At 71.3% G+C, this 57,037-nt stretch carries 50 protein-coding genes and 1 pseudogene (2 of these 51 cut by a window edge); 16 read left to right on the forward strand and 35 right to left on the reverse strand.

Annotated features, from left to right (window positions below):
- The 3 genes in view from ACF08M_RS17265 to ACF08M_RS17275 are tightly spaced (at most 57 nt apart) and all read right to left on the reverse strand, a layout consistent with a single transcriptional unit that may run on beyond the window.
- On the reverse strand, window positions 1-258 hold the 5' portion of the coding sequence (locus ACF08M_RS17265; RefSeq protein ID WP_392186080.1) for a hypothetical protein. Its footprint begins 15 nt before the window's first position; 258 of the gene's 273 nt are visible here — the first part of the coding sequence; it begins with the start codon at window positions 256-258; its stop codon lies beyond the left edge, outside the window.
- Window positions 251-850 (reverse strand): recombination mediator RecR, encoded by a 600-nt coding sequence (gene recR, locus ACF08M_RS17270; protein WP_392186081.1) that lies wholly within the window; start codon window positions 848-850, stop codon window positions 251-253. The genes ACF08M_RS17265 and recR overlap by 8 nt, the downstream gene beginning before the upstream one ends.
- A gap of 57 nt (window positions 851-907) precedes the next feature.
- Window positions 908-1,243 carry a YbaB/EbfC family nucleoid-associated protein gene (locus ACF08M_RS17275; protein ID WP_392186152.1) on the reverse strand — a complete coding sequence of 112 codons (336 nt, stop codon included), beginning with the start codon at window positions 1,241-1,243 and terminating at the stop codon, window positions 908-910.
- A gap of 371 nt (window positions 1,244-1,614) precedes the next feature.
- On the opposite strand from ACF08M_RS17275, the gene ACF08M_RS17280 reads away from it, so the two are divergent.
- Window positions 1,615-2,391 (forward strand): SLATT domain-containing protein, encoded by a 777-nt coding sequence (locus ACF08M_RS17280; protein ID WP_392186153.1) that lies wholly within the window; start codon window positions 1,615-1,617, stop codon window positions 2,389-2,391.
- Between the two features lie 71 nt (window positions 2,392-2,462).
- Here the strand turns inward: ACF08M_RS17280 and ACF08M_RS17285 are convergent, their stop codons facing one another.
- The 3 genes from ACF08M_RS17285 to ACF08M_RS17295 all read right to left on the reverse strand — a co-directional run bounded on the left by ACF08M_RS17285 (window position 2,463) and on the right by ACF08M_RS17295 (window position 5,514).
- Window positions 2,463-3,113, reverse strand: a complete 651-nt coding sequence (locus tag ACF08M_RS17285; RefSeq protein WP_392186082.1) for a hypothetical protein — start codon at window positions 3,111-3,113, stop codon at window positions 2,463-2,465.
- Between the two features lie 155 nt (window positions 3,114-3,268).
- A complete protein-coding gene (locus ACF08M_RS17290; RefSeq protein WP_392186083.1) occupies window positions 3,269-4,018 on the reverse strand; it encodes a GntR family transcriptional regulator in 750 nt (249 codons plus the stop codon).
- 122 nt (window positions 4,019-4,140) lie between these two features.
- Window positions 4,141-5,514, reverse strand: a complete 1,374-nt coding sequence (locus ACF08M_RS17295) for an aspartate aminotransferase family protein (protein WP_392186084.1) — start codon at window positions 5,512-5,514, stop codon at window positions 4,141-4,143.
- A 175-nt stretch (window positions 5,515-5,689) separates the two neighbouring features.
- Here ACF08M_RS17295 and ACF08M_RS17300 point away from each other — a divergent pair, with 175 nt between their 5' ends.
- The 3 genes from ACF08M_RS17300 to ACF08M_RS17310 all read left to right on the forward strand — a co-directional run bounded on the left by ACF08M_RS17300 (window position 5,690) and on the right by ACF08M_RS17310 (window position 8,749).
- The gene (locus ACF08M_RS17300) at window positions 5,690-6,283 is read left to right on the forward strand and encodes a type 1 glutamine amidotransferase family protein (protein WP_392186085.1); all 594 of its coding nucleotides are present in this window, start codon (window positions 5,690-5,692) and stop codon (window positions 6,281-6,283) included.
- Window positions 6,280-6,741, forward strand: coding sequence for a MarR family winged helix-turn-helix transcriptional regulator (locus ACF08M_RS17305; protein WP_392186086.1), 462 nt, complete (start codon window positions 6,280-6,282; stop codon window positions 6,739-6,741). The genes ACF08M_RS17300 and ACF08M_RS17305 overlap by 4 nt, the downstream gene beginning before the upstream one ends.
- A 130-nt stretch (window positions 6,742-6,871) precedes the next feature.
- Window positions 6,872-8,749, forward strand: coding sequence for a protein kinase (locus tag ACF08M_RS17310; RefSeq protein WP_392186087.1), 1,878 nt, complete (start codon window positions 6,872-6,874; stop codon window positions 8,747-8,749).
- A 195-nt stretch (window positions 8,750-8,944) separates the two neighbouring features.
- Here the strand turns inward: ACF08M_RS17310 and dnaN are convergent, their stop codons facing one another.
- A complete protein-coding gene (dnaN, locus tag ACF08M_RS17315) occupies window positions 8,945-10,072 on the reverse strand; it encodes a DNA polymerase III subunit beta (RefSeq protein WP_392186088.1) in 1,128 nt (375 codons plus the stop codon).
- 339 nt (window positions 10,073-10,411) lie between these two features.
- Between dnaN and ACF08M_RS17320 the strand changes: the two genes are divergently transcribed.
- On the forward strand, window positions 10,412-11,926 hold the full coding sequence (locus ACF08M_RS17320; RefSeq protein WP_392186089.1) for a helix-turn-helix domain-containing protein: 1,515 nt from the start codon (window positions 10,412-10,414) through the stop codon (window positions 11,924-11,926).
- A 78-nt stretch (window positions 11,927-12,004) separates the two neighbouring features.
- On the opposite strand, the gene ACF08M_RS17325 is transcribed toward ACF08M_RS17320, so the two are convergent.
- Both ACF08M_RS17325 and ACF08M_RS17330 read right to left on the reverse strand, forming a co-directional pair.
- The gene (locus tag ACF08M_RS17325) at window positions 12,005-12,889 is read right to left on the reverse strand and encodes a glycoside hydrolase family 19 protein (protein ID WP_392186090.1); all 885 of its coding nucleotides are present in this window, start codon (window positions 12,887-12,889) and stop codon (window positions 12,005-12,007) included.
- 692 nt (window positions 12,890-13,581) lie between these two features.
- Window positions 13,582-14,865 (reverse strand): adenylosuccinate synthase, encoded by a 1,284-nt coding sequence (locus tag ACF08M_RS17330; RefSeq protein ID WP_362193217.1) that lies wholly within the window; start codon window positions 14,863-14,865, stop codon window positions 13,582-13,584.
- A 186-nt stretch (window positions 14,866-15,051) separates the two neighbouring features.
- On the opposite strand from ACF08M_RS17330, the gene ACF08M_RS17335 reads away from it, so the two are divergent.
- On the forward strand, window positions 15,052-15,909 hold the full coding sequence (locus ACF08M_RS17335; RefSeq protein ID WP_392186091.1) for a diacylglycerol kinase: 858 nt from the start codon (window positions 15,052-15,054) through the stop codon (window positions 15,907-15,909).
- 305 nt (window positions 15,910-16,214) lie between these two features.
- On the opposite strand, the gene ACF08M_RS17340 is transcribed toward ACF08M_RS17335, so the two are convergent.
- Window positions 16,215-16,751 carry a GbsR/MarR family transcriptional regulator gene (locus ACF08M_RS17340; RefSeq protein ID WP_392186092.1) on the reverse strand — a complete coding sequence of 179 codons (537 nt, stop codon included), beginning with the start codon at window positions 16,749-16,751 and terminating at the stop codon, window positions 16,215-16,217.
- A gap of 101 nt (window positions 16,752-16,852) precedes the next feature.
- Between ACF08M_RS17340 and ACF08M_RS17345 the strand changes: the two genes are divergently transcribed.
- Together ACF08M_RS17345 and ACF08M_RS17350 are read left to right on the forward strand one after the other, a co-directional pair.
- Window positions 16,853-17,776, forward strand: coding sequence for an ATP-binding cassette domain-containing protein (locus ACF08M_RS17345; protein WP_392186093.1), 924 nt, complete (start codon window positions 16,853-16,855; stop codon window positions 17,774-17,776).
- Window positions 17,773-19,413 carry an ABC transporter permease gene (locus ACF08M_RS17350; protein ID WP_392186094.1) on the forward strand — a complete coding sequence of 547 codons (1,641 nt, stop codon included), beginning with the start codon at window positions 17,773-17,775 and terminating at the stop codon, window positions 19,411-19,413. The genes ACF08M_RS17345 and ACF08M_RS17350 overlap by 4 nt, the downstream gene beginning before the upstream one ends.
- A 496-nt stretch (window positions 19,414-19,909) precedes the next feature.
- Here the strand turns inward: ACF08M_RS17350 and ACF08M_RS17355 are convergent, their stop codons facing one another.
- The 15 genes from ACF08M_RS17355 to ACF08M_RS17425 all read right to left on the reverse strand — a co-directional run bounded on the left by ACF08M_RS17355 (window position 19,910) and on the right by ACF08M_RS17425 (window position 36,878).
- A complete protein-coding gene (locus ACF08M_RS17355) occupies window positions 19,910-21,157 on the reverse strand; it encodes a cytochrome P450 (protein ID WP_392186095.1) in 1,248 nt (415 codons plus the stop codon).
- Between the two features lie 139 nt (window positions 21,158-21,296).
- A complete protein-coding gene (locus tag ACF08M_RS17360; RefSeq protein ID WP_392186096.1) occupies window positions 21,297-21,998 on the reverse strand; it encodes a response regulator in 702 nt (233 codons plus the stop codon).
- Window positions 21,995-23,329 (reverse strand): sensor histidine kinase, encoded by a 1,335-nt coding sequence (locus ACF08M_RS17365; protein WP_392186097.1) that lies wholly within the window; start codon window positions 23,327-23,329, stop codon window positions 21,995-21,997. Before ACF08M_RS17365 ends, ACF08M_RS17360 begins: the two co-directional genes overlap by 4 nt.
- A gap of 139 nt (window positions 23,330-23,468) precedes the next feature.
- On the reverse strand, window positions 23,469-24,344 hold the full coding sequence (locus ACF08M_RS17370) for an alpha/beta hydrolase family protein (protein WP_392186098.1): 876 nt from the start codon (window positions 24,342-24,344) through the stop codon (window positions 23,469-23,471).
- A 179-nt stretch (window positions 24,345-24,523) separates the two neighbouring features.
- Complete coding sequence (gene kynU / locus ACF08M_RS17375; RefSeq protein WP_392186099.1) at window positions 24,524-25,732, reverse strand: kynureninase; 1,209 nt, start codon at window positions 25,730-25,732, stop codon at window positions 24,524-24,526.
- Window positions 25,725-26,573, reverse strand: a complete 849-nt coding sequence (locus ACF08M_RS17380; protein ID WP_392186100.1) for a tryptophan 2,3-dioxygenase family protein — start codon at window positions 26,571-26,573, stop codon at window positions 25,725-25,727. Before ACF08M_RS17380 ends, kynU begins: the two co-directional genes overlap by 8 nt.
- A 224-nt stretch (window positions 26,574-26,797) precedes the next feature.
- On the reverse strand, window positions 26,798-27,211 hold the full coding sequence (locus ACF08M_RS17385) for a DUF3151 domain-containing protein (RefSeq protein WP_392186101.1): 414 nt from the start codon (window positions 27,209-27,211) through the stop codon (window positions 26,798-26,800).
- Window positions 27,212-27,487: 276 nt separating this feature from the next.
- Window positions 27,488-29,038: an MFS transporter gene (locus ACF08M_RS17390; protein WP_392186102.1), complete on the reverse strand. Its 1,551-nt coding sequence runs from the start codon at window positions 29,036-29,038 to the stop codon at window positions 27,488-27,490.
- Between the two features lie 428 nt (window positions 29,039-29,466).
- Window positions 29,467-30,642, reverse strand: coding sequence for a MalY/PatB family protein (locus ACF08M_RS17395; protein ID WP_392186103.1), 1,176 nt, complete (start codon window positions 30,640-30,642; stop codon window positions 29,467-29,469).
- 86 nt (window positions 30,643-30,728) lie between these two features.
- Window positions 30,729-31,760 carry a class II fructose-bisphosphate aldolase gene (fbaA, locus tag ACF08M_RS17400; protein WP_392186104.1) on the reverse strand — a complete coding sequence of 344 codons (1,032 nt, stop codon included), beginning with the start codon at window positions 31,758-31,760 and terminating at the stop codon, window positions 30,729-30,731.
- 225 nt (window positions 31,761-31,985) lie between these two features.
- Entirely contained in the window at window positions 31,986-32,525 is a 540-nt protein-coding gene (gene pyrE / locus ACF08M_RS17405; RefSeq protein ID WP_362193165.1) for an orotate phosphoribosyltransferase, read from the reverse strand.
- A 223-nt stretch (window positions 32,526-32,748) separates the two neighbouring features.
- Entirely contained in the window at window positions 32,749-33,549 is an 801-nt protein-coding gene (locus ACF08M_RS17410; protein WP_392186105.1) for an aldose 1-epimerase, read from the reverse strand.
- Between the two features lie 22 nt (window positions 33,550-33,571).
- Entirely contained in the window at window positions 33,572-34,594 is a 1,023-nt protein-coding gene (locus ACF08M_RS17415; RefSeq protein WP_392186106.1) for an SRPBCC domain-containing protein, read from the reverse strand.
- A 78-nt stretch (window positions 34,595-34,672) separates the two neighbouring features.
- The gene (locus ACF08M_RS17420; RefSeq protein ID WP_392186107.1) at window positions 34,673-36,271 is read right to left on the reverse strand and encodes a polyamine aminopropyltransferase; all 1,599 of its coding nucleotides are present in this window, start codon (window positions 36,269-36,271) and stop codon (window positions 34,673-34,675) included.
- Window positions 36,272-36,356: 85 nt separating this feature from the next.
- The gene (locus tag ACF08M_RS17425; protein WP_392186108.1) at window positions 36,357-36,878 is read right to left on the reverse strand and encodes a DUF2617 family protein; all 522 of its coding nucleotides are present in this window, start codon (window positions 36,876-36,878) and stop codon (window positions 36,357-36,359) included.
- A gap of 879 nt (window positions 36,879-37,757) precedes the next feature.
- Between ACF08M_RS17425 and ACF08M_RS17430 the strand changes: the two genes are divergently transcribed.
- The 4 genes from ACF08M_RS17430 to ACF08M_RS17445 all read left to right on the forward strand — a co-directional run bounded on the left by ACF08M_RS17430 (window position 37,758) and on the right by ACF08M_RS17445 (window position 41,570).
- Window positions 37,758-38,939 (forward strand): pyridoxal phosphate-dependent aminotransferase, encoded by a 1,182-nt coding sequence (locus ACF08M_RS17430; protein WP_392186109.1) that lies wholly within the window; start codon window positions 37,758-37,760, stop codon window positions 38,937-38,939.
- 194 nt (window positions 38,940-39,133) lie between these two features.
- Complete coding sequence (locus ACF08M_RS17435; RefSeq protein ID WP_392186110.1) at window positions 39,134-39,697, forward strand: hypothetical protein; 564 nt, start codon at window positions 39,134-39,136, stop codon at window positions 39,695-39,697.
- Between the two features lie 375 nt (window positions 39,698-40,072).
- A complete protein-coding gene (locus tag ACF08M_RS17440) occupies window positions 40,073-40,843 on the forward strand; it encodes a LamG domain-containing protein (protein ID WP_392186111.1) in 771 nt (256 codons plus the stop codon).
- Between the two features lie 142 nt (window positions 40,844-40,985).
- Window positions 40,986-41,570, forward strand: a complete 585-nt coding sequence (locus ACF08M_RS17445) for a sigma-70 family RNA polymerase sigma factor (RefSeq protein WP_392186112.1) — start codon at window positions 40,986-40,988, stop codon at window positions 41,568-41,570.
- A 3-nt stretch (window positions 41,571-41,573) separates the two neighbouring features.
- Here the strand turns inward: ACF08M_RS17445 and ACF08M_RS17450 are convergent, their stop codons facing one another.
- The gene (locus ACF08M_RS17450; RefSeq protein ID WP_392186113.1) at window positions 41,574-42,518 is read right to left on the reverse strand and encodes a hypothetical protein; all 945 of its coding nucleotides are present in this window, start codon (window positions 42,516-42,518) and stop codon (window positions 41,574-41,576) included.
- Window positions 42,519-44,484: 1,966 nt separating this feature from the next.
- On the opposite strand from ACF08M_RS17450, the pseudogene ACF08M_RS17455 reads away from it, so the two are divergent.
- Window positions 44,485-45,144, forward strand: a pseudogene (locus ACF08M_RS17455) (FtsK/SpoIIIE domain-containing protein); the annotation flags it as partial.
- Window positions 45,136-47,145, forward strand: coding sequence for an FtsK/SpoIIIE domain-containing protein (locus tag ACF08M_RS17460; protein ID WP_392186154.1), 2,010 nt, complete (start codon window positions 45,136-45,138; stop codon window positions 47,143-47,145). The pseudogene ACF08M_RS17455 and the gene ACF08M_RS17460, both read left to right, overlap by 9 nt.
- 109 nt (window positions 47,146-47,254) lie before the next feature.
- On the opposite strand, the gene ACF08M_RS17465 is transcribed toward ACF08M_RS17460, so the two are convergent.
- The 7 genes from ACF08M_RS17465 to clpB form a co-directional block, all read right to left on the reverse strand.
- A complete protein-coding gene (locus ACF08M_RS17465; protein WP_392186114.1) occupies window positions 47,255-48,505 on the reverse strand; it encodes a hypothetical protein in 1,251 nt (416 codons plus the stop codon).
- 10 nt (window positions 48,506-48,515) lie between these two features.
- Complete coding sequence (locus ACF08M_RS17470) at window positions 48,516-49,214, reverse strand: hypothetical protein (RefSeq protein WP_392186115.1); 699 nt, start codon at window positions 49,212-49,214, stop codon at window positions 48,516-48,518.
- A gap of 31 nt (window positions 49,215-49,245) precedes the next feature.
- Window positions 49,246-49,542, reverse strand: a complete 297-nt coding sequence (locus ACF08M_RS17475; protein ID WP_392186116.1) for a hypothetical protein — start codon at window positions 49,540-49,542, stop codon at window positions 49,246-49,248.
- Between the two features lie 65 nt (window positions 49,543-49,607).
- Window positions 49,608-49,907 carry a WXG100 family type VII secretion target gene (locus tag ACF08M_RS17480; protein WP_327274356.1) on the reverse strand — a complete coding sequence of 100 codons (300 nt, stop codon included), beginning with the start codon at window positions 49,905-49,907 and terminating at the stop codon, window positions 49,608-49,610.
- Window positions 49,908-50,222: 315 nt separating this feature from the next.
- On the reverse strand, window positions 50,223-50,783 hold the full coding sequence (locus ACF08M_RS17485; RefSeq protein WP_392186117.1) for a YbjN domain-containing protein: 561 nt from the start codon (window positions 50,781-50,783) through the stop codon (window positions 50,223-50,225).
- Between the two features lie 71 nt (window positions 50,784-50,854).
- Window positions 50,855-52,120 (reverse strand): MFS transporter, encoded by a 1,266-nt coding sequence (locus tag ACF08M_RS17490; RefSeq protein ID WP_392186118.1) that lies wholly within the window; start codon window positions 52,118-52,120, stop codon window positions 50,855-50,857.
- A gap of 377 nt (window positions 52,121-52,497) precedes the next feature.
- On the reverse strand, window positions 52,498-55,107 hold the full coding sequence (gene clpB, locus ACF08M_RS17495) for an ATP-dependent chaperone ClpB (protein WP_392186119.1): 2,610 nt from the start codon (window positions 55,105-55,107) through the stop codon (window positions 52,498-52,500).
- Between the two features lie 223 nt (window positions 55,108-55,330).
- Between clpB and ACF08M_RS17500 the strand changes: the two genes are divergently transcribed.
- A complete protein-coding gene (locus tag ACF08M_RS17500) occupies window positions 55,331-55,735 on the forward strand; it encodes a pyridoxamine 5'-phosphate oxidase family protein (RefSeq protein ID WP_392186120.1) in 405 nt (134 codons plus the stop codon).
- 137 nt (window positions 55,736-55,872) lie between these two features.
- On the opposite strand, the gene ACF08M_RS17505 is transcribed toward ACF08M_RS17500, so the two are convergent.
- Both ACF08M_RS17505 and ACF08M_RS17510 read right to left on the reverse strand, forming a co-directional pair.
- Window positions 55,873-56,193, reverse strand: a complete 321-nt coding sequence (locus ACF08M_RS17505; RefSeq protein WP_392186121.1) for a (2Fe-2S)-binding protein — start codon at window positions 56,191-56,193, stop codon at window positions 55,873-55,875.
- Complete coding sequence (locus ACF08M_RS17510) at window positions 56,190-56,483, reverse strand: hypothetical protein (RefSeq protein ID WP_392186122.1); 294 nt, start codon at window positions 56,481-56,483, stop codon at window positions 56,190-56,192. Before ACF08M_RS17510 ends, ACF08M_RS17505 begins: the two co-directional genes overlap by 4 nt.
- A gap of 101 nt (window positions 56,484-56,584) precedes the next feature.
- Here ACF08M_RS17510 and ACF08M_RS17515 point away from each other — a divergent pair, with 101 nt between their 5' ends.
- On the forward strand, window positions 56,585-57,037 hold the 5' portion of the coding sequence (locus ACF08M_RS17515; protein ID WP_392186123.1) for a helix-turn-helix transcriptional regulator. The gene runs 561 nt beyond the window's last position; the window shows 453 of its 1,014 coding nt (coding positions 1-453); the start codon lies at window positions 56,585-56,587; its stop codon lies off the right edge, out of view.

Raw genomic sequence — 57,037 nt, forward strand, 5'->3', positions numbered from 1 at the left:
ACCTCCCGTGGGCACGGTCGCGAACGGTGAGTAGAACATAGCGTCGCTGAACGTAAAGCTGTCGTGAGTCGATGCAAGAACATCGGCCGACATGACCGTGAAGACATCGGTCGACGTGGCCGCGAAGACGTCGGCCGGCGTGGTCGCGATGACATCGGTCGACGTGGCCGCGAAGAGGTCGGCTGGCGTGGCCGCGAGGACATCGGTCGACGCGGCCGCGAAGACGTCGGCCGGCGTAGCCGTGAAGAGATCAGACATCGAGCAGCCGCCTCCCCTCGAAGGCGCGGCCCAGGGTGACCTCGTCCGCGTACTCCAGGTCGCCGCCCACCGGCAGACCGCTGGCCAGCCTGGTGACCCGCAGGCCCATCGGCTTGATCATCCGCGCCAGGTACGTCGCGGTGGCCTCGCCCTCCAGGTTGGGGTCGGTCGCCAGGATCAGCTCCGTGACCGAACCGTCGGCGAGACGGGCGAGCAGCTCGCGGATCCGCAGGTCGTCGGGGCCGACGCCCTCGATCGGACTGATCGCGCCACCGAGTACGTGGTACCGGCCCCGGAACTCACGGGTCCGCTCGATCGCGACGACGTCCTTCGGCTCCTCGACCACACAGATGACCGTCTGGTCGCGGCGCGCGTCCCGGCAGATGTTGCACTGCTCCTGCTGGGCGACATTGCCGCAGACCGAACAGAACCGGACCTTGTCCTTGACCTCCAGGAGGGCATGGGCGAGACGGCGCACATCGGCCGGCTCGGCCTGCAGGATGTGGAAAGCGATCCGTTGCGCGCTTTTGGGACCGACGCCGGGCAGCCTGCCCAGCTCGTCGATGAGGTCCTGAACCACGCCTTCGTACAACGGAAACGCCTTCCTGGTCCTGAGCTATACATACAACTTACGAGTTCGGGCCGCAGGTCAGAAGGGGAGGCCGGGCATGCCGCCCAGGCCCTGGGCCAGCGGGCCCAGCTTCTGCTGCTGAAGCTGCTGCGCGTTCTCGTTCGCCGCCTGGACCGCGGCGACGACGAGGTCCGCGAGCGTCTCGGTGTCCTCCGGGTCGACGGCCTTCGGGTCGATCACCAGAGCACGGAGCTCGCCGGAGCCGGTCACGGTCGCCTTCACCAGACCGCCACCCGCCCGGCCCTCGACCTCGGTCCTGGCCAACTCCTCCTGGGCCGTGGCGAGATCCTGCTGCATCTTCTGAGCCTGCTGCAGCAACTGCTGCATATTGGGCTGACCACCACCGGGAATCACGGTCACTCCTGGCAATTCGACGACAAAATGTTTCGGTACGCCGAGCCTACGTGGTCACCACGCAGCGCGCCCCACCCACTGGCGGGCAACTCTTTCGAGTGAGGTTCAGGCAACGTCGGGGTGACTCCTATACCTGATCACAGGCTCCGTACACCCGGGAATACCGCGATTTCGACTCCACGGCCCACCATTCGGCGGTAGGAAGGGCATGCGCATCAGACACACAGGCCCATCGCCCGTCACGCAAGGTTACGTACGCGGGACAGTCGGCCACGCCGGAGAGCAGTGATCAGCCCACCGTCGAACACACCGCCACACATCAGGCGTCGCTACGCAGAATGCAGAGGAGTACCCCGGTGAGTCAGCCGGAGATGCAGCCCGAAGGGCCGCCCCGCAACGAGCCCGGTTCGGCCGGCTCGGCCGGTTCCTCCGGTTCGGGCTCCGGCGCACACATCCGGGGCGGGCGGGGCCGGGATCTGACCGGCACGCCGTTCCCGCTCGGCGACTGGGGCGAGCCCGCCGAACGCCTCGATGAGCTGTACCGCTGGGTCGAGGCCGATGCGCTGCGCACCGCCGACTGGTACCTGAGCGACCGGGTGTGGAAGCGGCGCGGGGCCAGGGGGCTGCGGATCGGTACGGCGGCCGGGGCGGTCGCGGGCGCCGCGCTGCCGTTGCTCGATCTCACCGGGGCGCTGAACGGGTCGGCGGGGTGGGGCTTCCTGTCGCTGCTGCTGGGCGCCGCGTGCATGGCGTGCGACCGGTACTTCGGCCTGACCTCGGGCTGGATAAGGAATCTCGCCACCGCTCAGGCCGTACAGCGGCGCCTCCAGGTGCTGCAGTTCGACTGGGCGTCGGAGTGCGTGCGGGAGGTGCTCGGCCCGACCGAGGGTACGGCCAGCGAGGCCGCCGAGCGGTGCCTGGGGGTGCTGCGGCGGTTCTCGGAGGACATCACGGAACTCGTACGGACCGAGACCGCGGACTGGATGGTGGAGTTCCGGGCCGGGCCCGCGCCGATGGGGATGCAGGCGATGTCGTCGGGCAGCGGCGGCGGGCGTACGGACCACGGGGTGCAGCCGGGGCGGTTCCCGATGCAGACGATGACCCGGCCGAACATGCCGCGGCAGCGGCCTCCGGAGTCCCCGCGGTGATTTCGCCGCGGTGACCCCGGTGACGCGTGGCCGCCTCCGGCCGGCCCGTTCCCGGCCGGCCCGGCCCCTCCTCAGCTGAAGATGATCATGGAGCCCTGGGCGAGGCTGCGCGTGGCCGCCGCGTGCAGGCCCAGCCAGACATGCCGCTCGCGGGCGAACGGACTGCCGTCGTACGAAATCGGGCCCGCCGGTTCCTCCAGGGACGTCGGTCCGATGGGCGGCAGCGGGGCGGCCGGCGGGTTCGCCGGATCGATGCCGATGGACGGGGCGACGAACTGCAGCTCCCGCAGCAGCCCGTGCGCGGAACCGAGCGGGCCGCCGCCCTCCAGCAGGTCGTCGTCGGAGAGCGGGGCGGCGAAGTCCAGTGGAACGTACGCCCCTGCGTGGTCGTAGTGCCAGACCAGGTGGGACTGCCGGGCCGTCACCTCGAACATCTCCAGCAACTGCTCGTAGTCCCCGCCCAGTTCGTCGACGGGTGTGACGGCGAGTCCGCTGAGCTGGAGCAGGTAGGCGCGGCGCAGGAAGTGCAGGGCGTCGTAGTCGAAGCCCGCGACCGGGGCGACGTCGCCGGTCAGGCCCGGCATGTACGCGTACACGGGGACGGGCGGCAGTCCGGCCTCGCCCAGTGCTTTGTCGTAGGCGGCAATCTCTTCGGCGAACGGGTTGTCGGGGCTGTGGCACAGCACATCGACGAGGGGGACCAGCCACAGGTCACAGGCCACGAAGTCTCGCTCTCCACGGGTGCGCTTCCGAGTCATCGGTTCAACGGGTTCAACGGAATGTTCTCAACAGTCGGGCCAGCGTAATGCGGTGGGCTCATCACGCACAGCGGCCGACGGCCACGGATGCGGGTCGGCCGCGGCCCGCGGTCGCCCGGTCAGCCCGGCTCCGGAGCATCGGCGGACGGAACCTGCGGGCCGTGGCCCGGATGTGGCGGATTTCCGGCCGCGAGCCGGCCCGCCCAGTTCAGCGCGTGGGTGTTGTAGTCGTCCAGCACCGCGCGCACCGCGTCGTGGTCGTCGAGCGTGAACGCCGCGACGAGTTCCGGGTGGCCGTGCCAGAGCCAATCCCTGGCGCTCATGTCGTGCCGCAGATACGGCACCGCGAACACCCATGTCTGGACACGCAGCCGATGCAGGAAATCGTTGATGTACGTGTTGCTCCAGAGCGCGTCGAGTTCGCGCCAGAAACGCAGGTCGTAGCCGATGAGGATGTCGAGGTCGCCGCCCTGGGCGGCCCGCGCGGCCTCCTGGGCCCTGCGACGCACGGCGACCAGACAGTCCCGGTGCCGCGCCGCCTGCGCTTCCGTCGGCGCGGGCCCGCCGAACAGGCCGCGGATGACTCCGTCGGTGACCAGGGCACGGGCCTCGACCATCGACCGGTAGTCGGCGACGGTGAACTCATGCACCCGGAAACCGCGGTGCTGATCTGATTCGAGCAGGCCATGCGCGGAAAGATCGAAGAGCGCCTCGCGCACCGGGGTGGCGGAGACGCCGTACTGTTCGGCGATCTGCTTGACGGTGAACTCCCGTCCCGGCTGCAAACGTCCGGCCAGCACTTCGTCACGCAGCGCGTCCGCGATCTGCTGCCGCAGCGTACTGCGGGTTACAGCTCCGCTCGCGCACATGGCGCCCCTCCCCTTTTCGGCTTTGGATCACCTTAAGCCAGGGTTCCCCTGCCCGGATCCGGGCAGGGGAGGGGATGGGATGGAGGAGGGGCGCCGACGGGCGGGCCGCGCGGGCCCCGCCGCTACACGGTGTACTCGTCCGCGACCGACAGCGCCGCGTCCAGAGCCGCGAGGCCCTCCTTGGCCTCGGCCTCGGTGACGTTGCAGGCCGGAACGGCGTGGGTGCGGTTCATGTTGATGAAGGGCCACAGCCCGTTCTTCTTCGCCGCCGCGCCGAAGGCCGCCATCGCCGCGTTGGCCTCGCCCGCCGCGTTGTACGGAACCAGCGGCTCGCGGGTCTCCCTGTCGCGGACCAGGTCCAGTGCCCAGAACGCGCCGAGGCCGCGGACCTCGCCGACCGACGGGTGGCGCTCGGCGAGTTCACGGAGACCGGGGCCGAGAACCGTCTCACCGATGCGGGCGGCGTTCTCGATGACCTTCTCGTCCTCCATCACATGGATGGTGGCGACCGCGGCCGCGCAGGCCAGCGGGTGGCCGGAATAGGTCAGTCCGCCCGGGTAGGCGCGGGTCTCGAAGGTGGCGGCGATCTCGGCGGAGATAGCGACACCGCCGAGCGGTACGTAACCGGAGTTGACGCCCTTGGCGAAGGTCATCAGGTCCGGGACCACGTCGAAGTGGTCGGCGGCGAACCACGTGCCGGTCCGTCCGAATCCGGCCATCACCTCGTCGAGGATGAAGACGATCCCGTACCGGTCGCAGATCTCACGCACGCCCGCGAGATAGCCGGGCGGCGGCGTCATGATGCCCGCCGTGCCGGGGATCGTCTCCAGGATGATCGCGGCGATGGTACCGGCGCCCTCGAAGGCGAGGGTGTCCTCCAGGTGCTGGAGCGCGCGGGCGCACTCCTCGGCCTCCGTCTCCGCGTGGAACGGCGAGCGGTAGAGGAACGGAGCCCAGAAGCGGACGACGCCCGCCGAGCCGTTGTCGGACGGCCAGCGACGCGGGTCGCCGGTCAGGTTGATCGCGGTGGAGGTGGCGCCGTGGTACGAGCGGTAGGCGGAGAGCACCTTCGTACGGCCGGTGTGCAGCCGGGCCATCCGGACGGCGTTCTCGACGGCCTCCGCGCCGCCGTTGGTGAAGAAGATCTTGTCCAGGTCGCCGGGGGTGCGCTCGGCGATGAGGCGTGCGGCCTCGGAGCGCGCCTCGATGGCGAACGCGGGCGCGAAGGTGGCGAGCTTGCCCGCCTGCTCCTGGATCGCAGCCACGACGGTGGGGTGCTGGTAGCCGATGTTGGTGTAGACGAGGCCACTGGTGAAGTCCAGGTACCGGTTGCCGTCGTAGTCCCAGAAGTACGCCCCCTCGGCGCCGGCGACGGCGAGCGGGTCGATCAGGCCCTGGGCGGACCAGGAGTGGAACACGTGCGCGCGGTCGGCGGCCTTCACGGCCGCACCGGCAGCGGGGTCGATGTGCGGGGCATGAGGGGCATGAGGGGTCATGCGGTGAGCGTAGGCCGCACCGCGGACGACTCGACATGGCCACCTTGTATGGCCCGGGGCGCTCTGGTGGGCAGGGTGTCGGGTCGGTGCGACCCGTTTATCTTTGACAGCATGTTGTCATGATGACAGCATGCTGTCGTAACGATTCCGGCAGTTCCCCTCTCCAGGAGGCGCCATGCCCCGCGGGACCGCACATCTGGCCGTGTACGACACCTATGCCGACTGGGAGGCCGGGCACACCACCGCCCATCTCTCCCGGGCCGGATTCACGGTGCGGACGGTCGGACCCACCACCGACCCCGTGACCACCATGGGCGGGCTGCGCGTCCAGCCCGATCTCGCACTCGCGGAGCTGCGCCCCGAGAACAGTGCGCTCCTGATCCTCACCGGCGCCGGCCTGTGGGACTCCGGCGACGAACTCGCCCCCTTCGCCCGGACGGCCCGCGGCTTCCTGGACGCGGGGGTGCCGGTCGCCGCGATCTGCGGCGCCACAGCGGGGCTGGCCCGCGAGGGTCTGCTCGACGACCGCGCGCACACGAGTGCGGTCTCCTTCTATCTGGCGGCCACCGGGTACAAGGGCGGCGAGCGGTACGTCGACGCGGACGCGGTGACCGACGGCGACCTCATCACGGCCGGGCCGACCGAACCGGTCGCGTTCGCCCGTGAGGTCTTCGCACGGCTCGGGGTGTACGAGGGCGAGAAGCTCGACGCCTGGTACCGGCTCTTCCACGACTCGGACGCGAGCGCGTACGAGGTGTTGCAGGGATGAGCCGCGAGCAGCAGGACGCGCTCAGCCGGACCGCACTCGGCGCCTTCCGCCTGAACGGCCAATTCCTCGCGGTGGCCGATGAGTTGGCCCGCCCGGCCGGGCTGACCGCAGCGTGGTGGCAGGTCCTCGGGGCGGTGCTGGCCGAGCCGTTGTCCGTGTCCGGGATCGCCCGCGTCATGGGGATCACGCGGCAGAGCGTTCAGCGGATCGCGGATCTGCTGGTGGGGAAGGGGCTCGCGGAGTACCTGCCGAATCCGGCCCACCGGCGCGCCAAACTGCTGCGTCCCACGGAGGAGGGCCGGGCGACGATCTCCCGGATCGGCCCCGGCCACGCGGAGTTCGCCGCGCGACTGGCACAGGAGCTGGGAGAGGCGGAGTTCGCGGAGGCGGTGCGGGTGCTGGAGCGGTTGTCGGTGGCGATCGAGGCGGTGGGCGTACCCGGCCCGTCCGGCGATTGAGAGCGGAACCGGAGCGGGCAGCACCGGCGTCTCGCGGCCGGGGGTGGAAATCCGGCCCCACCGGGGCGCATCCCGCGCGGTTATCCTCGACGCGTTCCGGCGTATCGCCGTACGGGGGAGGACGCACACCATGGAGAAGCTCGGGCCCGCCGACCCACAACGCATCGGCTCCTACCGCCTGTTGGGCCGGCTCGGCGCAGGCGGTATGGGCCAGGTCTACCTGGCCCGCTCCGGCCGCGGCCGCACCGTCGCGATCAAGCTGGTACGTGGCGAACTCGCCGAGCAGCAGGAGTTCCGCGACCGCTTCCGCCAGGAAGTGCGGGCCGCCCGCCAGGTCGGCTCCGCCTGGACCGCCCCCGTGCTGGACGCCGACACCGAGGCCGCCGTGCCCTGGGTCGCGACCGGATACATCGCCGGGCCCTCCCTCCAGGCCACCGTCTCCGGCCGTGCGGGCGCCCGCACGGGGCCGGCTTCCGGTGCGTACGGTCCCCTGCCCGAGCGTTCGGTCCACATTCTGGGCGCCGGCCTCGCCCATGCTCTCCGGGCCATCCACGCCGCCGGGCTCATCCATCGCGACCTCAAGCCCTCCAACATCCTGCTGACGATCGACGGACCACGCGTCATCGACTTCGGTATAGCCCGGGCACTCGACACCGCCGTCGACAGCGGCCTCACCCGCACCGGGGCCCTGGTCGGTTCGCCCGGCTTCATGTCGCCCGAGCAGGTACGGGGCGAGCGCGTGACGCCGGCGTGCGATGTGTTCTGCCTGGGCTCGGTACTGGCGTACGCGTCGACCGGCCGGCTTCCGTTCGGGGTCTCCGACAGCCGCGTGCACGCGCAGATGTTCCGGATCGCGCAGGGGGACCCGGACCTGACCGGCGTCCCCGTGGACCTCGTCGAACTGGTCAGGGACTGCCTGCGCAAGGACCCTGCCGCCCGTCCGACGCCGGACGCGATCCTGGAACGCCTGGCCGACCACGATACGACGGAACCCTGGCTGCCGGGCGCGCTCATCGCCCAACTCGGGCGCCACGCCGTCGAACTGCTGGACTCCGAGGATCCGGAGGACCCGACCAGGCCGGACACCGTCCTGGACCAGGCAACCCTGGCACCCTCCGTGCCCTCGGCGCCCGCACCGGCCGCGCCGCCTGCCGGGCACCCCACCCCCGAACCGCCGCCCGGCGCCGGCCACACGCTGCACCCGACGGCCGGTGCGCCCATATCCACCCCGTCCTTCGGGCCGCCGCCCTCCCCCGCGTACGGCTCTCCGCAACAGCCGCCCACCCAGCAGAACTACTCCGGTCACGGATATCCGCAACATCAGCAACAACACCAGCACCAGCACCAGCACCAGCCGCCGACGTCGCCGCAACAGCCGGGGTTCGATGCCACGCCCCCGTACGGCCCCCTCTGCCCCACCGCCCCGCAGCCCGGCCCCGAACCCGCCCGCCGCGGGAAGGGCGCGACCATCGCCCTCGTCGCAGTCGCCGTGCTCGTCGCCATCGGCGCGGGCGGGTCCGTCTACACGCTCATGAACGACAGGGGCTTGACGCCCGAGCCGTCCCCTTCCTCCTCCTCGGACTCCCCCACCACCGACGATCCGTCATCCCCGGATCCCGCCCCCTCCGACAAGAAGAAGAACAGCGACGGCTCCGTCCCGGCCGACTACCTCGGCACCTGGTCCGGCTCCATCGACAACGCCGTGGGCCGCACCACCCGGGAACTCGCCGTCAAGCAGGGCACGGTCGGCGAGACCGTCCTCACCCTCACCGCGGACGGACCACTGGACGGCGGCGGCTCCTACCACTGCGTCTTCCGGGCGGACCTGACCGCCGAACCATCCCCCAACGGACCCGTCGAAGTCGGCCCCTCCACCGTCGTCGTCGGCGAACCCATGTCGTCCTGCACCGCGGGCAAACCCACCACGCTCACCCTCCTCCCGGACGGCTCCCTGCGCCGCGAGAACACGGACACCGGCGAACAGCTCACCTACACCAAGAACGACTGACGGACTGACGGACTGACCGACTGACGGACTGACCGACTGGCCGTGGGAGCGCCGCGCCCGGCGACCGGCAACTGCCGGAGACCGCACGCACCTGCCACCGCCGTCTCCGTGCACAGGGGCAGCCTCGACCGCGACGTACTCGACGCGATCCTCGGGACCCGCTTCCGCTGCCCGGCGTGATCCGAACGAGAAACCCTAGACCAGGGGCCTGGCCGACATCAGCAGATGCTGGTGGGCGGGGCGCGTGGCCTCGTCCGCCGCGTCCTCCCGGGATCCCCATCCGGTGACCATCGCACGCTGCCCGGGGCCCAGGAGCTCGAACCTGACCACGGGGGCGTCGAAGGAGGCCAGGGCGTCCATCAGGTACGAGGGGTTGAAGGCGACCGTCAGCCCGTCGGTGCCCTCCAGCTCGGCGGGCAAACGCTGGGAGGCGACATCGTCCTCGTACCCCGCCTGCAGCAGCACCGACTCGCCGGAGAACGTCAGTTGGAGCGGGCTGCCGCCCTCCGCGACCACGGCGACACGCTTGACCGCCTCGACCAGGGACAGCCGGTCGGTGACCGCGTGTACGGCGTCCGGCAGGGCGAACAGCTTGTCGTGGCGCGGCAGTCGGCCGTCCAGCAGGCGCACCGTGGTGCGCATCCCGGCCAGTTCGAAACCGATCGAGCCGGCGTCCAGCGCGAGTCGGGCCATTCCGGCCCGGCCGAAGGAGCGGGCGATCTCGGTCAGCCTGCGGGCGGAGACCACCACATCGGCCGAGACGCCGTCCCTCCCGGGCTTCCACGTGAGCGCGCGCACCGCGAACCGGTAGCGGTCCGTCGCGGCGAGGGTCATCGTGTCGCCGTCGAGCGCCAGCCTGATACCGGTCAGGGTCGGCAGCGTGTCGTCCCGGCCCGCCGCCACCGCGACATGGGCGACGGCCGCGGCGAACTCCTCCGTGTCCACGGCGCCGAGCACCTCCGGCAGTGACGGGAGCGCCGGATAGTCGTCGAACGGGAGCACCGAGAGCCCGAATCGGGCGCCGCCGCTCGTCAGCGAGAACCGTGAGCCCTCGACCGCGCACTCCACCGCACCCTCGGGCAGCACCCGGCAGACATCGAGCAGCCGCCGGCCCATGACCAGCACCTTCCCGGCCCGTACGGTCTCCGCCTCCACCTCGATGCACGCGGACGCCTCGTAGTCGAGGCCCGAGATGCGCAGCCGCCCCTCGGCCCCTTCCAGCAACAGCCCGCCCAGCACGGGAACGGGCGAGCGGGTGGGCAGCACCCGGGCCGCCCAGGCCACGGCGTCGTTCAGTGCGCTGCGCTCGATGCGGAATTCCATGCGGCGGCTTCTCCCGGTCGTCTCGGATCGTGATCGTGAACGTGTTCCTGATCGTGATCCGACGGTAGGGGCCGCCACTGACAGCGGGAGAAGAGAACCGGTTGCGGGCGGCGGCAGCGGCCACCCCCGTGAGCCGCTGCCGCCGTCCCCGTTGCCCCTCCCCAGAAGGACCCCGCAACCGGGTTCGAACTCTAGGACGTCGGGTACTCGGCAGAAAGATTCAGTTCGCACTGCGTGGGCCGCCGGAGGTATCAGTCCGCACAGCCACATCGGTACGATGCATTCCGGTTTTTTGGGCAGGGCTTGGGCGGAGCGCAGGAGCGCGGAAGCGGAGGATGCGTGCACGCGCGGGAACGGGCCGACGACGTACTGCAGTTGTATCGGCTGGCCCGGTCCGGTGGCACGCAGGAACTGCTGCGCTGGGTGTCCGGCCGGGCCGAGGGCTGGGCCGGGCTGCTCGACGGAGACGGCACCGTCCTGCACGGCGTGGCACGGACCCCGGACCGTACGGGCGCCGATGCCGCCGCGCTGGCCACCGAAAGCGCCAGGGAACTGGCATCGCTCGGCGCACGCTCCTTCTCGTTCGACCGGGGTCCGCACACCGTGCTGCTGTTCCCGCTGGACGGGCCGCCCGACGCCGCTCCCCCGGTCCTGGCCGTCGTGGCCCCGCGCCCGCTGCCGGACGGACTCGGCGCGCTGCTCGCCGATGCCGCGATGCCGCTCGCCATGTGCTGGACGGCGGAGACCGTGGAACGCAAGCGCCGCCGCGTCGACCTGGCGGAGTCGCGGAACCGGGAAGCGGTGCTGCATCTGCTCATGACCGGCCAGCTGTCCATCGCGCATCAGGTGGCGGGGGCGTTGAAACCCACGCTGCCCGACCCCGTCCGGGTGTGCGTCGTGGAGTGCCCGGCCGGCCGCCGCGACGAGGTGGCACGGATCTGCACGGAGCTCTCCGGCGGCCGGTCCTGGATCGTGCGGTGCCCGGTGTACGCACGCCATCTGATCCTCGTCGTGCCGGCCGATCCGGACGCGGCCGGACGGCCGCTCGGCCGCCGGGTCGCCGACGTGGTGGACGAGTGTGTCGTGGGGGCGAGCGAGGACGTACCGCTGTCCGACACGGCGACCGGGTACCGCCAGGCGTTCCACGCCCTGGCCGTGGCCCGCGGACTGCCCACCCGGCACGCCGGGTTCGGCTCGGCGCCGGAAGCCGCCCTGGTCGTCGGTGCGTCCGGCGCGCGATGGGCGGACGCGCTGCTGAACCCGTTGCTCACGTACCTGCCGCGGCGCAGCCATGACCCGGGCAGCCAGGAACTCGCGGCGACCCTGGCCTCCTGGCTCGCGTTCTCCTCGTACGCGACCCAGCACCTGAAGATCCACCGGAACACCCTGACCGCACGGCTCCGGCTGATCGGCGAACTGCTCGGCCTCGACCTGAACCGAGTCGCCGACCAGGCCACCCTCGACCTGGCCCTGCGCATCCGTGCCACGCCCACCGTGTCCCGGGCGGTCCGTCCGGGACAGGCGGTGCCCGAACCGCCCCGCCTGCTGGACGACATCCTGCGCGGACCGGCCGTCCAGGAGTGGGCGGCCCAGCAGTTGCACCCGCTCACCGCGCGGGACGCCGGCGGGAGCACCGCCGTCCCGCGGGCGACGCTCCGCATCTGGCTGGAATGCGAGGCCCAACTGACCCCTACCGCGGCCGCCTTGGGCATTTCGGTGCCGGGGGCCCGCAAGCGTCTCACGCGCCTCGAATCGATGCTTCAGCGCTCGCTGCTGCGGGCACCGAGCGCGCGTTACGACCTGTGGCTGGCCTTCCGCGCCCTGGATGTCGCGGGAGCCGGCGCCGCCCGGTGAACCGGAACGGGGGCGTGTCCGGCCGGGGCCGGGCACGCCCCCGTCGGGTGGGGGTCCGTCGGACAACGGGCTAGGGCCTCAGCAGCTCAGGTTGGAGCCGGGAGTGGTGCCGAGGATCTGGACGAACGCCTGGTAGCGGTCGATACGGCTCTGGACCTGGCCGGGGTTCCCGCCGTTGCACTCCAGGCTGCCGTTGATGGAGCGGATGGTCTCGCCGAAGCCCGCACCGTTCACCATGGCGTTGTGGGCGGTCATCGTGCCGGGGCCGTTCTGGGTGTTCCAGTACCAGAGGCCGGTCTTCCAGGCGACCGAGGCGTTCTGCTCGACCAGGTACGGGTTGCCCAGCAGGTCGATGCCGAGGGCATCACCGGCGGCCTTGTAGTTGAAGTTCCAGCTGAGCTGGATCGGGCCGCGGCCGTAGTACGCGGCCTGTCCGGCCGGGCAGCCGTAGGGCTGGCTGCTGTCGCAGTAGTGCGGGTAGTTGGACGTGTTCTGCTCGACCACGTACACCAGACCGCCCGTCTCGTGGCTGACGTTGGCGAGGAACGCCGCAGCCTCCTGGCGCTTGACGGTGTCGCTGCCGGTGTTCGCGAAGCCCGGGTAGGCGCTCAGGGCCGCGGTCAGCCCGTCGTACGTGTAGAACGGGTTCCGGTTCGGGAACATCTGGTTGAACTGCGCCTCGCTGACGACGAAGCCGGACGGGGTGCCCGGGTCCGTACCGCCACCGCCGCAACTGCCCTGGTCCGCCCAGACGTCGGAGCTGCCGGGGGTCTCGTTCTGGGTCCACCACTTGGCGGTCCAATTGTGCCCGTTGTAGGAGGCCGAACCACCGCCGGTGTAGACGGAGGAGGAATTCCAGGGCGCCGCGCAGTCGGCTGCCGCGGCGGTGGTGGCGGGGAGCATGACGACCATCGCGACGACCGCGCCGAGCGCGGTCAGCAGGCCCATGATGCGTCTGATCATGTGTCACTCCTTCGGTGCGGCGCACCGCGCCGGACGGTGCGCCGCCATGGGGGGGTTGACGGTCACTCAAGCGCCGCTGGTCTGGACCTGTCAAGGTCCAGACCAACATGGGAAGGTTCTCCGAATGAGTGCCCACGGGCGGGCCCGCGACACATCGGTGCCTCCCCGTCCGCTGCCAACAGGTGAAATACCGGACAGAGTTCATCCGGATCACGGACCACGCGACGGACGGACCCGGAGGAAAACCTCGGGCCCGTCCAGCATGCGGAACGCCGGACCGGCCGCATGCCCCGGCATGCGCCGGCACGCCCCGGCGCATGCCGGCGAGAGGCCCTCCGGCCGTCAGCAGGACAGCCGGGAGCCTGGTGCCGTACCGAGGGCGGCGGTGATCCGCTCGTACGTGGCGACCCGGGCCGCGACCGAGCCGGGGTTGCCGCCGTCGCACTCCAGGGCGCCGTTGAGCGAGCGGATCGTCTCGCCGAAGCCCGCAGCGCCTCGCTGACGACAAAGTCCGAGACCCCGCCCGCACAGGCGCCCCGGCCGGACACGGGCCGGCCGGACACGGGCCAGCCGGAACGCGGAGAGGGCCGGGACGCACCGTCCCGGCCCTCTCCGCGCGTTCGCCGCTCCCAGGGACTTTCGTCTGGATCGGGCCGGAACCCGTGAGCCCGGCGTGATCCGGACGACAGGCCCTAGAGGAAGGAGTTGATCTCGATGGTCTCGGTGCGGCCGGGGCCGACACCGATCGCGGAGATCGGGGCGCCGGACATCTCCTCCAGCGCCTTCACGTACGCCTGCGCGTTCTTCGGCAGATCGGCGAAGGTCTTGGCCTTCGTGATGTCCTCGGACCAGCCCGGCAGCATCTCGTAGACCGGCTTCGCGTGGTGGAAGTCGGTCTGGCTGTACGGGAGCTCCTCGACGCGCTTGCCGTCGATCTCGTACGCGACGCACACCGGGATCTGCTCCCAGCCGGTCAGCACGTCCAGCTTGGTGAGGAAGAAGTCGGTGAGACCGTTGACCCGGGTCGCGTACCGCGCGATGACCGCGTCGAACCAGCCGCAGCGACGGTCGCGGCCGGTGGTGACACCGCGCTCGCCGCCGATCCGGCGCAGCGCCTCGCCGTCCTCGTCGAGCAGCTCCGTCGGGAACGGGCCCGCGCCGACACGGGTGGTGTATGCCTTGAGGATGCCGATGACCCGGCTGATCTTCGTCGGGCCCACCCCGGCACCGGTGCAGGCACCGCCCGCGGTCGGGTTCGAGGAGGTGACGAAGGGGTACGTGCCGTGGTCGACGTCGAGCAGCGTGCCCTGACCGCCCTCGAAGAGGACGACCTTGCCCGCGTCGATGGCGTTGTTCAGGACCAGCGTCGTGTCGGCGACGTACGGCTTGATCTGCTCCGCGTACTGGAGCATCTCCTCGACGATCTTGCCGGACTCGATGGCGCGCCGGTTGAAGACCTTGGCGAGGAGCTGGTTCTTCTGCTCCAGGGCCGCCTCGACCTTCTGTTCCAGGATCGACTCGTCGTAGAGGTCCTGGACGCGGATGCCCACACGGTTGATCTTGTCGGCGTACGTCGGGCCGATGCCGCGGCCCGTCGTACCGATCTTGCGCTTCCCGAGGAACCGTTCCGTCACCTTGTCGACGGTGACGTTGTACGGGGTGATCAAATGGGCATTGCCGCTGATCAGCAGCTTGGACGTGTCCACGCCGCGGTCGTTGAGCCCACTCAGCTCGGACAGCAGGACGGCCGGGTCGACGACGACACCGTTTCCGATGACCGGGGTACACCCCGGCGAAAGGATTCCGGAGGGGAGGAGATGAAGTGCGTACTTCTGATCACCGACGACCACCGTGTGGCCGGCGTTGTTGCCACCTTGGTAGCGCACCACATAGTCCACGGATCCACCGAGGAGGTCGGTGGCCTTTCCCTTGCCCTCGTCACCCCACTGAGCACCGAGCAGCACAAGTGCGGGCACAGGCGTACACCCCTTCCGGGCGGGGCATGTCCAAGGTCAGGGGGCGTACGTAAACGTCGTACATGCCGTACGACGATGTACGACAAGGCCTGAACCGTCGAACCGGGTGCCCCGGAATAGACGAAGCCCCTGGCGCAATAGCGCAAGGGGCTCTTGCACCAAGATGCTACCCGAGGAAGGACCGAGGTGTCGGCTGCCCAGCCCCCCGGCGACGATGCGCACCAGCTGCTGGTGGTCATCGACCCGGTAGCCCGCCGGACCGACGGCGAATCCGTCCGCATCGCGAAGGACGTGCTCAGCGCCGGTTCGCACGCCAAGATCTGTCTGCCCGACGGCCCCGAGGAATTCGCGCGGGCCTTGTCCCGCCGGGGCAGTCGGCGGCCGGTGGTGGTCGGTGACGACCGGGCGCTGCGGCGGGCGGTGGCCCTGCTGCACCGGGAGCGGGAGTCCGCCGAGAGCGCGCTCGCGCTGGTCCCGGTCGGCGCCGGGGCCGCGCTGGAACTCGCCCATTCGCTCGGCGTGCCCCCGGGCGCGGTGGCGGCGGCGCGCACCGCGCTGGACGGGACCGTGCGCAAGCTCGACCTGCTGGTCGACGACAGCGACGGCGTCGTCCTGGGTGCGCTGCGCATCCCGGCCCTGAACACGCTGCCCGACGCGGCGGCGGTCCGTACGGGGGGCACCACGGTCTGGGACACCTGCCGCTCCCTGGTCCGCACCCTGGTGCACCCCACCCCGCCGTCGTCCCCCGCCCCACCGCGCACCCACCGGCTTCGGGTCGAGACGGACGGTGTCCTGCTCAACGACCTGGACCGCCCGGTCGAGTCGGTGACCGTCACCTCGCAGGGCGGCGACGGGGGCCTCGCGGAGGTGGCGGTCCGCCTTCCGTCCGGTGAACCGGTGACGGCGGAGGCGAAGGCCGTCACGGTCTCGGGCGCGGACTTCCGCTACCGGGCGGACATACACATCGGCGGCCCGGTCCGGACGAGGACATGGACGGTACGGGCCGGGGCCTGGGGGCTGATGCTGCCGGTGGCCGACGGGTAACCTCCGGCGCGGGGCCGGGTGGGGGCGGCGGATGTTCAGCTCGGGCATCCCGCCGGCGCGTCTGCCGGCCCGTGCCGGTGCCGCTCCGGAACCACGGACCCGGCGGTACGCCCTGCTGTGCGACGCGTACAACGCGAGTGCCGCACCCCTGCTCGTGCTCTTCCCGGAGGAGAGGGCGGACGAGGATCCGGCCGGAGGTACCGACGGCGACGCTGCGCCGGAGGGGCTGCTGCGGCTGCTGCCGCCGGGACCGGACAAGTGCCCCTGGGCGGGCTGCCCGCGCCGACCGGCACGGCGGAACCTCTTCAGGTGCTCGTGGCCCGGCGCCCGTCGGCCGTCGGAAGGCCGAGCGTCTTGCGGTGCTCGCGCCAGCGTTCCATCATCCCGCCCAGCTCCTCCTGCACGAACTCGAAGAACGCCGCCGTCTCGGCGAGCCGGGCGCCTGCCGGGGTGTGCTCGCCCAGGGTGCGGGCGCCTTCCTTGAGGGTGCTCTCCCAGCGGGTGAGCACCCGGTCGCGGCTGGCGAAGGTGGTGTACCAGACCTCGTCGTGCAGGCGGTAGCGGTCCCGGCGCGAGCCCGGGTCGCGTTCGCGGCCGACCATGCTGACCTGGCTGAGGTAATTGATCGCGCCGGACACGGCCGCCGGGCTGATCTGCAACGCCATGGCGAGCTCCGCGGAGGTCATGGACCCGTCGTCGTCCGCGAGGAGCGCGGCGAAGACGCGGGACGCCATCCGCTGCATTCCCGCCTCGGTCATCTCGGACGCGAACCGCTCCACGAACCGCGACACGGCTTCCGCGTCACGCTCGTCACGCGTGTTCTGTTGGATTCCGCTGGCCATTGCCCGATCGTCTCCCCTGATTCCCTGGCCCCCGCCGTGTCCCCAACTTTATACGCTTCCTTAACTTCACAATTTTGTGAAAGTAGCGTAGCTTCAGAATCATGACGAAGGCAATCACGGTGGCCGGGCTGCACAAGTCGTTCGGTCGGACGCACGCACTGGACGGTCTCGACCTCACGGTCGAGGCAGGTGAGGTCCACGGCTTCCTCGGGCCCAACGGATCCGGGAAGTCCACCACCATCCGGGTGCTGCTGGGTCTGCTGCGGGCCGACTCCGGCGCGGCCCGGCTGCTCGGCCGCGATCCGTGGGACGACGCGGTGGAGCTCCACAGACGCGTGGCGTACGTCCCGGGTGACGTCACCCTGTGGCGCAACCTCTCCGGCGGCGAGGTGATCGACCTGTACGGGCGGCTGCGCGGCGGCCTGGACCCGGCCCGGCGCGCCGACCTCGTCGAACGGTTCGAGCTCGACCCGACGAAGAAGGGGCGTACGTACTCCAAGGGCAACCGGCAGAAGGTCGCCCTCGTCGCCGCATTCGCCTCCGACGTCGATCTGCTGATCTTCGACGAGCCGACGAGCGGGCTCGATCCGCTGATGGAGGAGGTCTTCCAGAGCTGCGTCGCCGAGGAGCGTGCGCGCGGGCGGACGATTCTGTTGTCCAGCCACATCCTCAGCGAGGTCGAGTCGCTCTGCGACCGGGTCAGCATCATCCGTCAGGGGCGGACGGTGGAGGCCGGTTCGCTGGCGGACATGCGCCATCTGACGCGTACGAACATCAGCGCCGAGCTGGCCGGTGCGCCCAACGGGCTCGCGCGGCTGCCCGGCGTCCACGACCTCGACATCCAGGGCCTGCGGGTCACGCTCCAGGTCGACACGGACAAACTGGACGCCGTCCTCAAGTCGCTCTCCGCATCGGGGGTACGGACCCTGACCAGCACCCCGCCCACCCTGGAGGAGCTCTTCCTCCGTCACTACGCGGCCGACGTGACGGACAGCGGCGAGGGCGCGGGGGTGGCGGCGCGATGACTGCCGTGACCACGTCCGCACCGGCCGGTGCGGGGCGCCGGACCGGGACCGGCACCGGGGTGGGGCAGCTCGCCGGTACCCGGACCCTGCTGAGGCTCGCCCTGCGGCGCGACCGGATCATGATGCCGATCTGGGTGATCATGCTCGGCGGCTCCTTCTCCTCCGTCGGCGGGTCCATCGCCTCGCTCTACGACACCGCCGCCCAACGCGCCGGACTCGCCGCATCGATGAACGGCAACAGCTCGCTCCGCGCGCTGTACGGGCCGGTCTTCGACGACTCCGTCGGCGGGCTCGTCAGCTGGCGGATGGTCGGCTTCGGCGGAGCGCTGGCGGCCGTGATGAGCCTGATCGTCGTCATCCGGCACACCAGGGAGGAAGAGGAGACCGGCCGCCAGGAGATGCTCTCCTCCACCATGGTGGGGCGCCGCGCCCCGCTGACTGCCGCGCTCCTCGCCGCGCTGATCGCCAACGGCGCGCTGGCGCTGGTGATCGCGGCCGGCATGGCCGCCTCCGGCGCCGGTGGTGCCGGAGCGGTGGCGCTCGCCCTGGCGGTGGCCGGGATCGGGGTGCTGTTCGCCTGCACCGCCGCGATCACCGCGCAGTTCACCGAGAGCGCACGGCTCGCCAAGGGACTCGCGGCCGCGCTGATCGGTGGGGCGTTCGTGCTGAAGGCGGCGGGCGACTCGGCGACGGACGACGGCTCGTCCGTACTGACCTGGCTCTCCCCCATCGGCTGGGCGGAGAACGTGCGCGCGTACGCGGACGAACGCTGGTGGGTGCTGCTCGTCATGGCGGCCGCCGTCGCCGTCCAGGCGGCCCTCGCGTACGCCCTGGCCGGGCGGCGCGATGTCGGCATGAGCTTCCTGGCGACCCGCCCCGGGCCCGCACAGGGGCGGATCTCCACGGCGTTCGGTCTGGCACTGCGGCTCCAGCGCGGTGCGCTGATCGGCTGGACGCTGTCCTTCGCCGCGGCCGGTGTGGTCTTCGGCGGGCTGACCGGCGGGGCGGCGGACCTCGTCGGCGACAACGCGAAGACCCGGGAGATCTTCGAGCGGATGGGCGGGCAGGCCGGTCTGACCGACGCGTTCCTCGCGGTGATGGTCTCCATGCTGGGGATGGTCGCGGCGCTGTACATCGTCGCCTCGGTGCTGCGTCTGCACGGCGAGGAGACCGCCGGACGCGCCGAACCGGTGCTGGCGGGCGGAGTGAGCCGGATCGAGTGGGCGGCCGGCCATCTGGTCATCGCGTTCGGCGGCGCGGCCCTGATCATGGCGGTGGGCGGCCTCGGCCTGGCCGCCGGTTTCGGACATGAACTCCCCGCCGTACTGGGTGCGTCGCTGGTGCAGCTACCGGCGATCTGGCTGCTGGGCGGGATGGCGGTCCTGCTGTACGGGGCGCTCCCGAAGGCCGCGGTGGCGTCCTGGGGCGTGGCCGGGACCTGCCTGGCGCTGGGGTGGATCGGGCCCGCCGTCAATATGCCGCAGCCGGTGATGGACATATCCCCGTTCACGCATCTGCCGAAGCTGCCGGGGAGCACGGGGATGGAGTGGGGGCCGGTGCTGGCGCTCGTCGCGGCAGCTGTGGTGCTGGTCGGCGCCGGAATTGCGGCGCTGCGGCGACGCGATGTCCTGACGTGACGAGGCGGAGAGGGAGGCCGGGTGGTGGCGGGGCCCGTTTCCAGGGCATGCAACCTTCCCGTGGTGCGTTCGCGTCGACCAGATCATGGAGAACCGACGTGAAGCCATCCGCGAGGCCGCCGGATGTGCGGTCGCCGCCGCCGGTGGAGCCGCCGGGATGCTTGCCTGGGCGCCCTACGGCCGACGCGGCCTCTTCGGCGGCTTCGAGGGCGAGGTGGAGTGGGACGTGCTCCGGCTCGGGCTGCCGGTCATGACCCTGGGCGGCATCGCTGCCGGAGTCACCCTCTTCGCCCTCGTGCAGGGAAAGTGGCGGCGGGCGCTCGGGGCGGCGGTGCTCCTCACGGCCCTCGCGGGCTTCGGGGTCGCTTGCGACGTCCTGGGGGGGCCCGCCGACCTGCGGGCCGGGGTGCTGAGTCCCGCCCCGCCCCATCCCGCCGCGCCCTTCCCTACCCCCCTTCGCCTGCCTTCTTTCCCACCCCCTCGCCCGCTCACCCCGTCACAGCTCGACGCGCAGTTCCTTCAGGCCCCTGATCACGTAGCCCGGGTTCCACTCCGGCTCGGCCGTCAGCCGCAGGTTCGGGGCACGGCGCAGCAACTCACCGAAGGAAGCGGCCAGTTCGACCCGGGCCAGCGGGGCACCCAGGCAGAAGTGGATGCCCGCCCCAAAGGTGATGTGCGGGTTCTCCCGGCGGGCCAGGTCCAGGGCGTCCGGGGCCGGGAAGCGGACCGGGTCGCGGTTGGCGGAACCGAAGAGCAGGGCCACCTCGGAGCCGCGCGGAATGACCGTGCCGTCGATCTCGATGTCGTCGAGGACCCAGCGCTCGAACATCTGCAGCGGGGTGTCGTACCGCATCAGCTCCTCGGTCGCCGTCGGCAGCAGCCCGTGATCGGCGCGCAGGGCGGCCAGCTGGTCGGGGTGGCGCAGCAGCGTCCACCAGCCGTTCACCGTGGTGTTGACGGTCGCCTCGTGGCCCGCGTTGAGCAGCAGCACACAGGTGGAGATCATCTCCTGTTCGCTCAGCCGCTCCCCCTCGTCATGGGCGGCGATGAGTGCGGAGATCAGGTCCGTGCCGGGGTTCTTGCGCCGTTCCTTGATCAGCTCGCGCAGATACGCGGAGAAGTCGAGCGAGGCACGGACCGCGGCACGGGCGGTCTCGTCGGAAGGGTTGAGTTCGAACATTCCGCAGATCGCCGCCGACCAGGGCCGCAGCGGGGCGCGGTCGGACTCCGGTATGCCGAGCATCTCGGCGATGACGGCCACGGGCAGCGGCTCGGCGACCGAAGTGAGCAGATCACCGCCGCCCGCCTCGACGAACGAGTCGACCAGTCCGGCGGCCAGCCGTCGCACCGTCGGGACGAGCTGCTCGACGGTACGCGGGGTGAACGCCTTGGACACCAGGCGCCGGATCCGGGTGTGGTCGGGGGCCTCCAGGTCGAGGAGCCCTTGTCCGTTGAGGGTGTGGAAGGGCTCGTGCTCGGCGGGCGGCGGCGTGCGGCCGAACTCCTCGTGGGTGAAGCGGTGCAGATACGTACGGCCCAGGCGGCGGTCGCGCAGCAGGGCCGACACGTCGGAATAGTGCGGTACGAGCCACTGGTCGGTGGGCTCGAAGTAATGCACCCGGCCGGTGGCACGCAGCCCGGCGTAGGCGGGGTACGGGTCGGCGACGAACGCCGGAGACCAGGGGTCGAAGGTGTCGGAGGGCTCGGAGGAGCCGTCGGCCGCGGAATGTGAAGGCGGGTGCATGGACGGACGCTAACCGGACCGGACAATCACCGGCCATACCCGCCCGGGTACGAGCCCGCCGCCGGCCACACCCGCCCCGGTACGAGCCCGCCGCCGGCCATCCGCCGCCGGCCCCCGGCCCGGCCCTGGACGCCTCGGCTCAGGAGGGCGTGATCAGCCGGGCCTCGTACGCGAAGACGGCCGCCTGGGTACGGTCGCGCAGCCCCAGTTTCACCAGGATGCGGCTCACATGCGTCTTGATGGTGGACTCGGCGACCACCAGATGCGAGGCGATCTCCGCGTTGGACCGGCCCTGCGCGATGAGCACGAGCACCTCCGTCTCCCGCTCCGTGAGATCGCCGACCCTGGCGAGGGCGGGCGGCCGCGGGTTCTGGGAGAGCTTCGAGAACTCGTTGATCAGCCGCTTGGTGACGGCCGGGGCGAGCAGCGCCTCACCGGCGGCCACCACCCGTACACCGTCGGCGAGCTGGCGGGCGGAGGCGTCCTTGAGGAGGAAGCCGGACGCCCCGGCCCGCAGCGCCTGGTACACGTATTCGTCCAGGTCGAAGGTGGTCAGCACCAGTACCTTGGCGTCCGCGTCGGCGGCGACGATCTCGCGGGTGGCCTCGATGCCGTTGAGTTCCGGCATCCGGATGTCCATCAGCACCACATCGGGGCGCAGCGCCGCGACCTGCGCGATGGCCTGCCGGCCGTCGACGGCCTCGCCGACGACCTCGATCCCCGGCATGGCGTTGAGCAGCACCGAGAACCCCTCGCGGACCATCATCTGGTCGTCGACGATCAGCACCCGGATGGGCTGGGCGGCGGAGGGGGAAGCGGAGACGAAGGGCGACGTGGTCATACCTTCTCCACCTGTGCCTTCCGCGGCTCGTCCGTATCGGCTGCGGGCTGGACGGGGATGAACGCGGTGATCTCGTAACCGCCCTCCTCCGTCGGTTCGGCCGTCATGTCGCCGTTCAGCATCGCGAGGCGCTCCCGCATCCCCGTGATCCCGTGACCGGCCCCCGGCGAAGCCTTCACCGGACCGGTCGGCGGCCCGTTGACGACCCGCAGCCCGAGTCCGCCCAGCACGTAGCCGATCTCGACCTTGGCAGTGGCGCCCGGTGCGTGCCGCAGCGTGTTGCTGAGGGCTTCCTGAATGATCCGGTACGCCGACAGCTCGACGCCCTGCGGCAGTTCACGTACCGCGCCGGTGGTCGTCTTCTCCGTCTCCAGGCCCGCCTCGCGCACATTGGCGAGGAGACCGTCGAGCTGGGCGAGGGTGGGCTGCGGGGCGTCCGGCGCCTGGTAGTCCTCGGCCCGGACGACGCCGAGGACCCGGCGCAGTTCGGTGAGGGCGGAGACCGCGTTCTCCCGGATCGTGACGAAGGCCTGTTCCAGCTCCGGCGGCGGATTCTCCACCCGGTACGGGGCGGCCTCGGCCTGGATCGCGACGACCGACATGTGGTGGGCGACCACGTCGTGCAGCTCCCGGGCGATGGTGGTGCGCTCCTCCAGGAGCGTGCGCCGGTCGCGTTCGACAGCGGTCACGGTGCGCTGCACGGTCACCTCGCGCTCCGCATCACGACGGATCTGCACCACGGCCACCACCAGCAGCGCGAACGCGGAGACCACGGCGACGGCGGTGGCGGTCGACGTGGGGTGCCAGCTGCCGAAGTTCTCCAGCACGGCGCCGAGCAGCACCGTGAGACCCCACATCCAGCCGGCGGTACGGGGCCGGGTCCGGGCGGCGACCACGGTGAGCACCACCAGGTGCGAGACGAAGGTGCTCGGCGTCCAGGGCCAGTAGCCACCGCTGGCGACCGCCGCGAACGGGGTGAGCGCCATCGACATCCAGAACGCGCCGACCGGCCTGACCAGCGTCATCAGTACGGTGATCGCCGGAACCAGCGCGAGCGCGATGGTGTCGAACATGAAACGCAGCGCGAAGGCGTCCGACTCGGCGAGGCCCAGGACGGCCACGAACAGCGCGATTGCCCCGATCAGCGCGTGGGGTGTCCAGGCGGCACGCTCACGCATCCGCTGCGGCAGCTGCCGGACCAGCGGCCCGTCGGTCCGCATCCGCGCCAGCGGACGGTAGGCGAAGGGGGCACGGAAGAGGTCCTGCCGCAGGCCGCCCAACGCCCCGGCGGCCATTCGGTACTCGGGGCTTCTGCTCTTGGTCTCGGTCACGCTTCCAAGGTAGGGGCCGAACCGGCGCGGGTCGTCAGCAGTGCTGTGGATCCCGCGCCGTCCATCGCAAGTACTACGGGCCCGCACCGCCGTCGGACACCGCGCTCACCAGGCCAGCTGGGCGAGCTCCTCCCCGCGCTCACCAGGCCAGCTGGGCGAGCTCCTCCGCGACCACCGCACACGCGTCGCTCGCCGGATCGATCAGCGGGTAGTGGCCGACGCCGGGCAGCAGGGTCAGGCCCACCGTCTCCCCCGCTTTCGCCGCCGCGTCGACAAAAGCCTCCGAGACGGCCTGCGGCACATCGAGATCGGTGGTGCCCTGCACCACGGTCGTCGCGATGCCGGTGGGCAGCAGCACGGCCGGGTCGGTGTGCGCGGCCCGTTCCCCGAAGTCCTCCTCACGGCCGAGGAGCTGGCCGACCGCCCCCGAGCACACGTCCAGCTCGACGGCCGTGGCGAAATCGGCGATCGGCGCGAGAGCGACGACACCCCGCAGCGGCGGCGGTGCGGGCAGCCGCCACGGCGAGCCCTCGGGCAGCACATGCCGGGCGGCGGCCCACAGGGCGAGCTGCCCACCGGCGGAGTGCCCGGTGAGGACGATCCGCCGCAGATCGGCCACCGGGAGTTCCCGGACCAGCAGATCCGGCAGCGCGTCCATCGCCGCGGCGACATCGTCGAAGGTCTCCGGCCAGCGGCCCGCGACCGGACCGGCCCCCGACTGCGGCGGGATCCCGCCGCCCCGCCGGTACTCGACACTGGCCACGGCGAAACCGCGCCGGGCCAGGAAATCCGCGAACGGCGACACGTGCTGCCGGTCGTACGGCGCCCGCCACGACCCGCCGTGCAGGACGACCACGACCGGCGCACCGGTCCGGCCGTCGCGCGGGGCGTAGAAGTCGATCAGCTGGTCGGGGTGGCTGCCGTAGGCGGCGGAAGCATCGGGGGCGACCGGTGGATGCGAGAGGGCCGACGCGGTCTCGGCTGCGTCACGATCACGCGCGGCAGAATCCGACATGCTGCTCCAACCGTCCTGTATCCGAGCTGTATCGGTCCGTACCCGAACCCAACTGGGCTGACCTGCGGGGACGGTACCAGTACGAGAGGTTCCCGTCCCCGCGGAATGATCACGCGGGGGCGGACTCCACCAGGAGTCCGCCCCCGCCCCGGATCCCGGGACCGGTCTCCCGTCCCCGGTCAGCGCACCCGGCTGTCCGGCACCTCGCCCAGCACCTCGCCCAGCACCCGCGCCGCCCGCTCCGCATCCGCGAACCCCACGTACAACGGGGTGAACCCGAACCGCAGCACGTCCGGCCGCCGCAGGTCCCCGACGACGCCCCGGGCGATGAGCGCGCTCATCACCTGCTCCGCCTCCTCGCAGCGCAGCGCGACCTGGCTGCCGCGCTCGGCACGCGCGGGGGTGATGGAGGGAACCCGGCCCTCGGGCGCGTACCAGGAGACGCACATCAGGAAAAAGTCCGTCAGCGCCAGGGACTTGGCCCGTATCTCGTCGATGGACACCCCGTCCCACACGTCCAGCGATGCTTCGAGCGCCAGCATGGAGACGATGTCGGGGGTGCCGACCCGACCTCGTACCGCGCCGTCGGCCGGGGTGTACTCGGGGGTCATGCCGAACGGGTCGGCGTGCGACGTCCACCCCGGCAGGGGCGAGTCGAAGGCCGCCTGGTGGCGCTCGGCGACGTAGATGTAGGCGGGCGAACCCGGGCCGCCGTTCAGGTACTTGTACGTGCAGCCGACCGCCAGGTCCACGCCGTGCTCGTCGAGGCCGACGGGCAGGGCGCCCGCGCTGTGGCACAGGTCCCAGACGGCGATGGCGCCCGCCGCGTGCACGGCGGCGGTGAGTCCGGGCAGGTCGTGGAGCCTGCCGGTGCGGTAGTCGACATGGTTGAGCAGCACGGCCGCGGTACGGGGCCCCAGCGCGCCCGGCACCTCGGCGGGGACGACCGGGACGAGCCGGTGGCCGGTCATCCGGGCCGCGGACTCGGCGATGTACCCGTCGGTGGGGAAGGTCGTCGCGTCGACGAGGATCTCGTCACGCCCCTCCGGCGCCAGCCGGGCCGCCGCGACGACGGCCTTGAAGACGTTCACACTGGTCGAGTCGCCGACGACGATCTGTCCGGCGGCGGCCCCGACGAGCGGCGCGATCCGGTCGCCGATCCGCTCCGGCGCGGCCCACCAGCCGCTCTCGTCCCAGGACCGGATCCGCAGCTCACCCCACTCGCGGGTGAGGACCTCCTGCACCCGGGCGGGCACGTGCGCGGGCAGTGCGCCGAGCGAATTGCCGTCGAGATAGACGGTGTCGTCGAGGGCGAACAGCTTCCGCCGGTCCGCGAGCGGGTCGTCGGCGTCGAGTGCCGCGGCCCGCGCGGCGAAGGACTCAGACATGGCTGCGCGCCGTCCACAGCTCGGGGAAGACGTTCTTCGTGGCCCGTTTCTCCAGCCAGGCGACCCCGGCGGAACCGCCGGTCCCGGTCTTCGAGCCCATCGCACGCCGGGTGGCGACGAGATGGTCGTTGCGCCAGCGCCACACCAGTTCGCCGACGTCGGTCAGCGCCTCGCCGAGCCGGATCAGCTCGTCGTGCTGGTCGGGGTTGGCGTAGATCTCCGCCCAGACGGCCTCGACCTCGGGGGACGGTTCGTACTTCTGGGTGAGATCGCGGCCGAGCACGTCCTGGGGTACGGCGTGGCCGCGCCGGGCGAGCAGCGCGAGCGTCTCGTCGTACAGGCCCGGTTCGGCGAGCGCCTTCTCCAGCTCGGCGTGGACGCGGGGCGCGCCGCGGTGCGGCACGAGCATGGACACGGACTTGTCGCCGAGCAGGAACTCCATCCGCCGGTACATCGCCGACTGGAAGCCGGAGCCCTCGCCGAGGGCGGCGCGGTAGGAGTTGAACTGGGCGGGGGTGAGCTGGGCGAGCGGCGTCCACGAGGCGTTGAGCGCCTCCAGTTCCCGCACCGACCGCTTGAGCGCGTCGCGGGCGACGGACAGCCGGTCCTCGCGCAGGGCGTGCGCGGCGGTCTCCCACTCGTGGACGATGACGGTGAACCACAGCTCCATGACCTGGGTGGTGACCAGGAAGACCATTTCGCCCGGATCGTCGGAGCGAGGGTGCTGGAGATGGGTCAGAACATCCGCCTGGACGTAGTCCTCGTACGGAGTCGTTCCCGCGAAGTCGAGGTGCGGGGTCTGCGCACCGGTGGCTTCGGGGTCGGGGTGGATCGTCGACATTGCTGTCTCCTCGACACGAGCTTCCGGGTAGCGGTCCGCCCCTTCCGTGAGGTGGTGGAGCTCCGGTCCCCTGTCGGCATCCTAGACGGAGCTCATGGGGGAGCGCAGACCCCGCGGACGTACGACTGTCCACGGGGTCCGGAATCTGTGCGTCGAGCCCGGTACGTCCAGGGCCTCTCGTCCGGATCACGCCGGATCCGGACGAGAGGTCCCCCGACAGGCTCTCAGCCGAGGGTCTCCGCGGCGGTGGGCGAGGAGTCGCGGAGGAACGTCGAGCAGCGCCCGTACTCCTCCTGCTCACCGATCGCCTGGGCGGCCCGCGCCAGGGCGTGCAGGGCACGGAGGAAACCGCGGTTCGGCTCGTGCTCGAACGGTACGGGGCCGTGGCCCTTCCAGCCGGCCCTGCGCAGCGCGTCGAGGCCGCGGTGGTAGCCGGTTCGGGCGTAGGCGTACGACTCGATGACGCGGCCGCCCTCGAACGCCTCGTCGGCGAGCTGTGCCCAGGCCAGGGAGGAGGTCGGGTACTTCGCGGCGACGTCGGCGGGGGCCGTGCCGTTCGCGAGCAGCTCGCGCGGCTCCGGGTCGTCGGGCAGGCGGGTCGGGGGAGGTCCCCCGAGCAGGTTCTCGTGGATCGACATGGGTTCAAGTGTGCCTGGCACATGCGCGCCGGGGTACCCGGACGCCATCCGGAGGGCTGGTTCACGCCTGGTAGTGCGGTAGCGCGCCCCGTGGAGCCGTGGAGCCCATGGGCTCCTAGCGTGCACCGGGGTACGTCACCGACGTTCGGTCCGCCCCTCGGGGATGTGCGTCGCCCTGGTCGGTCCGTACCCCGGGACACGCCACCGACGGCCGGCCCACACCTCGGGACACGCCACCGACGGCCGGTCCACACCCCGGGCACACGGCAGCGGCAGTCAGCCCGCGTCCGGGTTCCGCGTCTCCTCGTTCCGCGTCTCCTCGTTCCGCGTCTCCTCCTGCACGGGTTCCAGCGGCGGGGCGGCGACGCCGCAGTGCACCGTGCACTCGGGCCGCGGCTTCTTCTCGTCCGCCGTGACGGGAGGCTTCCGTACGGTCGCCCAGGCGATCAGCGAGCCCAGCACGAGGAGCCCGGCACACATCGGCATGGCCCGCCGGAACGTCGCGGCGAACTCGTCGGCGTTCCGGTAGGCCTCCGGGCCCATGCCCGCGAGCAGCGGCAGCGCGGCCACCGCGATCAGCCCGGCGGCGCGGGCGGCCGCGTTGTTGATCCCGCTGGCGAGGCCGGCCCGTGCGGTGTCGACGGAGGCCAGGACGGTCGCGGTGAGCGGGGCGACCACGGTGACGAGTCCGACGCCGAGCACCCCGACGGCGGGGAGCACATCGGTGAGGTAGCCGGAGACGGAGCTCGATCCCGGTCCGACCCGCAGCATCAGCAGCATTCCGGCCGCGGCGACCAGGGGACCCACGGTGAGCGGGATACGGGGCCCGATGCGCTGCCCCAGCTCGCCCGAGGAGGCCGAGAACAGCAGCATCAGCACGGTCATGGGCAGCAGGGCCGTGCCCGCGCCGAGGGCCGAGAACCCGGCCACGACCTGGAGCTGGATCGCGGCGAGGAAGAAGTAGCCGCCGAGTGCCGCGTACACGCAGAGGGTGATGATGTTGACGACGGTGAACTGCCGGGAGGCGAACACCGACGACGGCAGCATCGGGTCCGGCCGCCGCCGCTCCACCCGCACGAACACCGCCGCGAGCACGACCCCGCCGACGCCCGCCCCGATCACCGCACCGGACGCCCCCTGTCCCGGCGCCTCGATCAGCGCGTAGGTCACCAGGGCGAGGGCGAGCGCGCCGAGCACGGCACCCAGCACGTCGAAGCGCCCGTGCGCGTGCGGGTCACGCGATTCCGGTACGTGGCGCAGCGCCACCGGCAGACAGACCGCGGCGAGCGGCACATTGAGCAGGAACACCCACCGCCAGCCGGGCCCGTCGACGAGCCACCCGCCGACGAACGGGCCGACGGCGGCGCCGACCCCGCCGAGCCCCGACCAGAGCCCGACGGCGCGGGCCCGGTCGTCCGGATGGAAACTGGCCTGGATCAGCGCCAGCGAACCGGGGGTGAGGAGCGCCCCGCCGATTCCCTGGAGAGCACGGGCGGCGATCAGGACGGCGGCGTTCGGCGCGATGCCGCACAGCACGGACGCGGTGGCGAACCAGGCGACTCCGACGACGAAGACCCGCCGCCGCCCGTACCGGTCGCCGAGGGTGCCCCCGAGGAGGATCAGCCCGGCGAGGGTCAGCATGTAGGCGTTGACGGTCCACTGGAGGGCGGCCAGGTCGGTGCCCAGGTCCTTGCCGATACGCGGCAGGGCGACGTTGATGACGGTGGAGTCGAGCATGGCCATGCTGGAGCCGAGGACGGTGGTGAGGACGACCCAGCGCCCGGCCGGGGAGGCGACCCGGATGGCTCCCGTCTCTGCGTCAGGCATAGAAGCAGCATCCCCGTTCTCCGCCGCCCGGGCCATCGGGGCGGCGGGTCCTTCCTGAGGCGTGCGGTCAGCCGGTCAGCGCGAGGGACGGGCGGCTGTCCCCCGCGCCGTTCCAGTCCACGGGGAACCCGGCCTCGCGGAACGCCCGGACGACGAGTCCACCGGCGTGTTCCATCGCCCGGGTGCTGCCGTCCGGAACCCCATCGACCCGCTTCTCGGCGTCCCGCCATTCCGCCCGCGACAGCTTCCGCCCGGGTCTCGTCGTGCCCCCGGGCCTCGTGGTGACCCCGGGTGTCGCCGTGCCCCCGGGCGTCGTCGTGGTGCCCCCGGCCGGTCCCGGCGGCTCGCTCCTGGCGGCGGCCGCCAGGAGCGCGGCGACCTCTGTGGGCAGAGCCCGGACGGACCCGGTCCGAAGGCGGAGTCCGACCCTAAGCCCCGGCCTCCGCAACGGCCCGGACGCCCCGGATCAGCGCCTCCACGCCCGCCTCCGCCTTGGACCTCGGGCAGCCGACGTTCAGCCGCACGAAGCCCTCGGCCCCGTACACCGTCCCCGGCATCACCACGACCTTCTCTCGCTCGATCAGCACCCGCTGCAAGGCCTCGTCGTCGGCCACACCCGCCGGGCGCAGATCGATCCAGGCCAGGTAACCGGCCTGCGGCGGCTTCCAGCCCAGTTCCGGGAACGCCCCGTTCAGCCGTTCCGCGACCAGCGCCAGATTCCCGGCGATATACGCGCGGACCTCGTCCAGCCACGCCCCGGCGTGCCGGTACGCGGCGATGTGCGCGGTGAGCGACAGCACCGCCGGGGAGGCGAGCCCCTCGGCCGTCTCCATCCGGCGCAGGAACTCCGCCCGGTCGGCCGGGTCGGCGATCAGACCGTACGAGCCGGTCAGCGCCGGGAAATTGAACGCCTTCGAAGCGGAGGAGATCAGCGCCCAGCGCCCCGCACCGCCGACCCGCGTCCACGGCACGTGCGCGCGCCCCTCGTGCACGAAGTCCGCGTGGATCTCGTCGCTGATCACCGCGACCCCGTACCGCGCCGCGAGCGCGGCCATCTCGCCCAGTTCGGCCTCCGTCCACACCCGGCCCGTCGGGTTGTGCGGCGAGCAGACGAGAAGGACCTTGCTGTCGGGGCGGGCGAGCTCGCGTTCCAGCGCGGCCGTGTCTCCCACCGGCACGCCCCTCAGCTCGCGCCTGAGCCCGGTGATCGCCTTGCGGAAACCGTCGTACGTCGGGGCGTGGACGACGACGCCCTCGCCCTCGGCCGTCCACATCTGGAGCAGCTGGGAGAGCTGGCTGAGCACGGACGGACCGTACACCAGCTGCCCGGTGTCTATGCGGGTCCCGTACCGGGTCGCGTACCAATGGGCTATCGCCGAACGGAAGTCGTCCTGCTGCCAGGTCGTGTAGCCGAACACCCCGTGGTCGAGCCGGGCCCGCAGCGCGCTCAGCACCTCCGGTGCGGTCTCGAAGTCCATGTCGGAGATGGTGAACGGCAGCAGTCCGTCCACCCCGAAGCGGTCCGCGACCCCGTCCCACTGGACGCACCAGGTGCCCCGGCGGTCGACGACGGTGTCGAAGTCATAGTGCGCACTGGAACTCACAGCGATCCCTCATACCTCTCTCGGATACGCCGTGGGCCCGGCACCCCCAGGGGTACCGGGCCCACGGCCACACTTCGGGCCGGCCGCTACTTCAGCTTGGTGCCGGTGGAGCGCAGGTTGGCGCAGGCCTCCGTGACGCGCTTGGCCATGCCCGCCTCGGCGGACTTGCCCCAGCTGCGCGGGTCGTAGACCTTCTTGTTGCCGACCTCGCCGTCGACCTTCAGCACACCGTCGTAGTTGCGGAACACGTGGTCCACGATCGGGCGGGTGAAGGCGTACTGGGTGTCGGTGTCGAGGTTCATCTTCACGACGCCGTTCTCCAGCGCGGTGGCGATCTCCTGCTCGGTGGAGCCGGAGCCGCCGTGGAAGACGAAGTCGAACGGCTGGCTGCCGGCCGCCTTGCCGTACGTGGTGGCGACGCCCTCCTGGAGGTCCTTCAGCAGCTCGGGACGGAGCACGACGTTGCCCGGCTTGTAGACGCCGTGGACGTTGCCGAAGGAGGCGGCCAGCAGGTAGCGGCCCTTCTCGCCCAGCCCGAGCGCCTCGGCGGTACGCAGCGCGTCGTCGACGGTCGTGTACAGCTCGTCGTTGATCTCGTGCGTGACGCCGTCCTCCTCGCCACCGGTCGGGGTGATCTCGACCTCAAGAATGATCTTGGCGGCGGCGGCCTTGGCGAGCAGCTCCTGGCCGATGGCGAGGTTATCGGCAAGGGTCTCGGCCGAACCGTCCCACATGTGCGACTGGAACAGCGGGTTCTGCCCCTGGGCGACGCGCTCGGCGGAGATGTCGAGCAGCGGACGTACGTAACCGTCCAGCTTGTCCTTCGGGCAGTGGTCGGTGTGCAGCGCGACCGAGATGTCGTACTTGGCGGCGACGATGTGCGCGAACTCGGCGAGGGCGACGGCGCCCGTGACCATGTCCTTGTTGTGCTGGCCGCCCAGGAACTCCGCCCCACCGGTGGAGATCTGGACGATGCCGTCGCTCTCCGCCTCCGCGAAGCCGCGCAGTGCAGCGTGCAGGGTCTGGGTCGACGTCACATTGATGGCCGGGTAGGCGAACTTGCCTGCCTTCGCCCGGTCGAGCATCTCGGCGTAGACCTCGGGGGTTGCGATGGGCATCTGACCGCTCCTTGGGATATGCGGGTGTGCGTTGCTGGTTCCCTGACCTGGGGGCGACGTCATCGTCGCCCCCATCCTCCCAGACTCTCGCTCCGGCTCCACCCGGCCTGCTGCCCCAACAGTCCGGCGAGTGGTTCGCGGGCATACGTCAAGAGCCGGCCGTTTCACGTGAAACAACCAGCCCTTGACGAAAACCGCAGGTCAGCCCCTACGTCACCCCAGATGTCAGGCCAGCCCGAGGTCGGCCACCGAGTAAACGTGGACATACGGGAGACCGGCCTCCGCGATGGCCGGAGCCGCGCCCCGCTCCACGATCACGGCAACGGCGACGACCTCGCCGCCGGCCTCGCGCACCGCCTCAACAGCCGTCAGCGGCGAACCGCCGGTCGTCGAGGTGTCCTCCACCACCAGACAGCGGCGGCCCTTCACATCCGTGCCCTCGATGCGGCGCTGCATCCCGTGCGCCTTCTGCGCCTTACGGACGACGAACGCGTCCAGCTCCTGCCCGCGCGCGGCGGAGGCGTGCAGCATCGACGTGGCGACCGGGTCGGCGCCCAGCGTCAGTCCGCCCACGCAGTCGTAGTCCAGCTCGGCGGTGGCGTCGAGCATGACCTGACCGACCATCGGAGCGGCCTTGCCGTCCAGCGTGATGCGGCGCAGGTCGATGTACCAGTCGGCCTCAAGACCCGAGGAGAGGGTCACCTTGCCGTGTACCACGGCCTTGTCCTTGATCTGCTGGAGCAGCTCAGCACGTACGTCAGTCATGGCTACGAGCTTAAGGCGCCCGCCTCACGGCCCGTGCCGACCGGCAGCCCGGCCCCCGCCGGAGCACCCGCCCGAAACCCTCGCCCCGAGCCCGCGCCGCGAACCCTCGCCCGGAGCACCCTTGGGGCCCGCGCCCGGAACACCCTCGGAGTCGGCGGCCCGGGTCAGAGCTCCTGGAGGCGGGGAGGGCGGGTCCCATGGCGCACCCGGAGCCCCGCCCGGGTCAGAGCCTGCGCCAGCTCCAGGTCGTCGCGATCTCCAGCGGTTCGATCGGGGTGACGTACCGGGGGTCGGTGTTCAGCCCGTTCGGCGGACCGGACTGCGGCTCCACGCAGACCGCCTCGGCCTGCTCGTCGTAGATCACGACCCACTCGGCCCGGCTCTTCACGGTCAGCTCCAGCTGCTCCGGCCAGGTGAGCGTCGCATCGACGCCGTCCGGCATCCCGAAGCAGTCGTCCCACGGGCCGGGCAGGGGCGGGATACGGCGGCCGGTCGGCAGATGGTTCTCGCCCCGCTCCTCCTGCCAGGCCGGGTCGAACGCCAGCTGTACGTCCTGGCCGCCGCCGCCGAGGTTACGCAGGAACCAGGGGTGCCAGCCGGCCTGCGCCGGGAACGAATCCCCGTATGTCTCGATGCCGAAGGCGAGCGTGAGCGAGTCCTCGGCCAGCTCGAACGTCTGAGTCACCCGGCCCGGATACGGCCAGGGGTCGGCCAGGTCGTAATAGAAGGAGGCCTCCCGCTCGCCCATCCGGGCGGTGTGCCAGGCCGTGTCCCTGCCGGTGCCGTGGATGGCGTGCGGCGGGGAGTTCAGCGGCAACCGGTGCGGGACGCCGCCGTTGTGGAAGATGCCGTTCTCGGTGCGCCCGCACCACGGCACCATCGGGAAGCAGCCGTACCGCTCCCCCTGCCGCAGCAGCTCGGTACCACCGATCCGCAGGCTGCTGATGCGGCAGCCTGCGGCGGGGCTCACGGTCAACTCTGCGTCGCCGACGGAAAGCCGGACGTTCTTCTCGCTGCTACTCACCGGACCGACATTACTGGCGCGACTACCTCCGCCGCCTCAGCACCCGGGTCACCACGACGGCCGAGGCGAGCGCGAGCGCCGCTGCGGGAGCGACCCAGCGGAGCGTGGCGCCCGCGGTGGTCGAATCGGGTGACGGCACGGGCGCGTACCGGCCGCGCGGCGGCGCGTGGTCGACCTCCTCGGCGCTACGGCCGATCATGGTCCGCCTGGCGTGCGCGGCCTCGGCCGGGGGGCCGTCGGGGACGGTGAACTCCACCTCCGCCGCGGGGTCGAGCGACGGCGGGGGCACGGGGGCGTCGAAGACGGAGCCCGTGCCCGGGGGCTTCCCGGCGGCGGGGGTCCCGTCCGTGGCGGCGTCGTCCGTGGGCGCGTCGGCACCGTCGTCGGCACCGTCGTCGGCGCTGTCGTCGGCGCTGTCCGGCCCGGAGTCACCGGCGGCTTCCGGAGCCGTGCCGCGGGCCGGGGCCGCACCGGTCGTGTCGGCCTCCTCGGCCGCCTCCTCGATGGCCTGTTCCACCGCTTCCCCGACGGACCGCTCGGCCTCGTCGACAACCTCGCCGCCCGCCTCGCCGCCCGCCTCGCCGCCCGCGCCGCCACCCGCCAGCGTCTCCGTCACCAGCTGCTGCGCGAAGCGGTCCAGCAGGCGGCGGGCCGCCGCGAGCGCCGCCGCCGGTTCCAGGTCCAGAAGGCGGCCATCGCCGCTCGCCGTGCCCGTGAACCCGATCGACGTGCCGTCGTCCTTGCGCGTCAGGCTGATCGTCAGGGCCAGCTTCGCCGCGCCGGTCCCCCGGGCCTCGACGCCCTCGCCCGTCACCAGGATCCCGCCCCCGTCCGAACCGTCCTGCGGGGCGGCGGTGAACCGCAGCGCACCGCGGTACGTGATCGTGTGGCCGTCGATCCGGACCTTGAGCCGGCCGGACAGCGGGCCCGCGGACGCGTCGGCGTCCTGCTGAAGTCCCGGCACGCAGCGCGCGACGCGGGCGGGATCGCCCAGCGTCCGCCGAAGGGACGGGGGCGAAACCGGAACGAACACCTCATGCTCCATGGAAACCGAGCCTACTCAGCCCCGGCCATCACGTCAGCGATTCGGCGCCGCGAGACCGCCGGGCGGACGGCGTCCGGCTCACCGGTCCTCCCAGTACCGCGGATGCACCAGCGTCGACGACGGCAGCCCGCGCAGCCGGACGCTCTCCGCGTCCCGCCCCGCGCGCGCCAGCGACGGCTGTGTCAGCGACCGCAGCTCCGGCGCCCCCGGGGCGAGGCGCAGCTCCGGCGCCCCGCCCCGGCCGGCCAGGACGAAGCCCCAGCCGTCCGCGGCCTGCGCCCGGTGGGTGGCCCGGTCGGGACCGGCCGCGAAATCGGAGGGCCGGCCGCTGATCCGGTACGGGCGGGTGTGCAGGCCCGCCGCCCTCATCGACGCCTCCACCGTCCAGTACGTGCGCGGCCGGATCACCGGCGGGCCCCCGTGCACCACCAGCCGGCCGCCCGGCGCGAGGGCCTCGGCGATCAGCCCGTAGAACTCCGTCGAGTACAGCTTCGTGCTGGCGGAGATCCCGGGGTCGGGCAGATCGGAGATCACCACGTCGTAGCCGCCGTGCGCCGCCCGCAGCCAGTTGAAGGCGTCCGCGTCGACGGCCGTCAGCCGCGGGTCGCGGAACGCGTGGGCGTTCAGCGCCGAGAGCGCGGGGTCGGAACGGGCCAACCGGGTGACGCCGGGGTCGAGCTCGACGAGGGTGACAGCACGTACGTCCGGGTAGCGCAGCACCTCCCGGGCGGCGAGTCCGTCGCCGCCGCCCAGGATCAGGACCTGGGCGCGCGGCCCGTTCATCGCCGGGTGCACCAGCGCCTCGTGGTAGCGGTACTCGTCGCGCGCGCTGACCCGCAGCCGCCCGTCCAGGTACAGGTCCAGGGAGCTGCGGCCCGTCCCTGTCAGCACGATCTCCTGGACCCCGGTCTGCAGCGCGACCCGCACCCCGTCCCCGTACACGGCGCGGCGCGCCGCCCGCTCGAAGTCGTCGACGAGCGCCGTGGAGACGGCCAGCACGGCGATCACCGCGGCGTTGACGAGGATCAGCAGCCACCGGGAGCGCGGGGTGAGGTCCCGCCGGAACACCCACAGCACCAGCGCCCCGCCCGCCGCCGCGTTGACCGCGCCGGTGAACAGCGCCCCGGTGAGCTGTCCGAGCACCGGCAGCAGCAGAAAGGGGAACGCCAGCCCGCCGACCAGCGCGCCCACGTAGTCGGCGGCGAACAGATCCGCGACGGCCCCGCCCGGGTCCTGCCGGTCGACGCGCTGGATCAGCGTCATCAGCAGCGGGATCTCCGCACCGATCAGGACCCCGATCGTGAGCGAGAACCCGACCAGGGCGAACCGCGACTCCCCGATCCAGGCGAACGACGCGTACAGCACGACCGCCGAGGAACCGCCGACGAGTGCGAGCGCCGCCTCGATCAGCCCGAAACCGACCGCGGCACGGCTGCGCAAACGTTTCGCGAGGAGCGAGCCGACGCCCATCGCGAACACCATCACGGAGAGCACGACGGACGCCTGGGTGACCGAATCACCGATCAAGTAGGACGCGAGCGCCACCAGTTCGAGCTCGTACACCAGACCGCAGGCGGCACAGACGAAGACAGCGGTCAGCACGAGACAGCGACCGGTCCTCGGCCGTACGGGAAGACGCGCCGCGCCCCCTCGCAACAACACCTGCTGGTCGATCATGAGGCGAACGCTACGTTACGACGAGGTGGCTGCCTGTCACCCACAAGGATGTAAGTGGCACGCTCGTAAGGGAGGTTGGCCCGTGTCAGAGTGCTGCCGCCGGCATCCGCACGCCGACCCGGGTCCGCGTCACGACCAGTTGACCCTCCTGCGGGTACGCGTGCCAGGTACGCCACCGCACCTCGCCGTCGGCCCGCTGGGCGAGCATGGCGGTGAAGGCGTGCGGGCTGCCGGGGAACGTCCCGGCGAGCCCATGGGGATGGTCGGCCACGAGCGCGAGGAGCTCCTGCGCGCGCCCCGCGAACGAACCCGCCGAGAGCGTCTCGACGCGTGCCGCGAATTCGTACTCCCATTCCCCGAGCCGCTTGGCGACTCCGAGCGGCAGCGGCGTGCTGCTGCCGGGGATGCACGCGACGGTTTCGGAACAGGTGCCCCGGTCCTCCTCCAGGAGCACCTGGTGGGAGGCACCGAGCAGGCGCATCTGGAGTCGGGCACCCGCGAGATCGAGGTCGAGCACGGCCAGGGCGGGGAGCGGTTCGCGCCCCAGCGCCCAGGCCAGATCGGCAGCGCGGGTGTCGGAATAGGCCGTCTGGAGGGTCGTGAGCATGAGTCGGCTCCGCAAGCAAGCGTGGACACATGGACAGGGGACGCCTCCGACGTGATGCACGTGGGAGGTGGGAAGCGCCCGATCAGGTCCAACTCGGGTCCGAGGGCTGGATGTTCTCTCACCCGAGGGAATCACGAAGCATGCCGCGCCCACAGCGTTTTGGCCCAACTTGAAGTGGTTTCCATCCCGTAGGGGGCCTGTCGGTTCACCTGTTCACCGGAATCGCGCGGAAAGGCCCAACAAAAAGGTACCCGGCGGGAGTTCACCCGCCGGGTACCTGTCGGACACCGGACCGCACGGGCCCGGCACCGGGCGTGTGGCCCCGCCCGGTCACGGATCAGCTGCCCCGTGTCAGCCGCCTCCGCCGCATCCGCCCCCGCCACCGCAGGAGGAACCACCGCCGCACGAGTGCCCCCCGGAGTGACCGCCGCACGAGTGACCGCCCGAGTGACCGCCGGAGCTACCGCCCGAGTGACCGCCGGAGCTACCGCCCGAGTGACCGCCGGAGCTACCGCCCGAGTGACCGCCGGAGCTACCGCAGGACGATCCACCACCGCCGCCGTTACCACCGCCGCCGTTACCACCGTCGGCCCACCAGCTGCCACCCGCGGCGCTGCTGCCGCCGGCACCACGGCGCCCACTGCGTGCGCGCGCCTTCTTCTTGTTCCCGGCCCTCGTTACCAGCGAGACGATCAGTCCGATCACGGCCACCGCGATCACCACTCCGACAAAAGTCCTCACGACCTCATGTCCTTCCGTTCCCCCGAAGCGAGGTCCCCCCGCTTCCGCGCGCTTCCCGCGTGAATGGGGGATGCCCCCATCCCCGTACGGCCAAAGCAGACTTGAGCAACTCCAGAGCTTCCGCGCAGGATGGTGGTCATGACACAGGGACGACCGCCGCTCAACCGCCGCCTCGCCGAGTTCGGCACGACGATCTTCGCGGAGATGTCGGCGCTTGCCGTACGGACCGGCTCCATCAACCTCGGCCAGGGCTTCCCCGACACCGACGGCCCCGAAGAGATCCGCGAGGCCGCGGTCCGCGCCCTGCGCGCCGGGCTCGGCAACCAGTACCCGCCGGGCCCCGGCATCCCCGAACTGCGCACCGCGATCGCCGAACACCAGCAACGGCGCTACGGGCTGGCCCACGACCCCGACACCGAGGTCCTGGTCACGGCGGGCGCCACCGAGGCCATCGCCGCGGCCCTGCTGGCCCTGCTGGAGCCCGGCGACGAGGTCATCGCCCTGGAGCCGTACTACGACTCGTACGCCGCCTGCGTCGCCATGGCGGGCGGCAGCCGCGTCCCCGTCACCCTCCGTCCCGACGCGACCACCGGCACCTACCGCCTCGACCTCGACGAACTGCGCGCCGCCGTCACCCCCCGCACCCGGCTCATCCTGCTCAACACCCCGCACAACCCCACCGGCACCGTCCTCACCCGCGAGGAACTCGGTGCAATCGCCGCGCTGGCCTGCGAGCGCGACCTCCTGGTCGTCACCGACGAGGTCTACGAACACCTGGTCTTCGAGGGCGAGCACCTCCCGCTCGCCGGCTTCCCCGGCATGCGCGAGCGCACCGTCACCATCAGCTCGGCCGGCAAGACGTACTCCTTCACCGGCTGGAAGGTCGGCTGGGTCACGGCGGACGCCCCGCTCGTCGCCGCCGTCCGGACGGCCAAGCAATACCTGACCTACGTCAGCGCGGGCCCCTTCCAGTACGCGATCGCCGAAGCGCTGCGGCTGCCGGACACGTACTTCGACAACCTCCGCGCCGACCTGCGACGCAAGCGCGACCTGCTCGGCGACGGGCTGCGCGCGGCCGGGTTCGAGGTCTACGAACCCCAGGGCACGTACTTCATCACCACCGACATCTCCCCGCTCGGCGAGGAGGACGCCTACGCCTTCTGCCGCGCCCTCCCCGAACGCTGCGGCGTCGTCGCCATCCCCAATTCCGTCTTCTACGACTCCCCCGACGCGGGCCGCAGCCAGGTGCGCTTCACCTTCTGCAAGAAGGACGACCTCCTCCAGGAGGCAGCCAGTCGGCTGCGGCGCCTGGCGTCCTGAACCCGCGTCCCCTTCATCCCGATTGACGTACGGGCCAGGCGTCGCCGCGTCTCCCGGCGCATGGGCGCACATCCGGGGGCGGGCCGGTCCGCTGCCTCGCGGGCCTGTTACAACTTACGTGCGCACAGAACCACTTCCGAATCGGACGCGTGATCACCAGTGACACCTTTATGCCGCACCTCCTGAGGACATTCATGACGCGCAGATGGCTGCTCATCACCACGATCACCGTATTGACCGTCGCGCTGGCCTTCGTCGTCGTCCAACTGGTGCGGGGCCAGGACTCCGGGAAGGTACGGGCTGGAAAGGAACATGCCGGGGCGAAATCGGCCGGAGCGAAGCCGGCCGCACCGAGCCCGGCCGCGTCGAGCCCGGGTGACGGCAAGAGGAACAGCGACGGCTCCGTCCCGGCCGGCTACCTCGGCACCTGGTCCGGCTCCATCGACAACGCCGTGGGCCGCTCCACCCGTGAGCTCGCCGTCAAGCAGGGCACGGTCGGCGAGACCGTCCTCACCCTCACCGCGGACGGCCCGCTGGACGGCGGCGGCTCCTACCACTGCGTCTTCCGGGCGGACCTTACCGCCGAACCATCCCCCAACGGACCCGTCGAGGTCGGCCCCTCCACCGTCGTCGTCGGCGAACCCATGTCGTCCTGCACCGCGGGCAAATCCACCACGCTCACCCTGCTCCCGGACGGCTCCCTGCGCCGCGAGAACACGGACACCGGCGAACAGCTCACCTACACCAAGAACGACTGACCGGCTGACCGACCCAGCGACGCGGACACCGCGTACAGCAGCACCAGGGTGTGGACGAACCTGCCGGGCGCCGTCGGCGGGAAATGCCACGCCAGTGGCCGGGTACGGCCGGTCAGGGCGGGGTTCGGCACGTAACTGGTCCGGCCCGCCGTCGCGTTCAACGGAGTGACCCCGTCCGGACAGGACGTGCGTACGGTGCTCCCGGCCGGGACCAGGACGTACTCGCCGCATCGCCCCGCGCACGGGCGCACATCCAGGGGCGGACCGGTCCGCCGCCTCACGGGCCGGTCACAACCTGCATGCGCGCAGAACCACTTCCGGACCGGACGCGTAGTCACCGGTGACACCTTTATGCCGCACCTCCTGAGGACATTCATGACGCGCAGATGGCCACTCATCACCACAATCACCGTATTGACCGTCGCGCTGGCCTTCGTCGTCGTCCAACTGGTACGCGACCAGGACTCCGGAAAGGAACAGGCCGGAGCGAAACCGGCCGCGTCGAGCCCGGGTGACGACACCAAGTCGCTGCAGGGAATCGGCTGGTGGCCCCTGCACCAGTCCGGCACCGCGAAGGCCGGCGAGCACGACGCCGTGGTCAAGGGCGGGACGCAGTGGACCGACGGCCCCGAGGGCGGCGCCGTGCATCTGGACGGCACCAGCGGATACGTGGACTCCAACACCCGGCTCGACACCGTGGGCAAGGACTACTCGGTCGCCGCGCGGGTGCGCCTCGCCCCCCAGGACATGACCGGCATGCACACCGCCGTGTCCCAGGACGGCGACGGGATCAGCGCGTTCTTCCTCCAGTACTCCGGCCAGGACGGGAACTTCGCCTTCAGTTTCTTCGGTACCCGTACGATCGCGGAGACACTCGAGAAGCCGCAGCCCGGCCGCTGGTACCACCTGACCGGCACGTACAGTCAGCAGGACCACCGGATGCAGATCTACGTGGACGGCCGGCTCGCGGGAACCAGGGTGGCTTCCAATGGCGTGAAACCCACTGGCACCGTGGTGATCGGACGCGCCAAGTTCGAGGGGAAAGCGACCGATTACTGGAACGGTGACATCGCCGACGTACATCTCTACGACCGGGAGTTGACGTCCCGTGAGGTGGGCTCGCTTTCCTCTCGCGAACCGGGCTGACCGGCGCTGACGGGGTGAGTTCACCGCCGCCGCAGGCTGACGGGCGCCGCACGGGCGCACGGCGGCTCGCGGCGGCGCCTGCCGGGTGTCCCGCAGCCGGTGGAACCCGTCTCCCCCCAGACGACCGGAGAGGAAAAGGCCCTTGTCGGCCAGTGCTTCGACCGAAAACCTCATTCCTGGCCCCCGCGCCGCGGAACCCCACCCGGACGAGTTCCTCAGAGCGCTCTACGACTTCCATGGCAACGCGTTGCTGCAGTTCGCCGCTCGGCGGCTGGAGGGCGACTGGCACCGCGCCGAGGACGTCCTCCAGGAAGTCGCGATACGCGCCTGGCGGCACGCCGAGGAACTCGACCCGACCACGGATTCGGTGCGGCCCTGGCTGTTCACCGCGCTGCGCAATCTGGTCATCGACGGCCACCGGGCCCGCCAGGCCAGACCACCGGAGACCGGTGACCCGGAACTCGCCCACCTGCCGGTGCCCGACGGCGTGGACCACATGCTCACCTCCCAGGTGCTCATCGACGCGTTGCGGGACCTGCGGCCGGCCCAGCGCGAGGTCCTGCTGCACGTGCACTACCTGGGACGCAGCGTCAACCAGACGGCCGAGATCCTCGGCGTGCCGCCGGGCACCGTCAAGTCCCGCACGTTCTACGCCGCCCGCGCCCTGCGCGAGGCACTGCACAGCCGCGGGCTGTACACGGGCGGCCTGTACCGCGAGGCCGGATGACACTCATGCCAGACGTCCCGCGTGCCGGGTGATCTCCAGGCCGAGCGGCCCGGTGTCGAGCGATCCGTCCTCATCGGCACGCCAGCGCCACCCCGTGGGTGCCTCGCCGAGCACCAGTAGCGCGTCACCGCGCCGCAGACCGGCCAGCGCCCCCTCCCGTCGCGGGAGCTGCGAGGCGTCCACGACGAACAGATGCGGCGCCTCGCCCTGGACGGCGATCCGGCTGCTGCCCTCGATCAGCCGGAAGATCTGGGTGACGTCGGGCGAGCCGGGCTCCGGCGCTCCCGTGCCCGCCGACGCCGCCACCGTGGCGAACGCTTCCTCCAGGCTGGCCGCGTCGTGCAGACGTGACGTCCGCGGCTCGTCGCCGGAGAGGAGCCGGCCGTCGGCCAGGGATCCCACCAGGGTGACCTCGGCGAGCGCCCCCACCGGGCCGGCGAGCGCCTCGGTGACGACGGCCTGTACCAGGCTGCGCACCTCCTTGTCCGGACCCGTCACCGAGACGGGCCCCGCCGCCCGGGAGAGGTCGACCAGTACGCGGTCGGGTCCGTCCAGGCCCACCGTCACCGTCAGCGCGTACGGCAGGGCCGGTTCGCCCTCCGGGCCGGGGCGGTGCAGATCGTCGGGCGAGATCGTCCAGCGCTCGCCGTCCGCCTCGGCGGTCCAGGGCGCGGGGGCGGCCTCCTCGGCCCCGGCCAGCAGCAGTGCGAGCCGCTCCTCGGAGTAGACGACGGCGTACAGGTCGGGCAGCGACCGGCCGGAGCGCAGACATTCGCCCGTCAGCCGGCGCAAGCCCGCGTTGACCACGTCCAGCGCCTCCCGGCCCACGACGGCGGCCGAGGCGGCGACGGGCTTGGGCGGGCGGGCCCGCCGCTCGGTGATGATCAGCGCGGCCACCGCCCCGATCAGCGCCAGCCCCAGCACCACGGCCAGGACGTACCAGATCATCTTCTGACTCCTTGTCGGGGCGCCCCGGCGGCGGAGGCCGGGACGGTCGAGAACGAGGGCGGCACAGTCGCTGCGCCGGGCACCCGATGGGCACTACGGCTCCGGTGCGCGGATGGTTCACCGGTGCGCCGGGTGAACCATCCGCGCACGGGAGCCGTAGGTCCCGTCAGTGGCATGGGAGCCGCCGAGTGCGGCTGCCGAGGCCCCCCATTCACGCCGCCTGGAGGACGTTCTCGTGTCGTTGATGTTGACCGTGGTCGAGGAGGACGGTGACGCGTTCGACGTCCACCTCGACGCCGACCCCGACACGCCGGTGAGCGCTGTCGCGGAGGCGCTGGCCGGGGCGGGAGGCGTCCACCGGCCCCCGGAGGGCCTCGGCCTGTACGCCGGCGACCGGCTGCTGCCCGCCGATATGCGGCTGCGGGACGCGCCGCTCCACCACGCGGCCATCGTGGGCCTGGGCCGCCCGGCGGGCGCCACGTCGGCCGAACCGGACGGGCTGGTGGAGATCCGTGCGGTCGGCGGGACCGGAGCGGGCTCCGTGCACCGGCTCGACATGGGTGAGTACCGGATCGGTCTGGCCCACGACGGGACCGCCCAGGTGCTGCGCGCCGTACCGGACCGTCCGTTCGCCGTCCTGGCGGTGGGCCCCCAAGGACGCTGCCGCATCACGCCCGACGCCTCCGCGCCGGACGGCGGCACCCTGCAACTGGACCGCGAGGACCTCGCCGAGGCGACCGCCTGGCCGGCCGGCGCACAGCTCCTCGTCGGAGACAGCCTGCTCGAACTCGCCCTCCCGCAGAAGCCGGACGCGGCCGTGCAGCCATCGGAGGACGGCACCGGCTGGGACTACAACCGGCCGCCGCGGCTGCGGCCGGCTGAGACCGCCACCCGCTTCACCCTGCCCTCCCCGCCCGCCCCGCCCGCCCCCCGGCCGCTCCCGTGGATCACCGCGGCGGCCCCGCTGGTGATGGCGGGGGCCGGGGCGCTGATCTTCGACCGCATGTCGATGCTGCTGTTCGGGCTGCTCTCCCCGGTCGCGATCCTCGGCAACTACCTGATGAGCCGGCGCACCGGGCGCCAGACCCACTCCGGCAGTGTCGCCGCCTACGAGGAGAAGAAGGCACGCATCGAGGGCGACGCGGCGAACGCCCTGGCGGCCGAACGCACCGCCCGGCGCCGCGGTTTCCCGGACCCGGCCGAGGTCGTCCTGACCGCCGTCGGCCCCCGGCGCCGCCTGTGGGAACGCCGTACCTCCGACGCCGACTTCCTCGAACTGCGCATCGGAACCGCCGATCTGGACTCCGCCGTGGTGCTCCAGGACCCGACCAAGGACGAACACCGCCGCGAGGACCCGTGGACCGCGTACGACGTCCCGGTGACCGTTCCGCTGCGGGAGCACGACGTCCTGGGCATCGCCGGCGAGGGCCCGGCCGCACGCGCCGTGGCGCGCTGGGCGGTCGCCCAGGCCGCCGTCCTGCACAGCCCCCGTGACCTCCAGATCCATCTGCTGACGACCGGCGAACGGGGCCGGGACGGCTGGTCCTGGCTGCGCTGGCTGCCGCATGTGCGCAAGAAGTCCGGCGACATCCCGGCCAGCATCGGCTACGGCACGGAGACCTGCGCCCGCCGGGTCGCCGAACTCACCGCGCTGATCGTCGAGCGCGCCGGACGGGAGGACCGGCGCAGCCGGCCCGCCGGGCCCGACGTGCTCGTCATCCTCGACGGAGCCCGCAGGCTGCGTTCGCTGCCCGGCGTGACGCAGATCCTGCGCGACGGACCGGCCGTCGGCGTCCGCGCGGTCTGCCTGGACGCCGAGGAGCGGCTGCTGCCCGAGGAGTGCCACGCCGTCGTCGCCGAGGAGCCCGGCGGAACCGTACGGGTGGGACGCTCCGGGCGGGGCACCGTCGGGGGCATCCGGCCCGACGCGGTGTCCCTGGACTGGTGCCGTTCGCTGGCCCGCGCGATGGGCCCGCTGCGGGACCCGGGCGGGGCCGACGAGGAGGCCGCGGTGCTTCCCGGCTCCGCGCGGCTGCTCGACGTCCTCGCCCTCGACCCGCCGCAGGCCGCCGGCATCCGGGCGCGCTGGACGGCCGGGGGCCGCTCGACCCGGGCGGCCGTCGGCGTCTCCCTGGACGGCCCGTTCTACCTGGACCTGCGGCGCGACGGCCCGCACGGGCTGGTCGCCGGCACCACCGGCTCCGGCAAGTCCGAACTCCTCCAGACGCTGGTCGCCTCGCTCGCGGTGGCGAACCGTCCGGACGCGATGACGTTCGTCCTGGTCGACTACAAGGGCGGCTCGGCGTTCAAGGACTGCGTGGACCTGCCGCACACCGTCGGCATGGTCACCGACCTCGACGCCCACCTCGTCGAGCGGGCCCTGGTGTCGCTGACGGCGGAACTCACCCGGCGCGAGCACATCCTCGCCGCGGCCGGCGCCAAGGACATCGAGGACTACGTCGAGCTGCTGGAACGCAACCCGGCGGGCCGCGCGCCGATGCCCCGGCTGCTCATCGTCATCGACGAGTTCGCCTCGATGGTGCGCGATCTGCCGGACTTCGTGAAGGGTCTGGTCAACATCGCCCAGCGGGGCCGCAGCCTCGGCATCCACCTGATCCTGGCGACGCAGCGCCCCAGCGGCGTCGTCTCCTCGGAGATCCGCGCCAACACCAACCTGCGCATCGCGCTCCGGGTGACGGACGCCGGCGAGAGCACGGACGTCCTCAACTCTCCCGAGGCCGCCGGGATCTCGCAGAGCACCCCCGGTCGCGCCTATGTGCGCCTGGGCCAGAACTCCCTCGTACCGTTCCAGTCCGGACGGGTCGGCGGCCGCCGGCCCGGTGCCGCGGCGACCTCGCTGCCGGCCCCCTGGGCGGTGACGGTCGGCTGGGAACGGCTCGGCGAGCCGCTCCCGGCGCGGCCCCGCGGCGCGGCCGTGCCCGCCGAGGTGGAGACCGACCTCACCGGGCTCGTCACGGCGATCCGCGAAGCGGACCGGGAGATGGGCATCCCCGCACAGCACAGCCCCTGGCTCCCGCCGCTGCCCGAGGTCCTGGTCACCGGCGAACTGCCGGCGCCCCCGCCCTCGGACTACGACCTCGCGCCCGTCGCGTACGGCGTGGTGGACCTGCCCGCACAACAGGCCCGGCTGCCCCTGGTGATCGACCCGGCGACGCTCGGGCACCTGCACATCATCGGCTCGCCCCGGCAGGGCAGGTCGCAGACGCTGCGCACCATCGCCGGCACCCTGGCCTCCGCCCATTCCCCGGACCGGCTGCACATGTACGGCATCGACTGCGGCAACGGCGCGCTGCTGCCCATCGAGAGGCTGCCGCACTGCGGGGCCATCACCCAGCGCACCCAGCCCGACCGGGTGGCCCGGCTGCTCGCCCGGCTGACCGGGGAGCTGACCCGGCGCCAGGAGATGCTCGCCGCCCGCGGCAGCGCCGACCTGCCGGAGCTCCGCCGCGCCCTGCCGGAGGCCGAACGGCCGCCGCACATCGTGCTGTTCATCGACCGGTGGGAGGTCTTCGACAAGCAGCTCGGCGAGTACGACTCCGGGAACCTGCTGAGCTCCGTGCTGACCCTGCTCCGGGACGGCGCGAGCGTCGGCATCCATCTGCTGATGACCGGTGACCGGGCGCTGTTCTCCAGCCGGGTCAACGGCTCCACCGAGGACAAGCTCGTGCTGAAGCTGAATGAGAAGTCCGAGTACGGGATGATCGGCATCACCCAGCGCAACGTGCCCGACGAGATCCCGCCGGGCCGCGCGTTCCGTGCCGCCGACAAGGCGGAGGTGCAGATCGCGCTCCTCACGGACAACCCGGAAGGCCAGGCGCAGGCCGTGGCGCTCCAGCAGATCGCCGAGCACTGCCGCGAGCAGGCGGCCCAGCTGCCGGACGCCACCCGGCCGTTCCGCGTCGACACCCTGCCGGACCGGCTCACCTGGGAGGAGGCGGCCCGGTACGTGCCGCAGCCGCTGCCGTCCGCACGGTGGGCCCTGTCCGGTGTCGGCGGCGACGAACTCACCGCCTTCGGGCCGGATTTCGCCATCACGCCGACCTTCCTCGTCGCCGGGCCCGCCCGCTCCGGCCGCAGCACCGTCCTGGCGACGCTGGCACTGTCGCTGCTGACGGTCGAGATGCCCGTCGTCGTCGGCGCGCCCGCCAGGTCGCCGTTGCGCCAACTCGCCGGACGGCCCGGGGTCCTCGCGGTCTTCGACGAGTCCGACATCGACCCCACCGCGCTGGAGGAGGCGCTGGCGTCCTCGCCGCAGGGGGCCGTGGTGATCCTGGACGACGCCGACCTGCTGCTGAAGACGAAGGCCGAGCCCGTCCTCACCCAGATCGCCAAGTCCGGCGCCGAGAACGGCCGGGGCCTGGTGATCTCCGGGCAGACCGACCGGCTCTCCTCCGGCTTCTCCGGCTGGCACACCGAGGCCCGCCGCAACCGGTGCGGTCTGCTGCTGAAGCCGCAGAACATGAGCGACGGCGAACTGATCGGCGTCAAGGTGCCCCGCAGCCGCCTGGGCGCGACCCGCCCGGGGCGAGCGATCCTGCACCTGGGCGACGGCGTGCTGCGCACCGTCCAGGTCCCGGAGACGATACTCCCGCCGGCCGGGAGCTGAGCGCCTGTGCGGGGGTTCCCACACCGGCTCTGAGGTCCCACGGCAGAGGGCTCCCGCCCCGGCGACGGCCGGAGCGGGAGCCCTCACGCATGACGGGACGCGGCCCGGATCAGGTCGATCCCTCCACGTAGCTGGGGTCGTGCACGGTCGTGCCCTTCGTCCCGTCGGGGACGGCGCCGTTGATCGCCCAGGCGAAGCCGCCCAGCCCGATGACGTTCGAGCTCTGGTCGATCCACCCCGCCGTCTTCGTCCAGATGTTGGTGATGCCCGGCAGCTGCTTCACGACGCCCGGTGTCTTCAACACGCCACCGGGGATGTTCTTCAGCACGTTCGCGACCAGGTCGCCCGGGTTCTTGAACCCGGTGAACGACTTGATGGCGGGAACCACGGTCTTGAGGTTGATCTGGATCGTCCTGAGGTCGCCCGTGACGGACTTGAGTTTGGTCGCGATCCCGCCCAGTTTGGCGATCTTGATCAGGCCGACGCCGCCGAGCACCAGCCCCAGGCCGCTGAGGACCATGTCGAGCACATCCCACTCGCCCGACTGAATACTGTCCACGATATTCATGATGAAGGGGATGGCGGCGGTGACCAGACTGGCGATCGTCAGGATGAGCCCCAGGCCCTGCAATCCGGGGATGAGCATGGCGATGATGCCCAGGGCGGCGCTGATGAAGCCGAGCACCTTCTTGAAGATGTCCTTGATCTTCTCCCACAGGCTCTTGCCCGGGACCGCCTCGCTCGTCGCGTCGTCCAGGGCGCGGGCCGCCGTCGCGGCGTCCGTCTCGCGCAGCTCCCGCGCGTCCTCGGCGAGCATGCGGGCGGCGTCGAGATCCCGCTGGGCGCTGTCGACGTCCCCCTGCGCCGCGGACTGGTCGTGCCGGGCATTCTCCATGGCCTGCCGCGCACTGCGCCGGGCCGCCTCATCGTCCGGCGGGGGCGGGTCCGCCGCGTCCAGGCCGCTGATCACGGACCCCGCCGCGGCGGCGGCATCGGTGGCCCGCTGCAGCCGCTCCTTGGCGTCCCGCCCTTCGACCAGGGCGTTGTCGGCCTTGCGCTGATGGTCCCCCAGCTGGTCGGCGTACGTGTCCAGGGCGCGGGCCGCCTTGTCGTACGAACTGTGCAGCTTCTCCACCTGATTGGCCAGGTCCCCGAGCTTGTGCCGGAGTTTGTCCATGGCCTTACCCTCACCGAGCTGGCTGTTCTTCAGACCGCTGACGATGGGGAGCGCCTGGTCCGCGTCGGCAGCGACGGACCGGTACTGGCCCGCGAGCTTCGCGAGCATCTCCGCATCGCCCGGCGTCGGGTCGTCCGAGAACCCGAAGACCGTCTCCCAGTCGGACACCGCTGGCCGCGCCATTGCCGCGCCCTCACTTTCCGTTCTCGTCCGTGCCCTGCGGGCTCTGTGCGGCCGGCACAGCCGTGCCCTTGCTCTCGACTTCCACGAAGCGCAGCGTCCCCGCGATGGCGTCGAACACCTCGAAGAACTGGTCCTTGAGGTCCACATTGGGCGTGGAGCTGGAGACCAGCAGGTATTCCCGGCGGTTCGGGATCGGGAACAGCGTGTGCAGCAGCGCCGTACGGATCGGCGTGCCCTTGTAGTCGATGTCCTCGATCGAGGCGATCCGCCCGACCGGTCCGACGTCCACAAGCTCCAGCAGACCCACCTCGCGCGGCGGGTACCCGCTGCTCTGCGGGTCCCCGGCCTGCATGCTCGCCCCGAACAGCACCTCGGCCAGATCCGCCGACTGATCCTCCGGCACGGGCATCCGCAGCACGACGGACGTGGCGCTGAGCATCGCGTCCCCGCCGGGGAACCTGACCATCCCCGCCGCCTGGAGCGCCCCCCGGGCGTAGGCCTCGCGGGCGGTCCGGCGGGTGTCGCGGATCAGGCCGTCGAGCCGCTCGCGGGAGAACTGCGGAACCCCCTTCGCCTGGTGCTCGATACGGCGGCGGATGGACGCGTCCCGGGTGCTCGGGTCGAGGTCCAGATGCCACCAGGAGCCGGGGTAGCGCAGCTTGTAGTGCGCGGGCGCCCCCGTAGCCCGGTCCGTGACCGGATGCGTCATGACGCATGTCCCTTCTGCCAGCAGGCTTTCGTCAGGTCTTCTTGGAGTCGTCCAGCGTCTTGACGGTCTCGTCGTCCGTCTGTGTGAAGGCGTCGGAGATCTTCTTCGTGTTCTCGGAGAAGACCTTCACGTTGTCCTGCACCTTCTCGTGGCCCTTGCCCCATGCGTGGTCGAAGTCGGCGAGGGACTCGGCGAGCTTCGAATCGCCCACATCGTCCTTCGATCCGATGTCGCTGAGCCGCGCGGTGTTGTTGATCCGCTCCCCGATGTCCTCAAGTGACTTGACCGTCTCGTTCAGGTCATCAAGGGGGACGTTGATGCGGGTCATCGGTTCCTCCTCTCCGGCGCCGTCCGGTCCCGCCGCGGAAGGGCGGGACCGGACACAAGGGCACGTCAGCCGATGGAGCCGGACGTCTGGTCGTCGGTGTCGACGAACGCGTCGGCGACCTGCTTGATGAACTCGCTGACGCCCTGCAGGCCCTCGATCGCCTTGTCGGTGCCGTTCTTGTACTCCTCCCAGAACGGACGGAACTTGGTCTCGGAGCCCGGCGTCGCGTAGGCCGCCTCGACCATCTCGTCCATCTTGGTGTTGGCCTCGTGGAGGCTCTGCTGCATCAGTTCCTTCTGGTGCTGCAGCCAGGTCGACGCCTCCCGCATCTCTTCCGGGCTGATCTTGATGTTGCCGCCGGGCATGTCGGTTCCTTCTCTCGTTTCGGGTCGCCGCGGCCGTTGAGCCGCGCACACCGGGCTGTACGGGGCGTCCGGCGGGGCGGTTCATGCCTGTTGCGGAACAGTGACGAAAGTGGCGGGCCGACGCCCTGCTCAGGTCTGCGACCAGGACTCCATGACCCGCAACCGCCCATCACCGGCACCGGAGTGACGTTCCCTCACCGAGCCGGACAGCGGCGCGACACGAGAGCGGAGGGCGCCCCACCACGACAGAGCCCGGCCCGAAGCGGTGGTCACGCGGACCACCGCCCGGGCCGGGCTCTCCCTTCCGTGCGGGACTCAGGCGTCCGGAGCGGCCTGCTCCGTGCCGTCCGGCTTCTCCTCGGCCGGCGTCAGGCCCAGCCGCTCCTGCAGCCACTTGTCGAACTCGATCGAGGCGCGCACCCAGCTGACCGTCGACGAGACGAAGTGCTCCAGGCTGACGCCCGTACCGATGAGCATCTGCGCCTCACCGATCAGACGGACCGAGACCTCGGTCTCCTCGGAGCCCTCCTCGGGCTCGTGGGTGTGCGTGTAGACCTTGGGCCACAGGGTGCGGCGGTTCCAGTCGTCGATCGCGTCGAGCAGGACCGGACGCTGGTCCGCGGCGTGCGGGCGGTCGTAGAACGTACGGACCGAGAAGACCTGCTGCTCGTCCTCGCCGCGGAACATGAAGTACGTGCGGAACTCCTCCCACGGCGCCGCGAGGTCACCCTCGTCGTCGACGACGTACTTCAGCTCCATCTGTTCGAGAAGCTGCTTGACGAGGTCCTGGTCGGGGACGACGGGGCCCTCGGGTCCTGTCGCCTGCGGTTCGGGCTGGCCCCCGAAGTTGGGGATCGAGGACGGGTCGATAGACATCGCTGGGTACTCCTGTGGATCGCACGTGGTTTCCTGCCGTCGACCCTAGCCGCGTTGGACGGCCAGGGGTCCTACGCCCTCCGGGGAATCATCCCCGCGCCGGACTCCCGGGCCCGCGACCAGGCGACGGCGACCAGGATCGCGCACAGCACTCCGAGAAGTCCGGACGCGCCGATGGTGTTCGCCGACGACCCGGAGAGCTCCGCCGCCAGGCCTCCCGCGGCCACCCCGATCCCCTGCATGGCGATCAGCCCCGACCTGGCGAGTCCCAGCGCCTGGCCGCGCTGCCCGGCCGGGGTCAGGAGTACGAAGGTGGCTCCGGCGGTGATCTGGTAGGCGGAGCACACCCCCGACACCATCAACAGGAGCATGGCCGCACTCACGCCGGGACCGAACCAGTAGACGATCAGCGGCAGATTCGCGCCGATCGCCAACGGCCCGAGCAGGCGGCGCCGCCACTCGTCCCCGACCTGGGCCCGCCCCAGAAGGGCTGCCCCCACCACCATTCCCGCCGGATGCGCGGCGAGCAGGAGTCCCACCGAGGCGCTGCCGCCGCCTGCCTCGTCCGCGAAGGGGGCGGCCAGCCCCTCCGGCAGGACGACGAACCCCGCGAGCCAGCCCAGCGCGACCAGCGACCGCAGCCGTGAATCCGACCAGATCAGTGCGGCCGCCTTCCCGACCTGGGCGCCCAGTCGCGTCCTTCCCTCCTCGGCACTCGCCGCGGGGCGGGCCTTCACCCCGAATCCGACCAGGGCCGCCGAGAGAAGGAACGTCACCGCGTTCGCCGCGAGGGAGACGTGACTGCCCAGCCATACGACCAGCAGACCTCCGCCGGCGAAGCCGGCCAGCTGTCCGGCCTGGTGCGTGATGAGCATGACCCGCTGGCCCCGCTCGTATCTCTGCTCGCCGAGCACGGTCGGCAGCAGCGCGCCCTGCGCGGCGCCGAAGGGTGCCTCGGCCAGCTGCGCCAGCACCAGCAGCCCGGCCAGCAGCGGCAGCGGCGTCCCGGGCAGGGCCATCAGCCCGACCAGCACCGCCCGCACCAGGTCGCATCCGATCATGACCGTACGCCGGGGGAAACGGTCCGCCAGGCCGGAGAGGAGCACCCCGGACAGCAGAGCGGGCAGGGTGGTCAGCGCGTACGTCCCCGCGGTCCATCCCGGCGAGTCGGTGCGTTCGAACACCAGCAACGACAGGGCCACGCGCGCCAACTGGTCGCCCAGGATCGACTGGGCATAAGCAGCCCAGAGGGTACGAAATTCGCTGAGTCGCATGAGATTGTCACGCCCGGACTTTCCGGGCCCGGGGGCTTTCTCATCGCGTATCCGCTCGGTCATGCGCGTACGCTACTGGCTGCCGATTTCGGTATCTAACCTTCTTCGCGGGCAGGTCATCAAAGGCGCCGCGGAGTGTCCTGATTATTCCTGCCGCCTCGGGCGGACACCGGGGACTTCCGGGCACGGATCCCGTGTCAGGGGCTGGTGGAACGACCGGAACGGAGCATGACGGAGTAAACCCGCACCTCGAAGCGGAGTGAGGCGTTCGGCTCAATATCGACGTCGAGCAACGCCCTCCGGCGCCTCCGGTCAATTTCTTGTTCTCCGGAAATCGCCGCAATTCTTCTTCTCTTGCACTGCGGCGCAGACGGCATGTACCCGGCCGGGACCAGTGGTCTTTCGGCCGGGCATATACCGTCGAACAGGCCGTATGCCGCCTACAAGGTCTTCCCCGGGGTCGCGGCGCCGACGAGCAGCCCGTCCCCGGCCCGGTCCACCCGGACGGTGTCCCCGTCCTTGACCTCGCCCGCGAGGATCTCCTTCGCGAGCCGGTCGCCGATCGCCGTCTGGATGAGGCGGCGCAGCGGCCGTGCTCCGTAGGCCGGGTCGTTGCCCTCCTCCGCCAGCCAGGCCAGGGCCTGAGGGGTGACGTCGAGGGTGAGCCTGCGCTCGGCCAGGCGGCCGGCGAGCCGGTCGATCTGGAGCTTCGCGATGTGCGCGAGCTCGTCGCCGGACAGCGCGGAGAAGACCACCATGTCGTCGAGCCGGTTGAGAAACTCCGGCTTGAACGAGGCCCGTACGACCTCCAGGACCTGCTGCTTCTTCACCTCGGGCTCGGCCAGGGGGTCCATCAGGAACTGGCTGCCGAGGTTGGAGGTCAGGATCAGGATGGTGTTGCGGAAGTCCACCGTCCGGCCCTGTCCGTCGGTGAGCCGGCCGTCGTCGAGGACCTGGAGCAGGATGTCGAAGACCTCGGGGTGGGCCTTCTCGACCTCGTCCAGCAGGACGACGCTGTACGGGCGGCGGCGGACCGCCTCCGTGAGCTGGCCGCCCTCCTCGTAGCCGACGTAACCGGGCGGGGCGCCGACCAGCCGCGCCACGCTGTGCTTCTCGCTGTACTCGCTCATGTCGATGCGGACCATGGCCCGCTCGTCGTCGAACAGGAAGTCGGCGAGCGCCTTCGCGAGCTCCGTCTTGCCGACACCGGTGGGGCCGAGGAAGAGGAACGAACCGGTGGGCCGGTCGGGGTCGGCGATTCCGGCGCGGGTGCGGCGTACCGCGTCCGACACCGCCCGCACGGCCTCGGTCTGCCCGATGAGGCGCTTGCCGAGCTCGTCCTCCATCCGGAGCAGCTTCTGGGTCTCGCCCTCCAGCAGCCGCCCGGCGGGGATGCCGGTCCAGGAGCCGACGACGTCGGCGATGTCGTCCGGGCCGACCTCCTCCTTCACCATCGTGTCCTCGGCGGCCTCCTGCTCGGCCTCGGTCGCCTCGGCCAGTTCCCGCTCCAGACCGGGGATCTCCCCGTAGAGCAGCTTGGACGCGGTGTCGAAGTCGCCGTCGCGCTGGGCGCGTTCGGCCTGGCCGTGCAGTTCGTCGAGGCGTTCCTTCAGCTCACCGACGCGGTTGAGGCCCTGCTTCTCCTTCTCCCAGCGGGCGGTGAGGCCGCGCAGCTCCTCCTCCTTGTCGGCGAGGTCGCGGCGGAGTTTCTCCAGGCGCTGCCTGGAGCCCGCGTCGGTCTCGTTCTTGAGGGCCAGCTCCTCCATGTGGAGGCGGTCGACGGCGCGCTGGAGCTCGTCGATCTCGACGGGCGAGGAGTCGATCTCCATGCGCAGCCGGGACGCCGACTCGTCGACCAGGTCGATGGCCTTGTCGGGGAGGAAACGCGAGGTGATGTAGCGGTCGGACAGGGTCGCGGCGGCGACCAGCGCGGAGTCCGCGATGGAGACCTTGTGGTGGGCCTCGTAACGGCCCTTGAGGCCGCGCAGGATCGCGATGGTGTCCTCGACCGTCGGCTCCGCCACCAGCACCTGCTGGAAGCGGCGTTCCAGGGCGGGGTCCTTCTCGATCCGCTCGCGGTACTCGTCGAGCGTGGTCGCGCCGACCATGCGGAGCTCGCCGCGGGCCAGCATCGGCTTGAGCATGTTGCCGGCGTCCATGGCGGAGTCGCCGCCGGCACCCGCGCCGACGACGGTGTGCAGCTCGTCGATGAAGGTGATGATCTGCCCGTCGCTCTCCTTGATCTCGGAGAGGACGGCCTTCAGCCGTTCCTCGAACTCGCCGCGGTACTTGGCGCCCGCGACCATGGCGCCGAGGTCGAGCGAGACGAGCCGCTTGTTCCGCAGGGACTCGGGGACGTCACCCTTGACGATGCGCTGGGCGAGCCCCTCGACGACGGCGGTCTTGCCGACGCCGGGCTCGCCGATGAGTACGGGGTTGTTCTTCGTACGCCGCGACAGGACCTGGACGACGCGCCGGATCTCCTGGTCACGTCCGATGACCGGGTCGAGCTTGCCCTCCCTGGCGGCGGCCGTGAAGTCCGTACCGAACTTCTCCAGGGCCTTGTACTGGCCCTCCGGGTCGGGTGTGGTCACCCGGCGCCCTCCCCTGCTCTTCTCGAATGCGTCCAGCAGCTTCTTCGCGCCGGCCCCCTGAGCGCTCAGGATCTCACCGGCACGGCCGCCCTTGGCGGCGATACCGATCAGCAGGTGCTCGGTGGAGATGTAGTCGTCGCCGAGCTCCTTCGCGCGCTGCGCGGCATCCGCGATGACGGCGAGCAGCTCACGGTTGGGCTGCGGAGGCGCGACGGTCGACCCGGTCACGCTGGGCTCGGCACCCAGGAGCCGCTCCGTCTCGGTGCGTACGGCGATCTGGTCGGCCTCGACGGCGGCGAGCAGATCGATGATGTTCGCGCTTGCTTGTCGTCCTTCACCCTCAAGCAGCGCGAGCAGCAGGTGTCCGGGGGTCAGATCGGGGTGTCCGTCCTTCACGGCCCGGCTGGTGGCCGCGTTGATGGCGTCCCGGCTCTTGTTGGTCAGCTCGGCGTCCACGTGCGCTTTCTCCTCCTTGCGGTGACTGGCTCTCTCCACAACACTGACTGAGTCAACGTGTACAAAGTTGAGTCTATTCCACTCAACCCGAGTACCGTGCACCCTTCCGGCCGATGGCGCGTCCGATTCGAGTCAATTCGAGTCAATTCGAGTCAACCGGCCTCAGAGGGCCTCCGCCACCGCGGGAGCGGCGCGCCGGCCCACGCTGCCTACGCTGTTCCCCATGGCAGTCGACGTGACGAATCCGAGCCCCGAGTACCTCGCGTTCTGGCGCGAGCACCACCTGTGCACCCTGACCACACCCCGCTCCGACGGCACGCCGCACGTGGTGCCGGTGGGCGTGACGTACGACCCCGAGGCAGGGCTCGCCCGCGTCATCACCGGCAAGAACACGCAGAAGGCCGCCAACGTCCTGGCCGCGGGCCCGGACGGCGCACGGGTCGCGGTCTGCCAGGTCGACCGGCGCCGCTGGGCGACCCTGGAGGGCCGCGCGACGGTACGCACGGAGCCGGAGGTGGTGGCCGACGCGGTGCGCCGCTACGAGGAACGCTACAAGCGCACGCCGGCGCCCAACCCGGACCGCGTCGTCATCGAGATCACCCTGGACCGGGCGCTCGGCAAGGCGTGAGGAAAACCTGGGCGGACCGGGCGGGCGGGAAACCGCAAAATCCGCTCCGGGCAGCACAACGGCGCCACCGTGTTCAGGTCACGATGGCGCCGTTGTGTGGGGGAGTGACTGAGCGACATGTAACGACGGGGGATCGCTCAGGCACTGCGGGGGGTGGCGGAAATAGTCTCTGGCTCGAACAGCTGGTGGTCCCGCCGGTCGAGGTTGACGAAGATCATGTCGTACCGGATCGCGCAGCGGACGGGCTGCGGTGCTCCCCGCGGCTTGCGGAGGCAACGGTAGGCGCGTACTTCGCCGTCGTCTTCTCGTGCGACAACGACGGGGTCGCCGAACAGAGTGACCATCAGCGAGTCGCCACGACGGGGGAGGGCCGTGACGAGATCGATGAAATGCCAGCCCGATCGGTAGGCCGTGGCCATCTCGCGCCGGAAGGTCCGGTCGTCCGGCGGGATGGTCATGCGTCCGCGCCTGCTGGAGTCGACCAGCCGATGTCACCTGCGCCCGCAGCCGGAGCATCCCAGCCGATGTCACCCGACGTGGCGGCCTGAACGACCCAACCGATGTCGTCCGCCGTGGCAGCCGGGGCGACCCAACCGATATCGCCCTGCGCGGCAACCGGAGCGACCCAACCGATATCACTCGCGGTAGCCGCCTCGCTGTTCCAGCCAATGTCGCCACCGCCCAGCCCAAAGCCCAGGGCCGCGACGAACGAGGCGGCAAGCGCCGAGCGAAGCATTCGCTTGTACATAGTCGGCTTCGTCCTCACTTGTGGATTCTTCTCCCCCGCACTTAAGACGATGTCCCACCTGGGCACGCGAACACCACTGAGTCGATGCATCATGTTCCTGCATGTTCAGGAACCTGGGGGGTGAAGATTTGGCCACAAGGCACACAAAGCCGACACATTCTCACGGGATCACCGAACTATGCGATGAGGGAGGGCATCTTTACGCCAGCGCACTGCGCTCGGGGCGCATAGCCCGCGTAGAGGTGGAACCGGCGCCTTGTCTGATGGACTTCGCCCTGTTGCATCCCGATCCCGACGATCCGGACTGGCTCCGGCCCGTTCCGCCGTCCGTCGCCCTCGCGCAGCATCTGCACCCCCTGGAGCGGGAGATCCAGGAGCGTCGACGGCACTCGGTGGAACTGACCGAATCCTTCGAGCCCTTCATGGACATCAGCGCCCAGGGCCCGCCGACCACCCACGCGATCACCGTGCTGGAGGGCGTCAACCGGATCGACGGCGCCCTCGACCTGGCCACCGCAGACTGCCGCACCGAAGTCCTCACCGTCCAGCCCGGC

The organism is Streptomyces sp. NPDC015032, from assembly GCF_043080425.1.
GTDB lineage: Bacteria > Actinomycetota > Actinomycetes > Streptomycetales > Streptomycetaceae > Streptomyces.

Bases quoted from the DNA above. Each gene is read 5' to 3' on its own strand.
- ACF08M_RS17280 (WP_392186153.1), top strand. From the start codon at position 1,615: ATGCAGCCCGAAGGGCCGCCCCGCAACGAGCCCGGTTCGGCCGGCTCG.
- ACF08M_RS17290 (WP_392186083.1), bottom strand. From the start codon at position 4,018: ATGTGCGCGAGCGGAGCTGTAACCCGCAGTACGCTGCGGCAGCAGATC.
- ACF08M_RS17295 (WP_392186084.1), bottom strand. From the start codon at position 5,514: ATGACCCCTCATGCCCCTCATGCCCCGCACATCGACCCCGCTGCCGGT.
- ACF08M_RS17300 (WP_392186085.1), top strand. From the start codon at position 5,690: ATGCCCCGCGGGACCGCACATCTGGCCGTGTACGACACCTATGCCGAC.
- ACF08M_RS17305 (WP_392186086.1), top strand. From the start codon at position 6,280: ATGAGCCGCGAGCAGCAGGACGCGCTCAGCCGGACCGCACTCGGCGCC.
- ACF08M_RS17310 (WP_392186087.1), top strand. From the start codon at position 6,872: ATGGAGAAGCTCGGGCCCGCCGACCCACAACGCATCGGCTCCTACCGC.
- dnaN (WP_392186088.1), bottom strand. From the start codon at position 10,072: ATGGAATTCCGCATCGAGCGCAGCGCACTGAACGACGCCGTGGCCTGG.
- ACF08M_RS17325 (WP_392186090.1), bottom strand. From the start codon at position 12,889: ATGATCAGACGCATCATGGGCCTGCTGACCGCGCTCGGCGCGGTCGTC.
- ACF08M_RS17340 (WP_392186092.1), bottom strand. From the start codon at position 16,751: ATGGCCAGCGGAATCCAACAGAACACGCGTGACGAGCGTGACGCGGAA.
- ACF08M_RS17345 (WP_392186093.1), top strand. From the start codon at position 16,853: ATGACGAAGGCAATCACGGTGGCCGGGCTGCACAAGTCGTTCGGTCGG.
- ACF08M_RS17350 (WP_392186094.1), top strand. From the start codon at position 17,773: ATGACTGCCGTGACCACGTCCGCACCGGCCGGTGCGGGGCGCCGGACC.
- ACF08M_RS17355 (WP_392186095.1), bottom strand. From the start codon at position 21,157: ATGCACCCGCCTTCACATTCCGCGGCCGACGGCTCCTCCGAGCCCTCC.
- ACF08M_RS17360 (WP_392186096.1), bottom strand. From the start codon at position 21,998: ATGACCACGTCGCCCTTCGTCTCCGCTTCCCCCTCCGCCGCCCAGCCC.
- ACF08M_RS17370 (WP_392186098.1), bottom strand. From the start codon at position 24,344: ATGTCGGATTCTGCCGCGCGTGATCGTGACGCAGCCGAGACCGCGTCG.
- kynU (WP_392186099.1), bottom strand. From the start codon at position 25,732: ATGTCTGAGTCCTTCGCCGCGCGGGCCGCGGCACTCGACGCCGACGAC.
- ACF08M_RS17380 (WP_392186100.1), bottom strand. From the start codon at position 26,573: ATGTCGACGATCCACCCCGACCCCGAAGCCACCGGTGCGCAGACCCCG.
- ACF08M_RS17385 (WP_392186101.1), bottom strand. From the start codon at position 27,211: ATGTCGATCCACGAGAACCTGCTCGGGGGACCTCCCCCGACCCGCCTG.
- ACF08M_RS17390 (WP_392186102.1), bottom strand. From the start codon at position 29,038: ATGCCTGACGCAGAGACGGGAGCCATCCGGGTCGCCTCCCCGGCCGGG.
- fbaA (WP_392186104.1), bottom strand. From the start codon at position 31,760: ATGCCCATCGCAACCCCCGAGGTCTACGCCGAGATGCTCGACCGGGCG.
- pyrE (WP_362193165.1), bottom strand. From the start codon at position 32,525: ATGACTGACGTACGTGCTGAGCTGCTCCAGCAGATCAAGGACAAGGCC.
- ACF08M_RS17415 (WP_392186106.1), bottom strand. From the start codon at position 34,594: ATGGAGCATGAGGTGTTCGTTCCGGTTTCGCCCCCGTCCCTTCGGCGG.
- ACF08M_RS17420 (WP_392186107.1), bottom strand. From the start codon at position 36,271: ATGATCGACCAGCAGGTGTTGTTGCGAGGGGGCGCGGCGCGTCTTCCC.
- ACF08M_RS17425 (WP_392186108.1), bottom strand. From the start codon at position 36,878: ATGCTCACGACCCTCCAGACGGCCTATTCCGACACCCGCGCTGCCGAT.
- ACF08M_RS17430 (WP_392186109.1), top strand. From the start codon at position 37,758: ATGACACAGGGACGACCGCCGCTCAACCGCCGCCTCGCCGAGTTCGGC.
- ACF08M_RS17435 (WP_392186110.1), top strand. From the start codon at position 39,134: ATGACGCGCAGATGGCTGCTCATCACCACGATCACCGTATTGACCGTC.
- ACF08M_RS17440 (WP_392186111.1), top strand. From the start codon at position 40,073: ATGACGCGCAGATGGCCACTCATCACCACAATCACCGTATTGACCGTC.
- ACF08M_RS17450 (WP_392186113.1), bottom strand. From the start codon at position 42,518: ATGATCTGGTACGTCCTGGCCGTGGTGCTGGGGCTGGCGCTGATCGGG.
- ACF08M_RS17465 (WP_392186114.1), bottom strand. From the start codon at position 48,505: ATGGCGCGGCCAGCGGTGTCCGACTGGGAGACGGTCTTCGGGTTCTCG.
- ACF08M_RS17470 (WP_392186115.1), bottom strand. From the start codon at position 49,214: ATGACGCATCCGGTCACGGACCGGGCTACGGGGGCGCCCGCGCACTAC.
- ACF08M_RS17475 (WP_392186116.1), bottom strand. From the start codon at position 49,542: ATGACCCGCATCAACGTCCCCCTTGATGACCTGAACGAGACGGTCAAG.
- ACF08M_RS17480 (WP_327274356.1), bottom strand. From the start codon at position 49,907: ATGCCCGGCGGCAACATCAAGATCAGCCCGGAAGAGATGCGGGAGGCG.
- ACF08M_RS17485 (WP_392186117.1), bottom strand. From the start codon at position 50,783: ATGTCTATCGACCCGTCCTCGATCCCCAACTTCGGGGGCCAGCCCGAA.
- ACF08M_RS17490 (WP_392186118.1), bottom strand. From the start codon at position 52,120: ATGACCGAGCGGATACGCGATGAGAAAGCCCCCGGGCCCGGAAAGTCC.
- ACF08M_RS17500 (WP_392186120.1), top strand. From the start codon at position 55,331: ATGGCAGTCGACGTGACGAATCCGAGCCCCGAGTACCTCGCGTTCTGG.
- ACF08M_RS17505 (WP_392186121.1), bottom strand. From the start codon at position 56,193: ATGACCATCCCGCCGGACGACCGGACCTTCCGGCGCGAGATGGCCACG.
- ACF08M_RS17510 (WP_392186122.1), bottom strand. From the start codon at position 56,483: ATGTACAAGCGAATGCTTCGCTCGGCGCTTGCCGCCTCGTTCGTCGCG.